Source organism: Microcoleus sp. K4-B3, assembly GCF_036704615.1.
In the GTDB taxonomy this organism is placed as follows: Bacteria; Cyanobacteriota; Cyanobacteriia; order Cyanobacteriales; family Microcoleaceae; genus Microcoleus.
In genome coordinates, this window is record NZ_JAUBSF010000015.1 from 1 (window position 1) to 57671 (window position 57671).

A 57671-nucleotide genomic window follows, 5' to 3' on the forward strand; every position below is an offset into this window, starting at 1 on the left:
TCAGAACATGTGGGACAAGTATTAGCTCATCGTTGTGCTTACTTGAACGGGTTAATTGGAAATCAGAGACAAGCTGCATGAGTATAATTACTCACTACAAAAGTGACATACTCCCTCTGACCAATGCAGAAGTAGAAGTCAAAGCACTGGTAGCAGAGCATCCAGATGCCACCTTGGTAGAATTATGTGAATTATTTGCTATTAAAACCGGAAATTGGGTGAGTCGGACAGCAATGTGTCGCTGTTTACAAAAATTAGGGCTACATCGTAAAAAAAAAACATGGTACAGTCGCCAAGCCGCAACAGAAAGAGTCCAAAAATTGAGAGTGGAGTATTGGGAAAAAATTAAACATATCGAGCCAAAAAACCTCGTATTTTTGGATGAAACCGGGATTCTACTGGGTTTGAGCAGAACTCATGCCCGTTCACAGCCGGGAACAAGAGTAACTGAACTAAAACCATTTTATCGAGGGGCTAAAGTTACAGCCATTGGCGCAATTAGTATAAACAAAGTGCTGGCTTTAATGACCATGAATGATTCAATGGATGGACAGGCATTTGCCGTATTTATTGAGAAGTTTTTATGCCCTCAATTATGGGCAGGAGCTGTAGTAGTGATGGATAATTTACCTGCCCATAAACTAGCATCAATTTTGCCAATGATTACAGATGTAGGTGCGAGTGTTATTTGTTTATCCCCATACTCTCCAGATTTTAACCCCATTGAACTCTGGTGGTCGCAACTCAAATCTTTTTTACGGAGGTTCGCTCCAACTAGCACGTCTATGATTGATCTAATAATTGCAGTTGCTCTTAACTTAATGAATCCTCAACATTTGAGAAATTGGTTTGCTAATTGTTGCTACTGTACCTCATAACAGCGGGAACCGCTGTAACTAAGCCCCCAGCTCAAAGGTCTAACTATTAATCCATACTCATCTAGTCCATTAAAGCACAAATACCCAATGTCAGCAACAGAATACCTGCCACACCTATGACCATACCCGCTGAACGTCATAGGCATCAAAAGCCACATCGCGACTAACCAAAAAAAGGGAATGATTAATCGCCTGTGCTACCAGAATGCGATCGAAAGGATCTCGATGATGCAGGGGTAAATAACGGAATTGAACAGTATCGGCAAATGTAAGAGGAAGAATCGTTATACCTGCAGCAATGAGTTGAGGTTCAATGTCTTCAAAATTGCCCTGTAAGGGGAGTTTTCCAATATTGAGCTTTATTGCCATCTCCCAAAGACTTGCAATGCTCAAGAAAACATCGTCGGCAGATTCAATCTTGTCTCTAGTTGACACTGGCAGATTTGGATCATTGGATACAAACCAGATCAAAGCATGAGTATCTAATAGTAATCTATTCATTCCATGTATTCCTTCATATCCTCAAGCGGCTCATCAAAGTCATCAGGTAGCGGTAAAACAAACATTCCTTTCATTGTTCCGGCAACTCGACGCTTCTTTGTCGGCTTTTCTTGGGTTGAGTTTTTAGCCTGCTTTTCGATCAAAAACTCAATATAATGAAGCACTTCTGTCTGAAGAGACTCAGGGAGTTCTGCTAATTTTTCTAAAATGACTGGCTGTATCATGGTTTCTTCTCGCGATCGCAACCCATATACTCCATTAAAGCACCAACACCCAATGTCAGCAAGAGAATATCCCATTATGTAGTACGATCGCCCCCGCTCGCGCCCGATCGCCCTAAATCCCGTTCGCGCCCGATCGCACTGATACCACCATCATTTTGCAACTTGCCTAAAATTACCCGATCGACTATTCTTCCTAGTAGATATCATCCCAAATCAGACTTATTTCTTAGTCCGCGAAAGCGGACTTCGTTTGTGTAGACGCGGTTTCAACCTCCGATTGATCGGGAGTAACAGTTTGCTGTTGGAAAGGGATTTGAACGATCAACTCTGTTCCCTCGCCAGGTATTGAGAAACAATCTAACTTCCCGCCATGTTTCTCAGTGACAATCTGATAGCTAATTGGCATCCCCATTCCCGTTCCCTTACCGACAGATTTTGTGGTGAAGAATGGATCGAATATGCGTTTATGAACAGATTCAGACATTCCCATTCCATTATCAGAAATTCCAATTTTGATCCACTTTGAATCAATTATGGAAGTCCGAATGATAATCTGGCTGGGATTTTCCTTGATCTCCTGATAGGTTCGTTTGACGTTGGCTTCTTCCAGCGCATCAATGGCATTTGCCAGGATGTTCATAAACGCCTGATTGATTTGACCAGGATAGCATTCTATTAGCGGTAGATTACCATAATCACGAATTACTTGAATAGCTGGGCGCTCTGGTCTATCTTTCAAGCGATGTTGCAAAATCAACAATGTACTATCAATGCCCTCATGAATATCAACGGCTTTGAAGTCAGCTTCATCTATTCGTGAGAAGTTGCGGAGTGACAAAACAATCTGGCAAATGCGATCCGTGCCGACTTTCATAGAGTCGAGAACTTTAGGTAGATCGACTTGGATAAACTCCATATCAAGCTCTTGGGCCTCAGCTTGGATTTCGGGTGCTGGATCGGGATAGTGCTTCTGGTAGAGTTGCACAAAACCTAATAAATTGTGGGCGTATTCCTGCACATGAGTCAGGTTGCCGTGGATGAAGTTGACTGGATTGTTGATTTCGTGTGCCACCCCTGCCACCATTTGCCCCAAAGCAGACATCTTTTCGCTGTGCACCATCTGAACCTGAGTCCGTTGCAGTTCCTCTAAGAGTTGTTGTAATTGCGTATTTTTGTCACTGAGTTCTTGGGTTCTTTCCTCAACTTTAGATTCCAGCATTTGGCTGTAGTTTTCCAGTTGTTCGTTGGCTATTTTCTGTTGCTGTAACAGTTGTTTAACAGCGCGAATTAATTGGTTAAAGGCATTGGCAAGCGTTCCAATTTCATCATCTTGCTCAATAGTCGCTTGTAACTCAAAATTAGATTCTTCAGTAGTTCGTCGGGCAACGCTGGTCAGAGCTTGAATGGGTTGGGCAATTGCTCGGCTGGTCAAAATTGCCAAAATAATGGCGATCGCAACAGACAATCCAATGGTCGCAGCCACAATTTTCTCTGAAACTGCGTTCGCTTGTTGTTGCTCGCTTTCTGCTTCTTCAAGTTCTTGGTAAGCTCGGTCAATTAAACCCACCAGATCATCCGAGATACCGTCAAATTCAAGTACCAGATCGCTATTGGTAAATTCCAACATTAGCGCTTGGGCTTGCTTAATATCAGTGGGTAATGCGAGATTCAGATTACGGATTCGTTCAACTCGGTGTTCTAATTCCTGTGAGTAGCGTTGTGGCACACGGTCATAGGTTTGTAATAAGGCTGGAATTGTTGCTTGATGTATATGATATTTTAGGGTCGAAGGCTTTGCCACAAATCTCTTAAGTTCAGCCCAAATTGCTTGAATTTCAGTTTTATGCTTCAGCAAGTCAGCATATTCAGCCTGAAATCTTTCTGGATATTGCGCTAGAGGGATCAGTTGTTGTTGGTGGGTTCGGGTTTGGAGAACACCAGATTGTAGCCGCTGTAGAAGTTCCACTTCGTTGCGTACGTGTTCTTCTTGCTCTTCAGCCTGTTTTTGATAGTAACGCCCAACTCCAAAACCAGCAATTGTTCCACACACAGCAATGCTGAGAGCAAGGGTGTATCCTAAACCGATCTTTTGCCCAACTCTGAGACTGGATAACCGTTGTCCTAAACTCTGGACCATATAACCTTCTCTAGCTATTTCTGTGCGCCTTTGCGACCAAAATAAACCCATCCATACCCATCAAATCACGGACACCCAACGTCGTCAACAGGATACCCGCCGCAGCCACTAAAGAACGGCAAGCTCATCAAGAACAGTAATTAAGCCAGCAGGGGTACAAGCGCGGCAAGATTGTTTTGCAAGTTGCCTAAAATTACCCGATCGACTATTGTTCCTAGTAGATATCAATTAGCGACTTTTTCCCGCAACTCAACTGGATATAACAACAAAGAAAAAATGAAAGCAATATTACCGCCTTGGATAGTTTTAGACTCCCTATTGCACAACTGGCTACTAGAAGATATCGGTAGGGGCGATCGCACAACATCGGCCTTATTTACCGCAAACAGCATCCAGGGTACTGCTAAATGGATTGTCAAAGAAGCTGGAGTCATTGCCGGATTGCCAATTGCCGATCGCACATTTAAACTTTTAGACAGCAGCCTCCGTTTCATCCCCCAAGTACCGGAAGGGAAACTGTGCGAAAAAGGAGAAGTAATTGCCGAGATTTCCGGCAATTTCGATGCGCTGCTAACCGGAGAAAGAGTAGCATTAAACTTGGCAATGCGTTTGAGCGGCATCGCTACTTTAACTCAGAAATATGTTGACAAAATTGCCGATTTGCCGGTGCAATTGGTAGATACCCGCAAGACAACGCCCGGATTGAGATTGTTGGAAAAATACGCAACTCAAGTCGGCGGTGCTTGCAATCACCGGATGGGATTAGATGACGCGGTGATGATTAAAGACAATCACATTGCCGCGGCTGGGGGAATTGCAGAGGCGATCGCCCTAATTCGCAATTCTATCCCCTATCCGCTGACAATCGAAGTCGAAACCGAAACTCTCGCTGAAGTAGAAGCAGCTTTGCAGCACAAAGCGGATATTATCATGTTAGATAATATGTCCTTTGATTTGATGCGACAGGCTGTACAAATAATTCGCGAAAAGAGCGATCTGGTAAAAATTGAAGCTTCTGGCAATGTTACTTTAGAAACAATTAGAAGCGTAGCGGAAACCGGAGTTGACTATATTTCTACCAGTGCTCCGATTACGCGATCGACTTGGCTGGATTTGAGTATGAAAATTAATAGTTAGTTGACAGTTGACAGTTGACTGTTGACTGTTGTGATATCAAATCAGGGTTAAATACTCCCTTTATCTCTTAGTCTCGCGTTGCCCGGACTTCGTTTGTGTGCTCGCGTTGGTAGCGGTTTCAACCGCTTAGCGATCAAGAAGTTAATGAACCCGGATTTAGTATCATTAGTCAGTAGTCACAAGGCCAATTTCCAATTCCCAGTTCCCAATTCCCAATTTCCAATTACCAATTACTTCGAGATAAAATGAACCCAAAAATTCCCGTCAGGTATACAGAGGCTGCGGATTAAGCGATAGGGATAGTGCAAGTAAGCACCGCTGACACTTGTATCGTAGCCACTTCGGAACCACTCGCCATAGGGATCGTGAACGAAGAATCCCTCGCTGTCGTAGCCTGCGACAACTACAATATGACCGAAAGACGTGAAGTACCCGTGGATGACAGCGGGATTTCCGCTGGCTAGCCAATCTTGAACGTCATCAACAGTTGCATTCTCGGTAAAGAAATCTTGAGCGCCGTAATCTCTAACAATCTTTGCTAAATCGTAGGGGTCCCAGCGACTGTAACCTTTGGCGATCGCATATTCATAGAGTTCGTCTTCATATTGCCCGGTTTTTTGGCGCTGTGGCACCTTCAAAAAGTCCAGACACATCGCTAATGAAGTTACATTGCAAGAACCTGTAGGATTGTTCAAGTTATCCATTTGCGATCGATAAGGAATGCCAAGCCTGACAGTTGGGGGATTCGGTTTGGGATAAAACAGAACCTCGTCTTGAGTAATTTGAGCGTGTGCTCCGAAAACATACCAAATCCCTGAATCTTTGAAAGACTCGTTGCGGAGAGCAACTCTGATGTGACCGCGAGCCGGAGCAAAAGCCAGGATCTCAAACTCTTTTCCGGCTGGTATTACTTGTTTTTCCAAGTCCTGAAGTTGAGAAGACGCCAGCGGTTTTGATTTAAAAATGGTGTCTCTGAGAGTTTTCAGGATCAGGGGATGTGTGGGAATCTCCTCTGGTTTGGTTTCGATCAGCTTTTTGGCTGTGACTGCTCCCAAAAAACCCGCTTCGCCGCACTTCATCAGAGTTTGAAATCGGTGGAGGGTGGCGGTAGAGAGAGGGCCAAAAATTCCGTCTACGGGAGGTTTGAGTAAACCCAAATCAATGAGGCGGCTTTGAATTTGGCCACTGAGTTCGTCGTCTGCAGCGATTGCTTTGGCATCGTACCTAATTTTTGAGTTGAGAAAGTTTTGTAATTTCATGCTTGCGTGCCCCTGTCAATCGATTTTAGATTTTAGATTTTAGATTTTAGATTTTAGAATTACGATCGCCGATCAATCTGGTTTCCCTAGACTAAATTGCTTGCTCCTCAATAATTCCCAGTTTATCGTCTCATAAAATTACGGTAATTTTGCCGATCACTCGATTTTAGATTTTAGATTTTAAATTTTAGATTTTAAATTTTAGATCGCCGATAAACCCGGTTTCCCTAGACTAAATTGCTTGCTCGTCAAAAATTCCCAGTTTATCGTCTCATAAAATTACGGTAATTTTGCCGATCGCCCGTACCTTAAAGGCTTCATATTAATTATTTGATACAAAACCTTCAAGGCGAGGGCAGATCGAATTTCACGCACTATTGACTAAAAATCCCTCGTGCCCGTTGGCATTCTTTCTGCCGAATGCCGAATGCGGTTGGATGCCTCAAAAGCAGAGCGATGGCAGAATTGCCCTGTTGAGGCGATCGACCCAGTTTATGCTTCGTCCGGGCGAATTACCACAACACCCATTGCGTCGGGAGACAGATATTTGACGGCGGCTTCTCGGAGATCCTCGGCAGTCTGAGCTTGGATGCAGGCGGCATAGTTGAGGGCGGGAGCGATATCTCCTACCATCGACTGATAGTAACCGTACAAACTTGCTCGATCGCTCGGAGTTTCGTTACCAAAGATAAACCGATTTGCTACTTGCGTGCGGATGCGGGAAATTTCGGCATCTGTCACCAGTTCGGTTTGGAGAGTGCGGATGTGTTGGACGATGGCAGCTTCCACTGCTGCCAAGTTTTCTGTCGGTAGTTGAGCGGAAATTGAGAATACGCCGCCGAGTCGCTGAGTCATGTTGCTGACCGAAATTGACGACACTAGCCCTTTTTCTTCGCGCAAATCATGAACCAAGCGAGTTGTGCGACCGTGACCCAATATTGTCGCCAAAACGTCCAGGGCATAAGTTTCGGACATTTCCATGAAACCTGGCACGCGCCACATCACGATCAGTCGCGCTTGCTGAAGGGCAGAGTCTACAAATTCGCGGCGGACTGTTTCTGTAAACGGCGATTCTTGCCCGTAGTTCAGGATTTGGGATTCTGGGTGAAAGTTGCTGACAGCAGGCAAATCTATTTTGTTGTTTTGTGCTGTGCTTTTTGCTGCAAAACTGTCTGCGACAATTTCTATTAGTCGATCGACTGGCAAATTGCCTACAGCTACGGCTGTCATGGCCCCTGGGTGATATCTGCTGCTGTGGAAATCCCGCATTTGTTGCGCTGTCAACTGTTCGATTACCGCAGTCGGGCCGAGTACCGGTCGCTTGTAGGGCAGGACTTCAAATGCTAATTCCATCGATCGCTGATAGGTACGGCGGCGGGGATTGTCTTCCGATCGTCTAATTTCTTCTAAGACTACCAGCCGTTCTCGATCGAAGGCGTCGTCGGGAATGCTGGCATTCAGCAAGACATCGACTTGCAGGGGAGCTAGTTCGGCAAAATCTTTAGGGGCTGTGGTGATGTAGTAGTTAGTGTAATCTTGGCTGGTGGCAGCATTGGTGACAGCGCCGCGCTGCTCGATCGCGCGCTCAAATTCTCCGCTGGGAATGCTGGGAGTTCCCTTAAAAATCATGTGTTCTAAAAAGTGAGCCATGCCGTTGATGTCGTCGGGTTCGACGGCTGAGCCTAAATTTATCCACACGCTGAGGTTAACAGCATCGACCGGCAAGTGTTCGGCTATAACTGTCAGACCGTTGGGGAAATGGCGGACTGTTGGGGCGTTGAGGGGCGATCGAGCTGAGGTTTTGAGTAAGGTTGATGTCATTGTGCTTTTAAATTGATCTTGTTCTCTATATCTTAAAGGGTCTTTAGATTTCTGCCTTGGCAATTAGCAGGTACAATAGAGCAATCGTGGCAAGAATGCCAATGACACGCCGAGAATTTGCACCGACTTTTATGTATGCCGGAATCGCCATCGATGTTCCCACAACCACCATCAGATTTATTACCAAGCGCTCCGAATTATCAACCGCCTAATAAATTATTTGGCAATTCCTTAGATGTTAATTTATTCGGAAATATAATAGCAGCAAAACCCAAACGTACAAAACGCTCTTCTCCTTACCATGACTCAAACCATCTCGCAACAAGAAATTACCCCGTTAGTGTTGCAAGTATCTCCGGCTATTGACATGACAGACGAGCAATTTTTTGCTTTCTGCCAACAAAACCAACACTATCGTATCGATCGCACCGCCACGGGAGAAATTACCATTATGTCGCCCACAGGTTCAGAAACCGGAAACCGTAACTTTGATTTAATTGTCCAACTAGGAATCTGGACAAGACAAAACGGAACAGGTATCGGTTTTGACTCCTCCGCCGGATTTACCCTCCCTAACGGCGCGATTAAATCCTCTGATGCTGCTTGGGTAAAATTGGAAAAATGGAACAGCTTAACCGCCGAAGAACAGCAAAAATTTGCCCCAATTGCTCCTGATTTTGTTGTAGAATTGCGTTCTCCTAGCGATAACCTACAATCTCTGAAAGACAAGCTGCAAGAATATATTGATAACGGTGTCTCTCTGGGTTGGTTAATCGATCGAAAAAACCGCCAAGTTTATATTTACCGACCCCATACCGAAGTAGAATGTTTAGATAACCCTTCCACCCTCAGCGGTGAATCTATTTTACCGGCTTTTATTCTCGACTTATCAAGTATTTGGTAAATAGCAAATGCTGGGTACATTCTATTTTAGATTTTAGATCGCTCCCGCAGATGAATCCGGATGCTTGTGATAGTGAGTGCGTTTACGTTAGAATACGTCAAGCAAAAGCGCTGGAAAGTTATCTATGACCGCTAAATTAATACACGACAAATCAGTATCTAAAATTGCCGAAAAATACCGACAAGCAGGCTATACAGTATTGGTTGACCCTGAACCTGAAGACATCCCTTTCGATTTGGGGACATATCGCCCAAATTTGATTGCAAAAAGGAACGAAGCCGAAGGTTATATAATCGAATTCAAAGGTTCTGGCAGGCAAATATCTATAGATAGGTTGAAAGAAATTGCTGAAATAGTTTCTGAACATACCGGCTGGCGTTTCTTGTTAATTACTGAATAAGATGCTTTACTGAAAGACAACTCCAAGGAAGTAAATCTATTATCTTGGCAACAAATTTTTACTAGAAAAACACAGGGTGAACGTCTAATTTTATTAGGAGAAAATGAAGGCGCGTTTGTATCACTTTGGGGAACAATTGAAGCACTCCTGCGTAGACGAGCTGAGGAGGCTATTATTCCAATTGAAAGATTTCCCACTGTATCTCTCATCAAACATATGTATTCGCAAGGAGAACTTTCAATAGAAGAGTACGATCGAGCAATGCTACTTTTAAGCATAAGAAACCGATTTATTCATGGATTTGAAGCGCCCGAAGTCAATGAGTCTGTATCTGAATTGCTCGCCCTTGTCAATGAATTAATCAGTTTATGGGCACCACAGTTATCTCAGTCCTAAAAGGTTTGGCAATAAGTCCTGAGTTTTTTTGGTGACAGCAAAAGATGGAAAATCTAAAATTGCAGAAAAACTTAATATTTCCACAACAGGCTTTTCAACGATTTTGGCGATCGACTTCGGGGAAAATAGGCTTAATTTTGACTGTTGCGCTGACGATCGCGGCACTGTTGGCCCCCCTACTTTCCCCTTACGATTCTGCGGTCGATCGAGATTATTTGTTGCGCTTGGTGGCTCCTAGCGCTAAACATTGGTTTGGCACCGACGGTTTGGGGCGAGATTTGTTGGTGCGGGTGTGGCACGGATTGGGGATATCTTTACTCGTCAGCCTGGTTTCTGTGGGTGCGGGTTTAATTGTGGGAGCGCTTTTGGGGCTGGTGGCCGGGTATTTTCGGGGTTTGCTGGAAATTGCGATCGGCACTTTGGCGGATATTTTGTTAGCTTTTCCTTCGATTTTACTGGCGATCGGGGTTGTTACCGTCACCGGGCCCAGCCTGCAAAGCGTAATTATCGCTGTCAGCCTCGTGCAAATTCCGATTTACATTCGCTTAACTCGCAGTATGGTGCTGTCTCTGCGGGAACAAGAATTTGTTTTGGCTGTCAAGGCCTTGGGCGGCAGCGACTTGCGGATTATTTTTCGCCACATTTTGCCGGGAAGTCTCGCGCCTCTAGTTGTACAAGCAACTCTTTCGACTGGTACGGCGACACTAGAAGCTGCCGGTTTGGGTTTTTTGGGTTTGGGCGCACAGCCACCCGCCCCTGAGTTGGGGACGATGCTTTCTGATGCTTTTAAGGGCGGATACGCTCTTTCGTCTCCTTGGACGATCGTGTTTCCAGGTTTGCTGATTACCTTGACTGTTCTGGGTTTCAACCTTTTGGGCGACGGGCTGCGAGACGCTTTAGACCCCAGATCCAATGCTCCGGCAAGGAAATAGCAATATTCAGGACTTACGCAGCAAGCACAGTATTTGAGCCATACTGTGCCTCCTCTAAAAATTGTTCATGTATGCTCAAACTTTTGGCGGGAGTTGAAGCCATTTCAAAGTCGTAGCCTGGGCTGCCGACTGAGGTGATACCCGCTATGACTGCCTGCATTAAGATTGGCACGGATAGGCGGCAGAATTAACGATCGCGATCGTTAATTCTGCGACTGATTTATTGACTTTTTGCACCAGCCCACTCACAAAGGCTTGCCCCTAAATTGTCGCCATTTCGGGGTGGGGTTAACCTGTTCGTCTAGAACACCTTCGAGGGCGATACCGCGAATGTCTGAACCATGTTGCAGCTTTTTTCAGTTATAGTTTGGCCAAATAATCAATAGTAATTTTTCATATACGCATCAGTTTACGACAAGCTTTAAGCAGAGATTGTTACATTGGGTACTATCAACAAGTAGGCAAGCTTGAACAGCGACTTACAAAAGTTATTAACAGCGATCGCCAAGCATGAATTATATCACATCCGGTTAGATATGAATGATATACAAGTGCGCTCCTCCCGATCGCTATCGAAAACAAGGCAGTAGAGTGGGAGAGTGGGAGGATTTCTATTCTTCCCTCTTCCCTTTTCCTTCGATATTCTGAGATTATTTCAAGGAACAAATCCGCACTCTGACCATCCTACCACTGCTATTCAAAGCGCACAGAAATCTGCTTCTTTGTAAAACTCCACAATTCATTTTTCAAACAGTAGTCTAGTTCTTTTGCCCACTTTCGTTTTAAGAAAGCCTTGATTTGTTACCTTCCTGAAAAATTAGGCAGGGTTACGGCACGGTGAATCTTCCGTGTAAGCTAAAGCTACTCGTTTTGGATCATCGCGGGTATTCCAGGCATCTTCTGTGGCTTGAACTTTAGTTTTAGCAGTTTCCAGGGTGAAAGGCGGTAAAGGTGGTTTATTTTCCATCGGTTGAATAATTTTGCTTCTTTTAAATAAGTAATTAAACTTAGCACGATCGCGAACACGGCACAAAACCACTATAACCAGCAACTGGCTGGGATTTACAGTTGGATGTCAGGAAATCCTGAAGCAGCGATCGAGCGAAATCACGATCTTTTTTGTCAATTTGCGATCGACTCACTACTGCGAGGATGAGCCGTTGATTTAGGTGCAAGTTCAGGATTTCAATCGATTCCTTTAGTGGAATTAGGCTTTTCGGTAATCGGTTATGCGATCGACTATCCGAAATAGGTTGACACTGAGATTTGGCACCATTCTCAATAAGCTTTTTATGAACAGGCTTTCGGGCCTGTGAAGCGAGAAAATTCCCTCTTCGCTTCACAGGCCCGAAAGCCTGTGAAGCGAGAATGGTGCAAGATGTGAGTTTACAGGTACTTCAGAACGAGATGATTAAACGATTCGGATGAATGGGCAGGAAATTATATTACAGACTTTATATTAGAGACAACCGAGAGTCGCTGTAGTGACTGTTCCGAAATTTACAGCCCCATCCAGGTCTTAGAAACTGAAATCTCAGGAAACCTGATATGAAACTCCTCCGATGGCTGACATTGTGCTTTCTCTCCTTGACGCTCACCCTCTGGCTGGGCAGTTGCTCCACCCCACCCCAAATCCAGGCGGTCACGCTCAATTTGGCTGCGTCAGGCATGGTTCGCACTGCCGTGGAGGAAATCGATCGACTCTATCAGCAGGAACACCCCAATATCTGGTTGAATCCGACATTTGCCGGAACTGCCTTAATCCGGGCAGCCATTGAGCAGGGGGAACCTTTTGATGGGGTTTTGTTAGCCGATATTAGACCGCTGGATGTGTTGCAAGCCCAGGGGCTGATTCTGCCCGAAAGCCGTCGGGAGTTAGTGACCACCGACATTGTGGTGATTGCTGCGGCTGATTCTGCGGTGCAACTGACTGATTTGCACGAGTTAGCGAGCGATCGCCTCAAAACGGTGGCAATGGGCAACAAAGACCTGACGGTTGGCAAATATACCCACCCCATTCTGAGTCGGTTAGGCATCCTTCAGGCAGTGGAGTCCAAGGCAGTCTGGGCAAAGGTGGATGTGCGGGAAATCTTACGAACCGTCGAGCAGGGAGAGGCAGAGGTGGGCATTACCTTTCTGCCAGAAGCCAAAGCCTTTGGCAAGGTCAAGGTATTAGCCACCGTATCGCCCGACCTCTATGAGCCAATTCGCGCCGGTGCCGCTGTGGTTAAAACCTCTCCCCATCTCCAGGAAATGCAGGCGTATCTGGACTTTTTAAGTAGCGATCGGGCAATGGCAGTATTTCAAAAATTTGGACTCCGCCCTCTGCGGTCTTAGATCGACGAAACTAAGCACGAGACAGACATGTTGACATCCTCACCGGGCTTACGCCACGGTGATTCCAAGAATCACTTCTTAGATCTTTCTGCTTCATTGCAACTGCCATCAGACTTATGCCTATCCGGTCTTACGTTCGCTCCACAGACTTTCACCGCAAGCCCTGCGGCAAGAATATTTTGTGCGGCGTTGATATCTCGGTCATGGTGTGCGCCACAATTCGGGCAGTCCCATTCACGAATATTCAACGGCAGTTTTTCAACGATGTGACCACACTTGCCGCATCGCTTAGAACTCGGAAACCATCGGTCAATCTTGACCAACGTGCGACCGTACCAGTCACACTTGTATTCAAGCTGCCTGACCAACTCACCCCAACTTGCGTCAGTGATAGAAAGAGCAAGCTTCCGGTTCTTGACCATATTCTTCACAGCCAAATCTTCGACGGCAATCGTTTGATTTTCACGTACCAATCGAATCGTCAGCTTGTGAAGAAAATCCTTTCTGGCATCAGCAATTTCTTGATGCACCTTTGCAACTTTGAGCCGTGCTTTGTGGCGATTGTTCGACCCTTTCTGCTTTCGACTCAATGCCTTTTGAGCTTTCTTCAGTTTGTGGCGTTTTGCATTAAAACCTTTGGGATTGGCAATCTTTTCACCGTCACTCAAAGCAACCAGACTTGTGACACCCAAATCAACCCCAATCTCGTTGGAGCATGGAAGCAATGGTTCCATCTCAACATCCACCAGCAAAGAAACTGTCCATCTTCCAGCAGGCGAGAGCTTCACCGTGATAGTTGTTGGTGTTGCGCCTTTGGGCAATTCTCGACTCCAGCGAATCGGCAACGGCTCAGAACTCTTGGCAAGGAACACTTGCCCGTTTCTGAACTTGAATGCAGACTTGGTAAACTCTGCACTCTGGCCGTTTCGTTTCTTCTTGAAGGTTGGATATTTCGCCCGTCCCTCAAAGAAATTCGAGAACGCTTTCTGAAGATGTCTCAATCCTTGCTGCAATGGTACACAGCTAACCTCATTCAGAAATTGCAAGTCATCTTGCTTTTTCCATTCAGTCAACAATGCCGAAGTATCGCTGTAACCGACTCGTTTTTTCTCGTCGTACCAAGCCTGTGTTCTCACAGCAAGGGCGCGATTGTAGACCAAACGAGTACAGCCCATCGTGCGTCTGAGCAAGGTTTCTTGCTCAGGCGTGGGATAGAAGCGGTACTTAAAGGCTCTCTGTGTCATGTCTCACATTATAGCAATTATTCCGTGAGATATGTAGGTTCTAATGTAAAGCCGTGCTAGAAGCACGGGGTTTCCACCCACAATTTTCGATGAAACAACAATCTAACTTTCTCAAAACCGTTGCCGGGGGCCTGGGAGCAGCCACTTTCTTGGCATTAGCAGTGAGTGGAATCGCATTTTGGAGCGCTAACCGCACCTTAGAAACTAACCGCCAGATCGCCGAACATCTGAAAGCGCTCAATAGTTTGAAAGCGTTGACCAGTGCATTTCAAGATGCTGAAAAGATGCAGCGGCAATACCTGCTCACCCAAAACAAAAATGACTTCAGCAAATTTGGGATTCGGACGATCAATGTCGATCAAGAATTGCGACAATTGCAAACCTTGCTAGAGAACGATCCCCGCCAACAGGCAGTTGCCAAGCGCCTGGAAGAATATATCCTGCGTCGCCTGGAGGAACTGCGGCAGGGCGTGGAACTCCGGGACACCAAAGGGCTGGCGGGGGCGATCGATCGCACCCCCCCACGACTGCTCGACGAGATTACGTTGCTGACCCAGCAGATCGAAGCGATGGAAACCGTGGCGTGGCGGCAGAAACAGCAAGCTGCCACCCACACAACTCTTCTGGCAATGATGGCATTTCTGGTGGGCATCGCCCTCAACCTAGGAATTATTCTGTGGACTTATCGCCTGATTTGCAATGAAATCCTGAAGCGGAATCAAGCCGAAACCGACCTTCAGCAAAGTAACCAGACGTTTCAAAACCAGACTAGCCTGTTGCAACTAATCCTCAACAGCATGAGCGATGGCGTGGCCGTTGTCGATGAAAACGGTCGATTCCTGGTGTTTAACCCCGCTGCCGAGCAGATGTTTGGCAAAATACCCGACAGCCAGCCGGAAGAATGGTCGGAGCAATATGGACTGTTTCATGCCGATGGGGTAACTCTGCTCCCAACAGAGCAAATTCCCTTAGTGCGGAGTTTACGGGGTGAGCAGGTAGACGATATGGAAATTTTTAGCCGTCATCGCCATGCCCCAGAGGGTTTCTGGGTGACAGCTAGTAGCAGACCGCTCAAAGATGCCAGTGGTGCATTGAAAGGGGGAGTTGTTGTGTCCCGCGATATTAGCGATCGCAAGTCCACAGAACTACAAATATTGCGGGCAAAAGAAGCTGCCGAAGTTGCCAACCGCACCAAGAGCGAATTTCTTGCCAACATGAACCACGAACTCCGCACCCCCCTCAACGGCATCCTCGGCTATACCCAAATCCTCCAGCGCGACCCCGCCACCACTGCCAAACAGATGAAAGGATTGGGGGTGATTTATCAATGCGGTTCCCATTTACTCACCCTGATCAACGACATTCTGGATCTGTCCAAGCTGGAAGTGCAAAAGATGGAACTCTATCCCCAAGATTTCCATCTGGCTAACTTCCTCTCTTCTACTGTGGATATTTGCCGCGTCAAGGCAGTGCAAAAAGGCGTAGAGTTTCATTACCAGCCCGCGAGCAACCTGCCCACTGCCGTCCATGCTGACGACAAACGCCTGCGGCAAGTGTTGCTCAACCTGCTCAGCAATGCGGTCAAATTTACCGATTTTGGCACCGTCACGTTTCGGGTAGAAGCGGTGGAGTCAGAAGACTCAAATTCAGAACTCAAAACTCAAAACTCAAAACTTTCAAGAATTCGCTTCCAAATTAAAGACACTGGCATTGGCATTGCCCCAGAAAAACTATCCACGATTTTCTTACCCTTTGAGCAGGCCGGGAAACGCGATCGCAACATCGAAGGCACTGGACTAGGACTTGCCATCGGTCAACAAATCATCCAGAAGATGGACAGCGAAATTCACGTCGAGAGTGTAATGGGTCAGGGCAGCAGTTTCTGGTTTGAGATCGACTTGCTTCCAGCATCGGATTGGACAACACAAAATGCGATCGCCAACCACAAGGTTATTGGCTATCAGGGCGAACGACGCAAAATTCTGGTCATTGACGATCGCGAAGAAAACCGTCTGGTGGCAGTGAATATGTTGGAACCGCTTGGCTTCAAGCTGACAGAAGCTGATAATGGGCAGGCAGGTTTTGATACCACTATCCAGACGCGACCCGACTTGATTATTACCGATGTACATATGGCGATTATGGATGGCTTAGAAATGACCCGTCGCCTGCGACAATTGCCAGACTTTGCCCAAACTCCGATCATTGCCTCCCCTGCTACTCTGTCTCAGGTGGATATACAGGAAAGTCTGGATGCAGGGTGCAATAGCTTTTTCCCTAAACCGATCGAGTTTACTGGGTTGCTTGCCGAATTGCAGCGATATCTAGAATTGCAGTGGATTTACGAAACCGAAACAGAGGCGACTCAACCCGCTGTCAGCAACGCCGATGAGGTTAGCATAATAATACCCCCTGCGGCAGAACTGGCAACCCTTTATGCTGCGGCTCAGGGTGGTTTTATGACCGATATCCAGCAGGAAGCCTATCGCTTGAAGCAATTAGCGCCGGAATATATTGCCTTTGCGAACCGAGTTCTAGAACTGAGTCAACAGTTTGATGAGGAAGCCATTCTGCATCTAATCGAGCCACGGGTTTAGCCACTTAATATCGATCCACCATGAACCATTCATCCCTTAAATATATTTAGGAGTTTGCTAATGTCAGTCTATTCTATCTCTCAAGAAAACACGATCTTAGTAGTAGATGATACCCCAACCAATCTGCAAGTATTGTTTGATGTGTTGAGCGAACAGGGCTACCGGGTGGCGATCGCCAAAAATGGTGAAACTGCCCTGCAACGAGTGCAATCGTCTGAGCCCAATTTGATTTTGCTGGATGTGATGATGCCAGGGATCGATGGCTTTGAAACCTGTCAGCGGCTCAAAGCTAATCCGGCCACTCGCGATATTCCAGTTATTTTCATGACCGCCCTCTCCGACTCGGTGGATCAGGTCAAAGGGCTGAGCCTGGGTGCTGTAGACTACATCACCAAGCCGATTCAGCATGAAGAAGTCTTGGCACGGATTCGGGTGCATCTCCAACTGCGGAATGCCACCCGGATCATGGAACAGCGCACCAACGAACTCAACCAGGCCTTAGAAAGTTTCAAGCAAGCCCAAGTGCATCTAGTGCAAGGTGAAAAAATGTCTGCCCTAGCCCAATTGGTGGCGGGAGTGGCACACGAAATCAACAACCCAGTGAATTTCATTCAAGGCAACCTGAACTATGTCAAAGAATACACTCAGGAGCTGCTGGACTTGGTGCAACTGTACCAGAAGCACTATCCCAATCCGGTAGCAGAAATCCGAGAGCGGGCAGAATACCTGGAGCTGGAATTTTTGCAAGAGGATTTGTGGAAGATGCTGGGTTCGATTAAAATGGGGAGCGATCGGATTCGCCAACTGGTGCTCTCCCTGCGCACCTTCTCCCGCCTCGATGAAGCGGACTGCAAACCCGTTGATATCCATGCAGGTATCGACAGCACTCTGTTGATTTTGCAACACCGTCTGAAAGCCAGACCCGATTTTCCTGCCATCCAAGTCATCAAAAACTACGGGGAATTACCGGAGGTCGAATGCCACCCCAGTCAACTCAACCAGGTATTCATGAATATCCTCAGTAATGCGATCGATGCCTTGCAGACATCAGGTGTCAGGGATAACCAACAACCTACCATTACCATCAGCACCTCGATCGGTAGTGCTAACTCGATCGCGATTAGCATTGCCGATAATGGAGTCGGTATCCCGGAACTCATTCGCTCTAAACTATTCGATCCGTTCTTCACCACCAAACCCGTGGGCAAAGGCACTGGTTTGGGACTGTCGATCAGTCATCAAATCGTCACTGAAAAACACGGCGGCAAGATTGAGTGTGATTCCACTCTGGAGAAGGGCACTGAGTTTATAGTACAGATTCCGCTGCGGCACGTCATGGCACAGGTTGCTTAAAAGAACGGTTACGGTTCCGGCAACAATTATCATCAATCAATTTGAATAATCTTTATCTTAGAGAATACTAATTAGGATTTTATGGTAACAGGACTTACTCACAAACTAATACTGTAGGGTGTGCATTATGCACCTTAACCCCTACCAGTAACTCATTAAACTATTTTTTACAGAGGTTCTCAATGTATTAGCTGGCACTACGGTGAAGCTAGTTACATTAATATCGTTATCCCTATTTCATCTACTGAGAAATCATCCTTGCTATCATTCACTAATTTAGCCAGAACTTTTCCTGTAAATAGTTTAGTTACGGAAGCGATTTCGTAAATTGTACCAGCATTTAGGAATAGCAGAAACGGTGTCGCTGAGCTTGCCAAATCCTTTGATGTAATGATGCCCTTGCTCAACTACTCCGATCGTTAAAGCCAGGTTTTCTCTCTTGCTTAGATAATCCTGCGTAATTCGATCGATTTTAGACTGACAATCTAGATAAGCCAGGATTATTAATTAAGACTAATTGATAAGTAATTACGCAGGAAAAACAGAATACCCAGAACCCCGACTTTTTTAAGAAGTTGGTATCTAAAGCGCGATCGTATTTTACGTTTACAAAACTTAAGAACAGATGAACCCAGAGGCATCTAAGTTTTACCGTCGTCACTTTCGATAGAATTCTTGTGGGGTGTCCCGCCCGCCCGAAACATAAAATTTAGATGCCCAACAGCTTACTATCTGTAGGGCGAAGCACACGGCACCTTACCCTCGGCCTACTATCTCGCGATCTATCCTCCCTCCCCCGCGATCGATCCCCAATAGCCCTTGCTAATATTCGCCACTCATGTATGACTTGACTGATGTCACGATCTACGCGAAACTTTACATACAACTGATGTATTGCTTCTACCTATTAATAACTTCTGTTAAGTTGTGACTCAAAACCTATCAATTCGTCAAAATTGATATAGCGCTTTGTCAGTCAGCCAACTCTCAAGAAGCTACTTCAGGAGGCATCGTCCCTGGCTTGCTGGTGTCGGTGTCTGATCTCACTATTCCTATTCAGTCAGCCCGGATTATGGAAACACTAGAGTTTGTGATCTATCCAGATGGCCGCGTACAGGAAACTGTCACCGGCATTGTCGGTGCTTCCTGCGCTGAGGTAACGGCTGCAATTGAAGCTCAGCTCGGCGTGGTGCTTCATCAAGAGTCAACATCTGAATATTTCACGCAAGCGCTGCATCAGTCAGCCGAAGCGACGGCCCAAGTGGCTTTTAGCGATTGGTAATTTTTTTTGTTGAGTTCACTTAAATTTTTTGGGAATCACCATGTCACACTTTAGCCAAATTAAGACCCAGATCCGCAATTTGAATTCTTTGGAAGCTGCTTTAACTGACTTGGGTATCGACTGGAAGTCGGGCCCGACTGAGGTGCGCGGCTATCGCGGCCTAACCAGCACCGCTGAGGTGGTGATTGAGCAAGAAAACGGCTACGACGTAGGTTTTAGCTGGAACGGGACTGAGTATGAATTGGTGGCTGACTTGCAGTTTTGGCAGCAAGCTTGGTCTGTAGACCGTTTTCTGAATAAGGTGACTCAGCGCTACGCTTACCATACTGTGGTGAATGAAAGCGCTAAGCAGGGTTTCCAAATTTCTGAGCAAAAGCAAAATCAAGACGGTTCGCTCCGCTTGGTGGTGCAACGCTGGTGCGCTTAATAATTTTTCGAGATTTTTGCAATCTTGTCTCATCAAAGTCCGCCTGCGCGGACTTATTTACTATTGTGGGGGTCTAAATGTCTGAGCTTTCTGGACTCGGAATAGATACAGCAATTGATCGCTCTGGTTTAGAGCCGGAGTTGGGAGGTTTTTTGCGGGATGCGCCCGATCGCTCTGGTTTGGAACCGGAATTGGGCGGCGTGTTGCGCCAAAAAGGTGTCTATGTTGATGAGATTACCTGCATTGGCTGCAAGCACTGCGCTCACGTTGCTCGCAATACTTTTTATATTGAACCGGATTACGGTCGATCGCGCGTAGTTCGACAAGACGGGGATTCTGAAGAGTTGATTGCTGAGGCGATCGACACTTGTCCGGTGAATTGCATTCACTGGGTTGATTACACCGAACTCAAGAATCTGGAAGAAGAACGCAAGGATCAGGTGATTCCTGTCGTTGGCTTTCCCCTTGAGTATGCGACGATTCGGGCCCGTGGTCGCCAGCGGAAAAAAGCTAAATTGGGCGATCGTAAGTTCAAAGGTAGCAATTGAAATCCCCAATTCCCATCCGCAGCTTGAAACCTGTGGCTCAAACAACAAAAACAGCCCGCCCGGGCTGTTTTTTATATACATTGTATAATTAAATTTATTTGAGAGGATGGTGTTCAGCGAGAATTTTCTCAACTCTAGCTTCGTCGATTCTGGCAGTTAATGTTGTTGCCTCGTTGTTATCGCGAATGGTTTTTGCTAAAGTAAAAGACGAGCCGACAGAAAAAGTTAAACCCATACCCATAAAAGCTTTTTGCCAGGGGTCTACCTGTAAATAAATGATACCTACAGTAGTTGCGGAAATGGCAAGAATAAAAGAAACCCAGCACTGAAGTATCCAAGCATTAGTATCTTTTTGGCGTATGATTTGTTTCTGCATAGTGCCTCTAGATCAAATATATCTTTTGGTTGATTAACTTAAAGAATAGATAGCGTGAGTGAAGCGGTCAGGAGAGGAAGGGACAGTTTGGATAAGTGAACAGTGCGATCGGGCTTTTGACTAAAAATTATAATGCTGTAGATAGGGTTTGAGGCTCTTGAAAGAATGGGGGGAGTAGACAGTTTGGAAACTGGACTAAGGGAGATTGATTTGGGATGTGGTTTTAGGGAGCATTTTCAAAAGTTCTTTTCGGTTCTTGCAGGACTTTACCATACCCGACTGGTGCACCTTAGCGATGAAAGGAGCTGGATTCCCCCGCATAAATCCTCGCATATTTTCTAAGGCATTTACAAAAGCTTGTGCCACTACAACTCCAGAAACATCGCCGTCCGCAAATGCAAAAAGCCTTACATCGCCTTGAGCCACGGCTAATAACTCCAAACGACGGGTAGCGATTTTCTTGTCCTTTGTTAATACCACCCAATTGTCCTTTCCAACTTCCCTCAGCCAATCCTCATCCCTGCTATCTGGAAGAAAATAATCCTGGTGAATTTCTACTGTAGCCCCCACATTTCGGAGTGAATCTGCCAGTTTCGTTCCTAAACATCTGTCTATGAAAAATATCTCATTCATGCTGCTACTAGCGGAAGTTCGCAGCGAATACCTTCCTCAATTTGGAGCCGATCGCAATTGTAGTCTTCGGCAAGTTCATCGATGGAATCCCCAGCTTTGTAACGTTCCGCCAGTATAGCTGTGGGAATGCCAGTTCCAGCTAAAACTGGGCGGCCAAAGGAGATTCTGGGGTCAATCATCACTGTTTTAGGTTCGTCCGCACCTGGTAGCTTCGTGAAAGGGTAGAGTTTGAGGGGTAATCCAGCTTCATCTCGTACAATGCGATCGAAATAAGTTTTTAGAATCTGTCTTGCTTCCTTTTCCCTGTCAGATGCTGCAAGCTTCTGTCCGAATCTCTCAAACAAAAGAGGTATTCCCTCGATTTGAAACTCAATTCCACCGTATAATTGAGGAGTCGAAAGATGACTGTTGATGTAGTCGAGTTCAGTGCTAAGTTGTTTTCGGGAGAAGCCAGTAGCCTTAAAAATGGCAATCAAGACATGAGCCTCTACCAAATTTGTGAAAGAAAGTAGTGTAGTTTTGGACTGGGGAAGCAGTTCAAAATTGTTGGGGTGAGGTAACTTAATCAGTGGCTCAAAGAAGGGCTTGTCCGCTTTTGTTTCCGAAGACCAGCCCTTAACCCAAGATCGCAACCTATCCTTCGGCAGCCTGAGATATTGCGCTGCTTCAGGGATAGAATATATAGGAATGTCGCGCGGATCGAAGTAGTTAGTATCAAGCATAGCAGTTGTCCTAATCCTAAATACTTATATTTTTGCACAGTTCGCGGGCGATCGCAAAAATCTCTCCCTTCAATACCCAAATACCCGACTTCTTCAAGAAATCGGGTATCTAAAGCAACCTAATTAGCTCCTAAAAGCGCTACGGATTACTTATTTTTTTGCTGAGTCTTCGCTTGTTCGATCGCAATTTCCCTCACTGCTTGGAAAGAACTCAAATTCGATGCACCTTCAATCGCCTTCACCGCCAAATCTTGAACCTGTTTCAAAGCAGAATCCAGTTGTTTCGACAAGCTAGCAAGGCGCTCATCTTGATTTTGAATTGTCTGCAACATCCCTTGAATTTGCAGTTCATAATTTTGCTTTTGCCCTTCGATATCTTTAGCAGACAAATCCGCCTTAACTTTAGCTTGATAATTGCCAATATTGCGGCCGTTATCTTTCCCGTTCTTGATATTAGCTTCCAGTTCTTTCGGGAAAGCTTCTACCTTAGCTTTAACCTCAGCATAAAGTTTTTCTCGTTCCGAAAGAAATTTTTCGCGTTCTGCCCACTGTTTCTCCTGTTCCTGCTTAAATTCTTCAATTTCTTTGTACAGCGTTTGCTGGCGCTGTTCGTATTCTTCGATGTCCAGATTTCGCTGAAGATTCAAATCGTAATCATACAACTCTTCATCCCGCTCGCGAGCTTTTTGGTGATTCTCATTGCGTTCTTTAACTGCCAACTTTTGGAGTTCCTGCTCTTTTTCCCAAGCTTGCCGGCGTTCCAACAATTCCTGTTCAACAGTTTCGCGCTGTTCGCTGAGTTCGCCAGCAAAAGTTTTCGCGCTTTCTTCGTACTGTTGAATTAAATTGTCCAGCGTATCTTCTGCAACATCTTCTAAACTGTGCAACTCTTGCAGTTGTTGAATTTCCTCACCCACGGTGCGCCGCAATTCTTCGACTTTAGCAGCTTCCGAAGTTAATTTTTCAGACAACTCGCTGACAGCGCCACCAAAGCCAAATTGCAGCAAAATCAAATTGTCGATTGTAGACTGCATTTTTTGTTTGCTTTCAGTTAAATTCATTGCTTTTTTTGCTGTCGCTATTGCTAGTTCTTTGACTGCACTTTCTGATTGATAAACATTGGCAGGTTGATCGTTATTAAGCTGCTTCAGTTGCAAATGTAGGGCATTTTTTTCGTTTTCCAACTGTTTGTAAGCTTCTAATATTTCAGCCTTCGTATTTTTGTCATTCATTCTCGCCATCGCTTTCATCTCCTAACTCTGTTAGTCCGCGTCGGCGGACTTTGTTTGTGTAGTAACGGTTTCAACCGCCGCTTCTTATCAAAAATTGAGCTACAAACCTTAAGCTTTGGTAGCAAAAGCTTTCATTGCCAAGTCTTGCGCTTGCTTCATCGTGGCTTGCAGTTGCGCGGAAATTTCGGCAATTTGTTCGGTTTGTCGCCCAATTGTCTGCTGTAGAGATTGCACTTTCAATTCATATCCCTGCTTGCTTCCTTCCCATTCTTTATCCACTAAATCTGCCTTGACTTTAGCTTCGCGGGAAACTTCTTGAATTGCTTCTTCTTTGGCTTTGACATAAGCCTGTTTTAGTTCTTGTTCAAATCCGGCGGCTTTTCTTTGATTCTCTTCAAACTCCGCTTGATTGTCGCTGAGGACTTTTTCCCGTTCCACCCAATTTTTTTCTTTTTCGCGGGTAGATTCTTGCAAATGCCGTTCTAGTTTGCGCTTCGTTTCTTCGTATTCGTCGGTTTCGATTTTGCGGGTGCGCTGTAATTCGTATTGGTAATCTGCTGTTTCTTCCTGACGGTTTTTAGTTATGAGTGCAATTTCTTCTTGAAATGCTGCATCAAATTTTTGCTGTTCTTTTTCCCAAACCTTGCGCTTTTGGGTCGTGTCTTTTTCGATAATTTCGCGCTGGTTGGCGCTGTTTTGTTCGAGCAGGGTCAATTTTTCTCGGTGCTCTTGAGTTAAAATGTGGAGGGCGTCTGCTACAACTCTGATTTGCTGCAACTCTTGCAATTGTTCGGCTTCAATTTCGATCGCGCGTTTTAATTCGTCTAATTTTGAAGATTCCGCCTTCAGTTTTTCGGAAAGTCCGCTGGTGATGCTGCCGAAATCTAATTGCAAGTCTGCCAAGCCTTTGACGATGCTGTCAATTGTGTAGGTGGAAGCGACTTCGAGGACTTGTTTGTTTTTGGCTTTTTCGGCTGACTGTTCTTTGGTTTCGACTTTGGATTCGATCTTTTTTTTGTCGGCTAAAATCTGCTGAAAGTTTTGCAAAATTTGGGCTTTGCTATCTTTGGCAGGTGCTAGTGTCATAATGCTTTTTCTCCTGATTCTAACTTTTCGAGACTTTTGATTGAGACGTTTTCAGTTATTGTGAGTTGCGGAGTTGGCTGAGAATGGCTTGGTATTTTCTGGCGGCATCGGATTTTTCTTCGGGATTGGCGCTGGCTAGAGTTTTGAGAATTTTCCAGCAGCGATCGCACCGATTTCCTTCCCTGCAATCGCACTCATCAATTATACTCAAAAGTGTACCTTTTAGCAATTGATTTTCGGCTAACAAAGCTCGGTAATTCCGCTGGACTGATTCGGCAACTAAAGTCATGTGTTGGAAGTCTTCGGTGAGACTTTCGATGTCGTTAACTGCGTCTGTCCGAATTTGGTCTAGCAGCTCAAGATTCTCTTTCAAACGGCTTTCTTGCAGGTTTGGTTTGGTTTTCAGGTTGGTTAATTTCTTCATTTCAGTCTGTGGTAACAGTTATGGTAAAGGCGCGATTTAATCGCGCCTTTACAACAAAATTAGAACAAGTCAGCAGTTAATTGTTCTTCGGCTGGCGGTAGCGACATACCGCCGTTGGAATTCAAAGCCATAGCATCGTTTTCACCGCTAGCGTGAGCAGCCATCAAGCACGCCACTTGCTGCGCCGGCAGGTTATCTAAACACACCATAGCTTTTGTTCCTTCTAAGTCAATCATCCGCGATTGATTGCTAGAATCTGACAAAACTGCTGCGGCTTGGTCGATAACCGCCCAATCTTTCCGCTCGTTCCAAGACCATTTCAAGCTGTAGTAGTTGATCGGTTTTACTACTCCGCTCTCGTCTGGTTTTTGACCTGAATGTTTGACAAATTCGGGAATAAAAATCCCGGTTGCAGGCTCTACGCCGCGAGATTGAACTGATGCTACCAAGCGGTTAAAATCGTTCAAGCTGCGGTTTTTGATGTATGTCACCATGACAACTCCTTGCGGCAATTCGCCACTTTCTGCGACAAACCACAGTTGACCCCACAGTGTGTGGGAAGTTTGACCGAGGGAACCGAAGAATTTGGAAAATTTGAGGATTGTCATGGAACACTTGGAACCGTAGTCTGTATCGCCGATCGCCCATTGGCCCGATTGGCAATTGTTACGTACTGCGATCGGGATTTCTGGTACTAGCAAAGCATTGCTCGGTTTGGCACCAAATACTGAAAATGTAGGTCTTTCTTGTGTTTTAGTCATTGTTCGTTTTTCCTTATTTCTTTATTGCTGCTTTACAGGGAATTGGTAATTGGTAATCCGTTAAATCTCGTACATTGCTCGTGGCAGAACTTCGATTACCTAATGAGATGTGTTGTCGCTTTTGGTTCTGGATAGGTATACTCAAGCATCGCCTCTTGTTGAGCTTTGATAATCCGCAGCGCGGCGAGCAAATGCTCTAACGTTTCTAAGTGCGCTGGGGTGAAGTGGATGCTGAAGCCTTCGCCATCCCGCGCGTAGCCGGGACAAACCAGTGAGGCTGAGCTTTGTTCTTCGTGGGTGGCGATGTATAGCCAGTCATCGTCTTCGAGCTTGTAATGCGTGTCTGTCCAGGTTCTCAGCATTTGCGATCTGCTCCTCCTTATTTGCTGCGTACAAGCGTTTTGACGCCCAGCGCTTCTCACTCCTCTGAATTTAAAGGCGCTATCTGTAGCGTGTTTGCTGGGATAATTTCGCCTTTTGACCCTACCAGGGCGGTTAACTTAGTTGATTAAACCGTCAACTAACCTCATGGTAGCGCGGGTTGATTTTCCCGTCAAGTGTTTTGTTGAACTTTTCATCAAAACAGGCTAGAATGCTTGTCAGGAGGCAAAAAACCGTGGAACAAACATTTGGAAGACTGATCCGTCAAGCTCGCAAGGACAAAGCTTACTCACAACGTGAGCTAGCGGGTATGCTAAGTGTGGACTTTACTTATTTGTCGAAGTTGGAGAACGATCGAGCCGATTATGCGCCAAAAGAGGACGTAATCCGAGCATTAGCGCGGAATCTAGACATAAACGAAGAGGAATTGATTTTCCTGGCGGGGAGGCTGCCGCAGCAGTACGAAGCGCTGCTGAAGCAGAATCCGAAGGAAATGCAGGCTCTTTTCCGCCGGATGCAAGAAAATCCAGATTGGCTCAAACAGTCTTTTGAAGCGTAAGAGAGGCCCCTCATAGTGAGTATTTTTAAGCCGTATTGCTTCTATCCCAAAGAATCGATCGAGCGTTTGGCAAATGACATCTTGATGCAGATGCAGAAAACGCAAAATTTTGCTCCGAGATGGCCTTTTGATGCGACAACGGTTGCTGATTTTCTGGATTTGGGCGTAGTTTGGGAGTGCATTGAGCCGGATGAAGAAGGTGCGATCGCCGCGAGGATTTTGCCGCAGCAGCGGTTAATCGAAATCAACGAACAGATTCTCGAAAAACCGCCGGGCTTCATCGAATCGACGATCGCCCACGAAATCGGACACTGGGTGCTACACGTCAATCAAGACGAAGCAGACGGGACTGTGGAACAGTTGGAATCAAACTTAGGCAATGAAGGAAAAACGGCGTCTGATGTCGAGGAACCGTTTGTTTGTCGGGGTGCGAGTGCTGATAATAAGGTTTTGTCGATCGAATGGCAAGCGCAATATTTTGCAAGCTGTTTGTTGATGCCTCGGTGTATTTTGGAGGAAAAAAGACAGGGACGCGATTTAACTAAGTGGTCGCATTTATACAAAATGAGAGATGAATTGGGAGTGAGCATTTCCAATTTGACAAACCGCTTGCAAGAATTCGATTGGATTTACATTCCCAAGGGAACGCGCGAGATTTATGCCGGGAAAGATGCGGCCAACGGGCAGCAGCGGTTGTTTGGATAAAATTTGATGAAATTTGAGATGAGAGAATTGCGATCGGTTCTCCAATCTCAGATATTTAAAATTAGATTGAAATAATGAGGCTGCCAAATGGAAACAAAACGAGTAGCAGACTTGACAGTTGAAGAACTGCAAGCGATAATTCTCCCAACCAAACGAGTATCGGACTTAACCGTTGAAGAACTGAAAGCGATAATTACGGAAGTAGTAGATCGGCGGTTAACTTATTGGCTAAATTTAGTCAATAAAAATCCATCACCTGTGCTTCCTTCCCGAACAAAAGAAGAACAAATGGAGATAAATCTAGCTGCAATTGAGTGGTTAGATAAATGGGCAGAAGAAGGAGACGCTGAGGAACAGACAGAGACATTTGAATACTTGCAAAAAGTATTAGATGAAGACCGCCTGTCATCCCAGCGACTTTTATTTCAAAAACAATGATTGTATTATTAGATGCTGGCCCTTTAGGAACATTAACAAATCCCAAAGGGTCGGCTGTGACAGTGGAATGTCGGATGTGGGTGCGCTCTTTGTTGCTCAAAGGTTACAGGGTGATTTTACCTGAGATAGCCGACTATGAGGTGAGGCGAGAGTTGCTGCGTGCAAATAAACTGGCAGGAGTTAGACGGCTTGATGACTGGAAAGAGAGGCTTGAATACTTGCCAATAACGACACCTACAATACTCAAGGCTGCTCAGTTGTGGGCCGAATCCCGTCAAGCAGGAATCCCGACTGCAGACCCGAAAGAACTTGATGGAGATGTGATTTTAGCGGCTCAAGGTTTGCTGGTTGGTGAAGGTGGAGAAGAGGTTGTTATTGCTACAACAAATGTGGGGCATTTGTCGAGATTTGTGGATGCTCGCGAGTGGCGGGATATTGAGTAATGGTGTATACTAAAGTTAAAATTCCCAATTGAAATTGCATTTTATGCTAACCAATATTGAACTCCTGCTGGCAGCTTGTCAAGAATTAAATATCCCTTACGAAATCCTGCATCCTTCCCAAAACTTGATTAGAATCAAACATAGAGGGGAAAACTATTATTTTGTAAATTACAGTATGCCATTTAACAGCCCATCAATTGCACAGATTTTTAAAGACAAAGAATATACTTATCAAATATTAAACGGCAAAATAAATACTCCCAGAACTCTCGCTTTTGTCTCGCCTCACTACCAGGAGAAGTATAAAAAGTATTTGACTTTACCAGATATTGAATCAATAGTTTTAGAAGTAAACAAAAATTTCGCTCTGCCGATGATTCTCAAAAGAAATAGCGGTGCTGGCGGCAACAATGTTTTTTTGTGTGAAACTAGAGAGCAAATTCAAGAAGCCCTAGAAATTATATTTAACATCGACAGCAAAAATTATGACTATGTGGCGCTAGCTCAAGAATACATCGAAATAGCCCACGAATATCGGGCTGTCTTCTGCAAAGAAAAGCTAGTTTTGCTGTACGAGAAAGACAAATCTCAGGCTAAATTTGCGGGGAATTTAAGCCCGCTGCACTGGGAAGGTGCAAAAGCCAAACATATAATTAACCCCACTCTCATGTCGGAGATTGAAGATTTTGTTAAACCTGTTTTTGCTGAAATGGCGATTAATTATGCTGGGCTTGACATAGCACTAGATAAAAACGGAGCATATTGGTTAATTGAAATTAACTCAATTCCCAATTACGAGATTTTTGTCAGAGATAACGATCGCCAAATTGTCGTAACAATGTTTAAAGGCGTCTTGGAGACCTTAATTGTTAACAAAAAGCCGTAAATGCTCGATTTTAGAGATGCGCTACAATTAACTAGACCCCAAGGTCACAAAAAGTAAAAGCAATGACATAACAACTGTTATAACTACAGGAAGTTGAGAATAAATTCTAGCGCAATTAGCGAAATTTGCATGCCACCGAGTTCGCGTTATTGTTCTTGCATGAACCGCTGAAGTCAGCCGAAGACTATTTTCGTCAAGGATGGCACGAAGCAATGACAGGAGAGACTGTACCGCTTTCTGAACTGTGGGCAGAAATTGATGCAAAGTGATATCAAATCCGTTGGTATCGGAATTATTCATCTCTCTTTTCTCTGACTCAGCACCCTCTGCGCCCTCTGTGGTTTAATCATTCAGAAACAACCGTAAATAATATGATTCTCTTTCAATTAAGGTTTACTTTGCTGATGAATTTCAACGATCGGATATAATCATCGAAAACACGGCAACCGAGGACACGGCAGTGCCGTTTCCCTACCCCAAAATAATCATGAACACTTGATGAGAGATGTAACCATCGCCCGATTAATTGTAGGGACACGGCAGTGCCCTGTCCTGATTTTGGGTAATATGATTTCTGGTTGCATCGGTATAGTTCAAGACTTGGGGCGGTGCGTGAGTGCAAAGGGGTTCAAAAATTACATTCTTTCCAATACCTTAATCCCCAACAACTCCAAACCCAATTTCAAAGTCCTCGCCGTCAAATCGCACAAAATCAACCGCGAAGTCCGCAACGGTTCCTCAGATTTCAACACCTGACACTGTTCGTAAAATTGATTGTATTTTTGACTCAATTCAAACAAATACTGACAAATCCGATTCGGCAACAAATCACCCTCAACAGCATTTATAACTTCACTAAATTGCAATAAATGCTTGGCTAAAACTAACTCCGCATCCGACTGCAAAATTACTTTCGCACTAGCATCTAAATTCTCGAAATCAATCTCACCTTTGCGGCTAATTCCGTGCACGCGCGCGCAAACATAGAGCATATAAGGTGCTGTATTTCCTTTCAAATCCAGCATCTTATCGTAACTAAAAGTGTAATTGCTCGCCCGGTTTTGACTTAAATCGGCATACTTAACCGCACTCAAACCAATTACTCGACCTACGTTAGCTATAAACTCTTGAGTTTCGTGTCTTTTCTCATCTTCCAATCTGTCTTCCAAATCTTTGGTGGCGCGGACGATCGCCTCATCTAACAAATCCTGCAACCGCACTGTTTCCCCAGAACGAGTTTTGAGTTTTTTGCCGTCTTCTCCCAATACCAAACCGAAGGGAATGTGGACAATTTCGACATCTTCAGGAATCCAATTGGCTTTTCTGGCTACTGCAAATACTTGGGCAAAATGGTTGGCTTGTCCTGAATCTGTGACGTAAATTATGCGCTTTGCATTGTCTTTTTGGATGCGGTAGCGCACTGCTGCTAAATCTGTTGTGGCGTAATTGTACCCGCCGTCGGTTTTTTGGACGATTAGCGGCAGGGGTTCACCTTCTTTGTTGGTGAAACCGTCTACAAAAACGCATTTCGCGCCGTCACTTTCAACTAGCAAACCTAGATTGGTTAAATCTTCGACTACAGCGGGCAATAGAGGATTGTAAAACGATTCGCCGCGTTCGGTTAATTTGATATCGAGCAAGTCGTAGATTACTTGGAATTCGCGGCGCGATTGATCGCACAGCAATTTCCAGGCGCGGCGGGTGTCTTCTGCGCCTGCTTGCAGTTTTACTACTTCTTGGCGGGCGGTTTCTTTGAAGGTTTCGTCAGTGTCAAAGCGCTGTTTTGCTTGGCGGTAAAATGCGACTAAATCTCCTAAATCTAGGGCGTCAGCGGTTGTGAGGGCTTCGGGGTGAACTTCGCGCAAGTATGCGATCAGCATTCCGAATTGGGTGCCCCAGTCGCCGATGTGGTTGATTCTGAGTACGTCGTGGCCTTGAAATTCGAGGGTACGGGCGATCGCATCTCCGATGATTGTCGATCGCAAGTGCCCGACGTGCATTTCTTTGGCTATATTCGGACTCGAAAAGTCGATCGCGATTGTCTGAGGCGTTTTCGCGGGTTCAATCCCCAAACGCGAGTCTGCGGCGATCGCACTAATTTGCGCTTCCAAATAAGCCGGTTTCAGCTTCAAATTGATAAAACCTGGCCCGGCGATTTCTGGGGTTTCGCAGATGTCAGTAATATCTAGGTTTTCGATGATTGTCGAGGCGATCGCCCTTGGGGGCTTTCCTAACTTTTTCCCCAAACTCATCGCCGCGTTGCACTGAAAGTCCCCAAAGTTGGGATTGCTGGCGGCGGCTAGCATCGGATCTGCACCTGCATAACTTTCGCCGAATGCAGCGGTGAATGCTTTTTCAAATTTTGCTTTTAACTGTTGGGCGATCGAGTTCATCTTGAATATTTTGATTGGATGTTTATTTTAAACTCTAGATTAAGCACTTTTTGCCAATAATACTCTTACTACTTAGGTAATTTCCCTCTGGTTCTCTCCCTCTGGCCCTCTCCCCCTCTCCCCAACTACTAGGAAATTTTGTACTTAGCTTTAAGCTGGTGATGCGATCGAAAGCACTGGCAGTAATATCACAGAGTACATTTTATCACAGTTGCGATCGCTACACAAATTTAAAATTATCACATCTAGTCCATGATCTCGATCGCTAGATCATTTTGTTAAATCGCTTACATTAAGGTATGTTAAAATTTTTTCAAAGCCCCCAAAAATCCTACGAAAGGAAGTAGTTATGTTATCTCAACCTATTTTTGGCGATCGTTCTCTGACCCAAGCCTTTTATCAAGCAGTAATCGATCGCTTCTACAACGGTTTCAGTCTCTCCACCGAAGCACTATTACGAGACTGTACCCTCGGCTTCGCCCCCTGTCCCGATGGAGTCAAAACCTTTTTCATTATCGCGCCAAATCTGGATGCAGCAGAGCAACTAATTGAAAAAATCGACAGTATTTTGGAGCGAGTTGCCGAACTCATGGCTGGAGTCGGACAAGTTGCCCTGTGCATAGTTCCCGCCGGCAGCGAAGCAGAGAAATCGGTCGATCTGCAAGACTTAGAAAAAGTTCCCCCGGATTGTCTGGCTTGCAAATTCTTTACTATTATATGTGCCGATGCTGCGGCCGATCGATAAAATTGACAGTTAGCAACCAGCAACTGTGCACGGTTCGGCTGAACCTGTTCCTGTGCCGGCGCGGGGTAGATTGTCTGTTAGTTACACTCCCTGGAATTATCGGGCAAAGCGTGCAGGTAATTAGATCGTTTACAAGGTTGCACTCGCAATCCTTGGTAAGTGTTAAACAAGCAGGCAAAAGATATATCAAATGCCCGCTTGTCAGTCGATCAGATTTTTACCTGCCGGCTAAAACAGCCGTGCATCTACTTTTTACCTTCTCAATAAAGGCCACCAAACAGCCGCATCAACTCTCCTGGGTGTCTCGCTTCAAAAGACAGCAGCAGAAATTAGGCGGTATCGCTGGAAAATAGAGTTTTGCGAAATATCTGCTCGTGTTCAGAATAAGCAGAAATATTCTCAAAAATAGATCGGACTTACGCACGTTTACCTCAGAAACCGGGTTTCTAGCCCCGCGCTTCCTATTCGCGGTTCGCGGCGAAGTTGACAGAAAATAGGCTGTTTGTGGGCGAGTCACAAGCTATACACAAAGCAAAGCTCAACTCAAAAAAAGATGAGTTTCCCAGCGACACCCTTGGCAGTGCAGAGCGATCGTATCACAGGCTCAGAGAATTTGTTAGAAATTTAAGTTGAAAATTTGAATTATTAAATTTTATGCCTAACATTGGCGATAAAATCTAAGATTGAAATTCTCAAATCTGAAATCAAGGCATCATGGTAAAACTGACACCAAACCCCAGCTTTAGTTTAACAATTCGGGTTGCTCTGCCGAACCAGCCGGGAATGCTGGCAAGAGTTACCAGCGCGATCGCATCTGTCGGCGGCAACTGCGGCCAAATTGACTTGATCGAGCAAACCCGCGCCACTAGCGTTCGCGATATCACAGTCGATGCTTACAGCACCGAGCACAACGAAGAAATACTCCAAGCAGTGAAAGCGCTGCCGGATATCAAAGTGATGGACGTGTACGATCGCACTTTCAACTTGCACCGCGGCGGAAAAATCAGCGTAATTAGCAAAATTTCCCTCAAACGCCAGTCAGATTTGGCAATGGCATACACCCCTGGAGTCGGCCGCATCTGCACTGCGATCGCCAATGACCCCGAACAAGTTTACAACCTCACAATCAAACAAAATACTGTTGCCATTGTTACTGACGGTAGCGCTGTTTTGGGACTGGGAAACCTCGGCCCTGCCGCCGCACTGCCAGTCATGGAAGGCAAAGCCATGCTATTTAAAGAATTTGCAGGTATTGACGCCTTTCCTATCTGTTTGAATACCCAAGATACCGAGGAAATTATTCGCACAGTGCAGAATATCGCCCCGGTTTTTGGCGGCGTTAACCTCGAAGATATTTCTTCTCCCCGCTGCTTTGAAATCGAAGCAAGACTGCGGGCAACCTTAGATATTCCGATTTTTCACGACGACCAGCACGGCACTGCGATTGTCAGTTTGGCAGCATTAATTAATGCCTTGAAACTCGTGAAAAAATCCATAGCAGAAGTGTGTATCGTGATTAACGGAGCCGGTGCGGCAGGAGTCGCGATCGCGCGGTTGCTGCGTAAAGCAGGTGCGGAAAACATCATCATGTGCGACTCCAAAGGCGTCCTCTCCCAAGACCGCACGGATATGAACCCAGAAAAACTAGAATTTGCTGTGCCTTCGAGCGGTACTTTGGAAGATGCGATCGCCGGTGCCGATGTATTTTTAGGGGTCAGCGCCCCAGGCGTGCTCACCCGCTCGATGGTGCGTTCGATGGCCGAGAATCCCATTGTTTTTGCAATGGCAAATCCCATTCCCGAAATTCAGCCAGAATTAATTGTGGATGATGGGGTAATCATTGCCACCGGACGCAGCGACTACCCGAATCAAATTAACAATGTTTTGGCATTTCCGGGGATATTTCGAGGTGCTTTGGACTGCAAAGCTGCCACGATTACGCCCAGTATGTATTTGGAAGCAGCTTACGCGATCGCCTCTTTAGTCAGCCCTTCCCAGCTTGACAAAGAGCACATTATACCGTCTGTTTTTGACGAAAGAGTTGCAATTGCTGTCGCCGGTGCAGTACAGTTGGCGGCCCGAGCTGAAGGTATTGCCCGCGATTAATAGAAGGAAGAAGGAAGTCTTCCTTCTTCCTTCTTCTCTCTTGCTTAATGAAGGATAAAAGTCACAGCAATGAACAATATAAAAAGATATAATTAAATAACTCAAGCCCAGCTATGTCAGATGCAAAGCCAGTTAGGAAAAGCCAAGCGCGATCGCTCCCGCCGCCAATTGTTAGAACTGTGCCCGATCGGGTTGGCATTGTGCCGGACGGACGGGACTTTTCTCGACGTAAATCCAGCTTTTGCAAGTATTATCGGCCACACAGTTGCAGAAACTCTCCACCTCAACTACTGGGAAATTCAGCAAACACACTGCGCGCGCCCAGAAAAATATCTAGAATGTCAAGCAAAAAATAGCCACACGCACCTGTGCGAAGCAGCATACAAACATAAAAACAACCATCTCGTACCCGTGCGAGTTTCCGAGCGGGCAATTGAAACAGAGGGAGAGTGCGCGATTTGGCTGAGTGCTGAAGAAATTTTTAATCCTCAGCATGAAAATAGTGAGCCGCTGGAATCAGCCCCGCCGCACAGCAATTCACATCTAGAAAAATTGCTCGCAAAGCAAACTGCCGAACTGGCAAAAACTCAGAAACTACTCGAAGAAAAAATCGCCGAATTGGAACAGACAAAAGAAAAATTGCGTCTCCAAAGTCAAATTATCGACCAAATTCAGGAGTCGGTGATTTCTACAGATATGGACGGCTCGATCAGCATTTGGAATCAAGCCTCCCAAAAGTTATACGGCTATCAAAAAACTGAGGCTATCGGACAGCACATTTCTCTAATTTACTCGCCAGAACAACACGAATTTTTGTTAGAGCAAGTCATCAAACCGCTACAAAAAAAAGGCGAGCCTGAAATAGAAGTTATAACACGCCGTAAATCGGGAGAAAATTTTTACTCGCACCTGATGCTTTCGCTATTGAAAGACAACACGGGAGAAGTTGTCGGGATGATTTGCTATTTAACAGATCTCAGCGTTCGCAAAGCTTTAGAACAAGAATTAGCACAGAGACAAGCACTATTTGATGCCTTTTTTAAGGAGGCACCGACAGGACTTTGCATTTTGGACTCCCAACTGCGGTACGTGCAAATTAATCAATTTTTAGCAGAAATAAATTGCCTGAGTCCAGCAGAGCACATCGGCAAGACTGTACGCGAAATATTGCCGAATATCGCTCCAATGGTAGAGCCTTTGTACGAACAAATTTTGAGAACGAAACAACCCCTAATTAACATCGAGATGAGTTGTGACAATCCAAGACAACCGGGGTTGGTCCGACACCTGACAGGCTCTTATTTTCCCCTGCTCGACAAAGATGGCGAAGCGATCGGTATCGGTGCCGTTGTAGTTGACACTAGCGATCGCAAACTTGCAGAAGCAGCACTGCAAAAAAGCGAACAGCTTTACCGCACTATGGCAAGCAACTTTCCTAACGGTGCGGTGATTTTGTTCGATCCAGAAATGCGCTACACGCTGGTAGAAGGTACAGAATTAGCAGCAGTGGGGCTTTCCAAAGAATTGATGGAAGGCAAGACAATCTGGGAAGTATTCGAGCCAGATGTTTGCGCCGATATCGAGCCAACTTATCGGGCGGCACTGGCAGGAGAAACAGTTGTTACAGAAATTTTTTACAGCGATCGCGTTTACCTCGGTTATGCTTTGCCAGTCAGAAACGAACGGCAAGAAATCATCGGCGGATTGCTAATGACTCAAAACATTACGGCTCGCCAATTAGCAGAAGAAGCGCTCAGGGAAAGCGAGGAAAAGTACAGGTGCATTGTCGAGACAGCCGACGAAGGAATTTGGATCATAGATGCGGAGGGTAAAACTACTTTTGTCAACCAAAAAATGGCCGATATGCTCTGCTGCACCCCAGAGGAAATGATCGGGGAGTCGCTCTTTGCTTTCATGGATGCAGAAGGCATGGCGATCGCACAAGTCAATCTCGACCGCCGCCGTGAAGGAATTAGCGAACAGCACGATTTTAAGTTCCGTCGCCGAGACGGCCGCGACTTGTGGGCGATGGTTTCTACTAATTCTTTGGCAGACAAACAGGGACGGTATGTGGGCGCTTTGGCAATGGTTGCCGACATTACCGCTCGCAAGCAAACAGAAGCCGCATTGCAGCAGTCGGAAGCCAAATTTCGATCGCTCTACGAATTAACCAGTTTGCCTGTTTTGATGTTATATGAGAATGGCATCACCGATGCCAACACAGCCACCCTAAAACTATTTGGCTGCACTACCCCGCAACAGTTGTACGGCAAAAACCCAGGCACACTGTCGCCTCATTTTCAACCCAACGGCAGAGATTCTTTGAGCTTGGTTAACGAAATGATGGATCTCGCCTTTGAGCGGGGAAACCACCGTTTTGATTGGGTTCACCAACGCTTAGACGGTACTGATTTTCCCGCAGAAGTCGTGCTGACAATCATCGAGGTTGGAAATGAAAAAATTATCCAAGCAGTGCTTCAAGATTTAACCGATCGCAAACTTGCAGAAGAAACTTTAGTGCGATCGGAACAAGCGCTCCGACAACAAGCTCAGCGAGAAAAACTGCTCAATCAAATTGCCAACCAAATCCGCACTTCTTTAGATTTAGACACAATTTTAGCAACCGCAGTTCAAGAAATTCGCAATCTGATGCACCTAGATTGGTGCATTTTCACTTGGTATCGCCCCAACACCAATCCTCCGGTTTGGGACGTAACTTACGAAGCGAAGAATGCAGATTTGCCGAGTATGCTTGGCACTTATCCTGTAGACGACAAATATAGTCTCGCTGTGCGACAGATTTTGCGGCGAGAAATTCTGCGAATTGATGATGTCAGCACTTTTGAAGATGTAGAATTGCGCGAAGTTTTCCAGGCTTCAAATTTTAACTCAGTGCTGTCGCTGCCAATTCATACTGCTGCCGGCGATATTGGGCTGATTACCTGCTATCAGGCTATGTCCGTGCGAAATTGGAGCGAATCGGAAGTCGAACTGATGCAAGCGGTGGTCGCTCAAATTGCGATCGCGATCGACCACGCCGAACTTTACACCCAAACCCGCACAGCGGCCCGATTAGCTCAAGCTCAAACTCAACAGCTAGAACAAACTTTGCACGAACTTCAACGCACCCAAACTCAATTAATTCAAAGTGAAAAAATGTCGAGTTTGGGACAGTTAGTAGCAGGTGTCGCCCACGAAATTAACAACCCGGTTAATTTTATCTACGGCAATCTCAGCTACACCAGCGAATACACTCAAAAGTTGCTAAAAATGCTGCAACTTTACCACAAGGAATACCCGCAGCCAACCGCAAGAATTTTAGATGCAAGAGAAGACTTTGAAATTGATTATCTTATTGAAGATTTACCTAAAATTTTAGCATCTATGAAAGTCGGAGCCGATCGCATCCGCGACATAGTTTTGAGCCTGCGGACTTTCTCAAGACTTGACGAAGCCGAAAAGAAACAAGTTGACATTCACGAAGGCATTGAAAGCACGCTGCTGATTTTGCAAAACCGCCTGAAACATAAACCAGATCACCAGACAATTAATCTGATTAAAGAATACGGTAATTTGCCTTTAGTTGAATGTTATCCCGGTCAGTTAAATCAAGTATTTATGAATTTGTTGAGCAATGCGCTAGACGCATTGGAAATGGAGATGAAGAAATCCGATCGCACCGCCAAAAATCTCGCAATTACGATTCGCACCCAAGTAACCGACAATAACAGCGTTGCCATATGGATAGCTGACAGCGGCCCCGGCATGAGCGAAGATGTGCAAAAGCGCTTGTTTGACCCGTTTTTCACTACTAAACCCATTGGCAAAGGAACTGGCTTAGGATTGGCGATTTCACACTCTATTATAGTAGAAAAACACGGCGGCAAGCTTTCTTACAATTCTGTATTAGGAGAAGGTTCCGAATTTGCGATAGAAATTCCTCTAAAACAAAAAATAAATTAAAACCCGTTGCATTGGTATCATCTAATGCCCGAGCGACCAGATTTGATAGGATTCAAATCCGGCTCTTTACCACAAAACGCACACCGCCAGCGGGTGCCATTGTAAAACTGCGGTGTACCGGCAAAACCGGACGATTTTCTGCAAGTTCTAAAGAGTACAGTGACAGCACTTTCGCCAATACTAACTTCATTTCAAACATTGCAAATGCCGTGCCAATACAGCGGCGGTTCCCTCCCCCAAACGGCAAATATTCGTAAGGCGAAAATTGCCTTTCTAGAAAACGTTCTGGTTTAAAGCGCTTAGGTTCCGGGTAAATATCCGGTCGGTGGTGAACCAAATAAATGCAGGTAGAAAGTATTATTCCTTTCGGTAATTCGTAACCCATTAACTGCATCGGAGCTTGCAGAAGGCGCGGAAATGCAAAAAATAGGATCGGATAAATCCGCAGCGTTTCGCAACAAACAGCATTCAAATACGGGAGTTTACTTATTTCCGCCGGCTCGCAATTTTTGACATCAAGAGAATTGAGTTCTTGCAGCAGTTTTTCACGGACTTCTGGGATGTAGTGAATCCAATACAAAGCCCAGGCTAAAGCTGTGGCTGTAGTTTCGTGTCCTGCGAATAAGATTGTCATTAATTCATCCCGCAATTCAACGTCGCTCATCGGCTCTCCTGCTTCGTCACGAGCGCAATTTAACAAGCTCAGGATGTCTTCGCCCAATGGTTCAGACTGACTTTTGCGTTCGCGAATTTCTTGATAAAGCAGTTCATCTAAACGCTGTCTTTGTCGCAGAAATCCTCCCCAAGGACTCCAAGCACCTAAATCTTTTTGGAACGACTTGATAAACAAAAAGGTAGCGCTTAATGGATTGCTAAACAGGCTGAACATATTAATAATTAGTTGCTGAATTTGCTGGTAGCGTTCTCCTTCGCTCAGCCCGAAAACCGTGTGCAAAATTACTTCCAAAGAAATTTCCTGCATAGTTGATTGCGCGATTACCGAGTTACCAGGAGTCCAATTATTAATTACTTTTTCGGTTGTATCGCGGATGATTTGTCCGTAAGCTTTCATGCGTTCACCGTGAAAAGGTGGCATGAAAAGTTTGCGCTGCTGCAAATGTCGAGCGCCATCTAATAAAAATAACGAATTCGATCCTACTAATGGTAGCCCTATCTGATTTACAGTACCGGATTTAAATAGTTGGGAATCGGCTGTAAAAATTTCTTGAATAGCTTGAGGATTGCTGATAACTACTTGCAAGGGAAAGTTGCTGAATTTGCTGGTAAAAATGTCGCCGTAGCGTTGATAATTATTATCTAAATAATACAGAGGATTTAAAATTCCCCGCACGGTCTGAACAAATCTAGGGTCTTTAGGGCCGTTTAGCAATTTGTTGGTAGCATGATTTTGAGATTGAGAGTTTTCTGTGGGGATAGTCATTTGTTTTTCTCCTAGTTTTAGGGTTTCACAGGACTAATGAAAGCATAAGTCTTATTTCAAAAAACTCTCAATTCCCTCAGCTATTGAAAAATAGTACGCGGTAGGCATCATAAATTAGTACGGCAATAGTAGGATACAGAGTAACTCCCAGGCCAAAAGCTCGTTCAATCGGCTCTTTGAGATAGCCTATCCAAAACGCTATTCTTCCCAAAACAAACAAAGTTGCCAAAATTGGAATCAGCTTGATGCTGTAAGTATCTAAAAAGGTAGAAAGGATTAAACTGCCTACAAAAAACAGCACAAATTGCTCTAGAGTGTTGCTCAGATAACGCAAATTAATCCGCATTGCTTCTGATTCGGCATTCGCTAAAGGGTTGATGGCTGGGCTGCTAAATCTACCATTACCAACTGCAACTATGCCGGCAAATAACATCAGTACCGGAAAAATTTGGCAGCGAAGGCTGAAAATTAGGCGCGACTCTGGGGTATTTAATAGGGGTAGGGGCAGCGCTATCAAAAAATAACCAATCAGTACAAAAGTAAGGCAGAAGATTAAGGCAGAAATGCCTCGCCAAACAACTCTTTGCTGTTGTGGATTGAAACTGAGTAAATTAATCATTGTTTACAGAAAGCAAACCTTATTATAGCTTTTTTATACCTAGAGATTTTACGTAAACCCGATCGCACCTTTGCGTCTCCACACCAGTTGTCGGTAGATATCCGCTATTTTCGTACAGTTTAACAGCTTCTTTGAGAATGCTAGCAGTTTCTATCCAGATTTCATCAAATCCGCAAGCGATAATTTTACTTTCCAATTCTTGCAGTAAAAATTTCCCCAAACCTTGTCCTCTTGCTGCTGGCAAAATATACATTTTGCGAATTTCCACAGCATTATTTCCGCGCTCAATCGGATAGTAAGCGGCTGTACCCACTATTTGATCCTGCCGTTCAACTACCCAAAATTCGCCACCCTTGGCTTGATAGTGCAGTTCTACATCATAGACATCTCGATCTGCCCCGTGAGGTTCGCATTTTAAACCGTACTCTGCTAAAACATCCCGAATTAAATAGAAAGCCTCAGCGCGATCGCGCGTTTCCCAGGAACGAATTAAAAAATCCAGATGTTGGGTTTTCATTTGTGGTTGCAACTTAATATTTATTTGTTGACTTTAGCAACTGTAAACTTACTAATTTTTTTTGTTTGACAGTTTTTAAATGCAGCTAACTTTTAACTGTGAATTCTCGGTTCAGGATGAAGAATTGCCAGTAACTCGCTCTCTACTAATGATAATTCCTCCAGCCTGTCAATCACAAGAGCGCGATCGAAATAAGTTGTTGCCAAAATCCAATATACACCGTAATGGCGCGCTTCCGAAGCCATCAAACTGCGGTAAAACTTAGCCAATTCCGCGTCGGGACAGCGATCGCCCAGCAGCCCCAACCGTTCGTGACTGCGTGCTTCTATCAAACCAGAAACCAACAAAGAATCCAAAAGTCTCTCCGGTTCCTGCTTGCGAATTTGACCGGACAAACCAGCACCGTAGGGAGGTGCGGCCAAAGGGCCTAAAGCAATGCTGCGCTGTTCTAACCGCTGGTTGACTTGCTCGAAATGCTCTAATTCTTCGCGGGCGATCGCCGTTAGCATCCTCACCAATTTTTCCCGTGCTGGGTAGCGAAACATTAAATTTAACGCTACTCCCGCCGCTTTCCGCTCGCAGTGAGAATGGTCTAATAAGATTGTATCCAAATTGGCGATCGCCTGTTCTATCCAAGCTTCCGAAGTCGGCTGTTTTAAAAACTTAATAGTTGGTAGTGTTGAAGTCATACCATTTGAGATTTGAGATTTGAGATGAGGAATGATATCGTTGACCTTTGCATCGGAACTATAGGCAACCGAGGACACGGCAATGCCGTTTCCCTACCCCAAAATAATCCATCTTCCTTGATAAAAAATGTAACCATCGCCAGATTAATTGTAGGGACACGGCAATGCCGTTTCCGGCGCGGGGACTAGGACACGGCATTGCCGTGTCCCTACTTTTTAAAATTGATTTTACACAATTTTTCAAACACCGCATACATATCTCCAGCAAACTTTTTCGGATTCCACAGCGGCGACAAATTGGCTCCATCTTTAGATTTCACCAACTGTGCTTTAATTGCGTTTCTCAATTCAGGCTCTTTACCGAATTTTACACCCAAATCCACATATTCCGACCAAGACCAAGCCACACCAGCTTCAATTCCCAAAGCCTGCAAAAACGAATAACCCATTCTCGACAAAAACTGCTCTCCTGTGCGAGTCACCACCGGCAAATTAAACCACAAAGCCTCTAAAGTGTGAGTTCCTCCGTTGTAAGGATAAGAATCTAACAAAACATCGGCCAGCAAATAGATAATTCTGTGTTCTTCCTCAGTAGCAAACCTCGGCAAAAACTTAATTCGGTGCCGGCCGACTCCTTCTGCTTCGCAAGCTTGGTGATACGCACCCTCAAACACGGCAGCATCGCCTAAAGCTTTGTGAATTAAGATACTGTTAGGCACTTCTTTGAGAATCGCAATTTGTGCTTTCACCAACTCGCGATTAAATTTTCTGCCGGGAGCGACGCACAGGTAAACTATTTGATCCAAACCGATGCGATTCGACTTTCTCAATGCAACCGGATCGACTCCATATCTCTGAAAACCTGACACAGCTACAAAGGAATCTGGCATCCTAATTAGCTGCTCGTCATAATATTTTTCTCGCTCGGCTGGGTGCGAGTGCCAGTCTGTAAGAAAGTAATTTTCCGGCGATACGTAAGGGGCATCAAATCCGAGCCAAGAAACACAAACTGGTGCGGGTCTTTGGTAGAGAATGTCAGCGTGAACAGGTACGCTGAGAGAATCTAAATCGACTAAAACGTCCAATTCATCTTGCTGAATTAGGTCGATAATTTCTGCCGAATTGGCAAGTCCGTTCGGGTACGTTTTCGGAAAAGTCAGTTTTCCAAAACTTTCAAATTGCTGAGTGCGATCGTCAGGCACAATTCTTTCGGAAGCGTACAAATACAAATTGGGTGTGATGTCCGACAATTCGCGAATGATGTCTGCGCTGCACCAACCTACAGAATGTCGGCTGAAGTGATTGGACAAGAAGCCAATTTTTAACTTGCCACCAAAAGCAGTTGGTTTGAAACTGTAATTGGCGGGTTGAGAAAAATTAGGTTTGATACATTGGGCGATATACTTTTGGGAAATTAATCTGTAAAATTTTGAGTTGGCCGCCAAGTCATCTCGCAAATAAGGCGTGCTGAATAATAAGTTTGCATAAAGCGATTTAATTTCTACCGAACTAGCGGTTTCTAAGTTTTGCTGCAAGTACGACTCTAGCTCTAAAAATCGATCGCTCGCAATTTGATTCAATCCCGACACTTGATAGGTGCTGATGAAGTAAATCGCGGTCATAATTGGATCGGTTTCGGCACACATTTGGCTGTATTTATGAACGGCTTGCCGCGCGGCCGCTAAATCGCTAGTATCTCTGAGGATGCCGCATAAATGTTGGTGAGCGGAAATAAAATCGGGTTTAATTTCTAGGGCTTTTTGAAGGTTGGGTATTGCGTCTTTAAATTTGCCTTGGTGGCGCAAAACTATGCCAATTTGACAGTATGCTTCGGCTAAATCGGGTTTGAATGCGATCGCCTGCTGCCATGCAGCCACCGCCTCATCTAACTTCCCTTGCCGTGCTAATTTATCTCCTAAATTTAAGTGAAAATCTACCTGAGCTAGATGGGGATTGAGTTCGAGAGCTTTTTGCTCGTATGCTACCGCTGCATCCGGCTGCCCCTGCTGCTTCAGTGCCCCTGCCAAATTCCAGTAAGCAGCAGCCAAATTTGGTTTGAGTTCGATCGCCTTGGAGTAATTGACAATCGCCTCCACCAAATGCCCTTGTTTGTAGAGCATACTGCCCAAATTAGCATAGGCTTCAGCAAAGTCGGGATTCAGGGCTATCGCCTCAGAATAAAACCGCATCGCTTCCTCAATGTAGCCGCTTGCTTGCTGCACATTCCCCATTGTCACGTAAGCCGCCGCCCAATCCGGTTGCAATTCCAGAGCTCGGCGACAAGCAGCGACGGCTGCTGCTAAATTGCCTTGAGAGTAATACATTTCTGCAACGACTGTCAGCGATGCAGCATCTTCAAATTGGGGTGTTTCGGATTGGTTGCGAAAATCGGAATTCATTTGGCGGCCTATCTGTGCTATCAAGTTAAAGGTTGAATCTATATTATTTTGCAGAGTAGCAGTTTTAGCGGAACTACGGGCGATCGTCACAGAGAATTTATGAGCGACAAGCAAGCGACACAGCGCCAACATAACATTAAGTGGAAACCAAACCTCCTGCTGGGGATACTCTTGTTAACCTTAGCAATCCCCTTGCCCTTTGCCCAAAAGACTCTCGCACAGCAGCAGACAGCGAGCTTTCGGCAGAAAGTATTTCAAACGGCTCTTTATTTCACCCTATATTTTGAGGGTGGATTCAGCAATCACCCCGCAGATAAGGGCGGCAGAACTTATAGGGGGGTGCTGCAAACGGAATACAACGCCTACCGCTACAGTCGTGGGCTTCCGCCCCTCGACGTGACGCAGATGTCGGAAGCAGAGCTCCTAGAAATTTATCAACATTACTGGGATTCGAGCCTCTCGGGCACGATGCAGCCAGCTTTGGCGATCGTCATGTTTGACACCGCCGTTAATTTCGGTATTAATAACTCTATTACCTTTCTCCAGCAAGCGTTAGGATTGCCGCAAACCGGCTTTTTCGATCCGCGCACCAAGGAAGCATTGAAAGCCGCTAACAACAAAAATACGGCGCTGCAAATGATTAACGAACGGATTATTTACCGCTACAAAAGGGTGCAAGAAGATCCGACTCAGATGGCTTTTTTCCGGGGTTGGCTGAGTCGCGATTACAGTTTGTGGGGCTACGTGAACAAGATTAAAAATTAACTGTTAACTGTTAACTGTTACCCATTAACAGTTAATAAGCTGACGCGAATCGAATTTTTACAATCTTGTTTCTTGAAACTATTGTGGGGTGGGCAGGAGAGCCCGCCCGAAATTTAAAATCTCAATACAGAACAGCTTATCATGTCCACTCAAATAACTCTTATAAGTTTGTGGTGATGGCTAGACTCCTCATAAAACTCAGACGATGCACGTCCTCACTACTCCGATCGATATCTTTTTAAATCCCTAAGCTCCTCTGCGCTCAAAATAAGTAAATTTAAATTAACACATTAACGATTTGTCAAGGGAATTAATTTCATAAAAGTCACAATTTTGATTCAGAAAAGTCATATTTATCAAGATATATTTCAGCTCTTTAAAAACCTAGTAAATTTAAAGTAAACGGTCTATAACATAAATATAAAAACCCAGTGTGTAGGTGCTGCACAAGTAACTTAAGCCATGAAACTATGACGGTAGAAGAAGCAATAATTTTTTTAGACAATCTGGTATACGAACAAACGGAAAAACACCTGAGTCGGTTGCAACAGTCGATAATTCGAGGCGTTGTAGGGGGTTTGACGTACCAAGAAATTCAGCAAAACGATCCGATCGCCCGCGGGTACACAGTGGGCTACCTGGGGCGGTATGTCGGCTACAACTTGTGGAAAGATCTCACCAAGGTACTGAAGCAAGCAGAAATTATTGGAGAAGAAGAAAGAGTAGTCGGAGCCAATCTTTGGGACTGCATCATGAGATCTGTACAAAAAGGCACACAACGCGCTAATTCTGTCGATCCGATCTTGCAAAAGCTGCTGCGGATGCGTTACCGAATCAGAGAACATTTGGTCAGTACCGAGTACAACAATACCTATCTGGCTGAAGATGAGAATTTGCCCGATCGACCTTTGTGCCTCGTCAAGCGCCTGAAAAGTCAGTCGGAAAGAACCAGCCAGTTATTCGATCGAGAAACGCGGGTTTTATATCGATTGGGCCAACACGATCGGATACCAGAATTGTTAGCTCGCTTTGAAGAAGATGGATATTTTTATTTAGTCTATCAATTCATCGAAGGGCAACCGCTGTATCAAGAACTAATCGAAGGTCAACCCTGGGAAGAACATCAGGTTATTGCTTTGTTGAAAGATATCTTGGAAGTGCTTGTATTCGTTCACAAACAAGATGTAATTCACCGCGACGTTCACCCTCAAAACTTAATCAGGCGCACATCAGATGGCAAGATTGTATTAATTGACTTTGGGGCAGTTAAAGAAATTAACACCTCGCACAACAGCACCGGTCAAACGCGATCGCGCGGAGGGACTCAGCAAGACTACATCCCTCCCGAACAAGCCATCGGCTCGCCGAAATTTTGCAGCGACATCTATGCTGTCGGGATCATCGGGATTCAAGCCTTGACAGGGATGCAGCCGAAACAACTCAGAGTCGATAATTTAGGCAATCTTATCTGGCAGAAAAATGCAACTGTCACCCCGGAGTTGGCTCGCGTTTTAGACCAGATGGTGCTGTACGCTTTCCCCCAGCGTTACCCGTCAGCAACCGAAGCTTTGCAAGCACTTCAAAACTTGGGAAGCAGTCATTAGTCATTAGTCAGTTCATCAGTCATTAGTCATTAGTTGATGAACAAAACCCAACACGATTGGACGCGAGCATCTGTAGCGACACGGCAATGCCGTGTCCTTACCGGGATCTGGGACTTTTAATAATTGGTATAAGATTGAGGATTCTAGCAAGAGTTTTCAAGCTAATAAATATAAGCAATTTAGTGCATATTGTCAAGTCTTTTAAAGAATAGTTTAGCGTAACTTTTTTGCCGAGCGCATTTCCCACAGATGCTGCTGCCGCTTGACAATGCGAGTGATATTGTTGCCGATAGATTCATCCGCTACCATTACCTTTCGATGGACTGAGTAAAAACACTCAGCAAGGCAGATGAATCCGGCGAGCGCTCATTTCCAAGCAACAAGGCTGAAGGAACAAGGAACAAGGCTGAATGAACAAGGAATTTTTGGTCTTAACTTACAATCAAAAAAAAATCTTGAATTCTGCCGAAAGCCTTCTACATAAGAGCCTTCAACCTTCAGTTGACTATCTCTCTAAAGTTAGATAAAATAATTCATATTTTATGCTTAGCAGTTTTAAGAAAATCTTAAGCAGCTTTGTATAGCGGGCCACAATATACTTATAGTGTTTATTGTTACCTTGGATACGTAGAAGCCCAAATAATTTGAGGGATCGAGAAATTGGAACTTTTTGAACGACCACAACAAGTGCAAAAGCCCTCAACCCCAATTGCTGCTGTCCAGTCTTTTTCCAAAAAAGCTAGTGTTGCAGTAATCGCGATCGGCTGTACAGTCATTTTGGGCTGGATATTCGATGTGCAACTCTTAAAGAGCATTCTGCCGGGACTCGTGACAATGAAAGCCAATACTGCGGTCTGCTTTATTTTAGGAGGCTGTTCTCTGTTCATCCAACAGCGACGGCGGGCCGAATTAACAGCAAGAAAGTATCAAAAAATAACTAATTTTTTAATTTATAGCTGTTCATTTTTTATTATATTAATTAGCCTCTTAACCCTAGTTCAATATAGCTTTAATGTAGACTTAGGCATCGACCAACTGCTATTTAAAGAAAGTTACACCTTGACAAGCCCCGCAACACCCGGACGCATGGCGCCGAATACTGCTGCTGCTTTTTTATTGCTGGGAACAGCCCTGCTGCTGCTGTCAGAACGCCGCCCTAAATACCTGCGGGTTCAAATCTTAAGCTGTTGTGCATTTTTAATTGCATTTATGGGTTTGATAGGCTACATCTACGGCAAAGCTTTATTTTACAGGATTGGCGATAATACAGGCATGGCTTTGCACACGTCCGCAGCATTTATGTTGCTGAGCTTCAGCATTTTATTTACCAGTCCAGAGCGAGGATTCATAGCAGTAATAGCGAGCGATCGCGCGGGTGGCATCATGGCGAGGCGCTTGTTGCCGCAGGCAATTATTATCCCGCCTTTAGTGGGTTATTTCATCCTCTCGGGAGAGCGGTTACAAGCCTATACGCCCGAGGTAGGGATATCGCTGTTAAGCGTATTGAATGTGATTATTTTTACAGTTCTGATTTGGCAGAATGCAAAAACTCTCTGCACCGCCGACCGGAAGCGCTATCGAGCGGAACTGGGACTGATGAAAGCTAAATTAGACTTAGAAACTCAAGTTGAGAAACGGACTCTCCAACTGCAACTAGCCAACGAGCAATTGCAGCAGCAAATTCTCGACAGTCAAACAACAAAGCAGGCGCTTCAAAATAACTACAACCTATTGCTGACAGTCATAAACAGTACGCCAACAGCCCTATTTGTCAAAGATATTCAGGGCCGTTACATGATGCTCAATGCTGCGGGAGCCAGTATCATTGGCAAGTCGGTAGATGAAATTATCGGCAGAGATGACAACCAGTTATTTCCGCCGGAAATTGCGGGCAATATTAGGAAAACCGAGCGCCCAATCATGATAGCGGGAAAAACGCAAGCGATCGAAGAAGAACTGCCAGTTAAAGGTCATTTGCGGACATTTCTTTCAACAAAAAGCGCTTACCGGGACGGGGCAGGAAATATCAGCGGTATAGTTAGCATCGCGCGGGATATTACTGAGCGCAAACAAGCTGAAATCGCCAACAGCAGTCTGGCAGCAATTCTGGAAGCAACGCCGGATTTTGTAGGTATCTGCGACCTCGAAGGACGCGTCGTTTACATCAACAAAGCAGGCAGAAAAATGGTGGGTATAGACGAAAACGAAGATATATCCAACCGACAAGTGGCAGAATTCACGGCAGCGTCAGCCCGCAGCACTTTGAATGAAGCGATCGCCACCGCTGTTTCCGGAGGCTTTTGGAGCGGAGAAACCGCCTTCGTGTCAGCATCGGGACTCGAAATTCCCGTCAGCCAAGTCATCATCTCTCACTCCGCACCGGGCGGCAAACTCCCATACATTTCGACCATCGCCCGCGACATCAGCGATCGCTTCCAAGCTGAAAAAGCGCTGCAACTGTCTCAAGCTCGTTTCGCCGGCATTGTAGAAATTGCCGACGACGCGATTATTTCGGTGGATGCCGAGCAAAATATTATCCTGTTCAACCAAGGTGCAGAACGGATTTTTGGGTGGACGGCTGCTGAGGCGATCGGGCAATCCCTGAACCTGCTGTTGCCCGAAGCTTTTGCCGCCTCTCACCGCCACCTCGTCAGCAATTTCGGCAACAACGTTAAACAAGCCCGAAAAATGGGCAACCGCAAAGAAATTTTCGCCCGCCGCCGAGACGGTACTGAGTTTCCAGCCGAAGCTTCTATTTCCAAACTCGAAGTTGCAGGCGAAATCATATTCACAGCAATTTTGCGCGACGTGACAGCCAGCCGGCAAGCCGAAGAATTTGTGCGTTTGAGCGAGGAAAGATACCGATCCCTGGCAATGGCCACCGCACAGATGGTTTGGACGACAAACGCTAGCGGAGTCCCTGACGGGCCTCAGCGTGATTGGATAGCTTATACGGGCATGAGCTTGGAAGAGAACGACAACTGGACAGAAGCTGTGCACCCAGAAGACCGCGATCGCACATTACAAGCTTGGAAGCGCGCCATAGAAACACAAAGTCTCTACGAAGTCGAGCACCGCTTGCGGGCCGCAGACGGCAGCTACAGACACTTCTGGGTGCGGGGCGTCCCACTTTTGGCAGCAGACGGCAGCGTTCGCGAGTGGGTGGGAACTCACACCGATATTAGCGATCGAGTCCAAGTTTTGGAAGCACTCAAGCAGTCCGAGGGACTGTATCGATCGCAAGCAGCCGAGCTCGAAAAAGCTGTCCGCGAGTTGCACCAAGCTCAAACTCAACTCATCCAAACCGAAAAAATCTCTTCTCTCGGGCAGCTAGTCGCCGGCGTCGCCCACGAAATTAACAATCCCATTAACTTTATCTACGGCAACATCACCCACGCCAGCCAATACGCCACAGACTTGCTCGGTTTGCTCCACCTTTACCAGGAAAAATACCCCAATCCAGTCCCGGAAATAGTAGAAGCAGCCGAAGATATTGAAATCGATTTCTTAATGGAAGACTTTACGAAGATTTTGGAATCAATGAAAGTAGGAGCCGATCGCATCCGCGACTTAGTTGTATCCTTACGCAACTTTTCCAGACTCGACGAATCGCAGATGAAACTCGTTGACATTCACGAAGGAATCGAAAGCACTTTGCTAATTTTGCAGCACCGGATCAAAGCTAATGTAGTTCGTCCGGCTATTGAGATTATCAAAGAATACGGCAAGTTCCCAAAAGTCGAGTGCTATGTAGGTCAGCTCAATCAAGTATTTATGAATCTTTTAGGAAATGCGATCGACGCCCTCGAAGAGTACAACAATCATGCTTCAAACGAAATCGAAATCTCTTTTCAGCCCAAGACAATTCGGATTAGCACGAGTGCGAATTCAGACACAGTAACCATTCGGATTGCCGACAACGGGAGGGGAATCAATCAAGAAGTTATTCACAAGTTATTCGACCCATTTTTTACTACTAAACCCGTCGGCAAAGGCACAGGCTTGGGACTGTCAATCAGCTATCAGATTATAGTTGAAAAACACCGAGGCAAATTGCAGTGTGTTTCCGCGCCCGGGGAAGGTGCAGAGTTTGTCATCGAAATTCCCCTTTGCCAGCAAGTACCGCCCCCAGTCACAGAAAATAATCAATTAGCAGTAGTTGGTACTCATTAATCATTAGTCCAGGAATTGATATCAAATCCGGTGGCATCAGAATTAATATTACCCGAAATCAGGACACGGCAGTGCCGTTTACCAACACCAGATTAATCGTAGGGAAACGGCACTGCCGTGTCCTCTATATCATTCCGGCCCAGCCGGAATTGATATGACATAATCTCTGGCTCAAAACTGCCCTAAATCGAAATAATTCTTTACAATAAAAAAGTAACATTCCAATTAACTTTGACAACCTCCCTTGAAAATGCCTGTAAACGAACTTTCTCCCACAACAGCCTCCACCGAAACACAGACACTCGACTTTGACATAGCCATCGTCGGAGGCGGCATAGTTGGGGCCACCTTAGCCAGCGCCTTAAAAGATTCCGGGTTAAAAATCGCCATAATTGAAACTCAACTCCCCGCAGTCGCAGCAGCCAAAAAACAAGCCTATGCAATCACCCTGCTATCAGGAATGATCTTAGAAGGTATCGGCGTGTGGCAGCAAATCTTGCCGCAAATCACCACCTTCGAGCAAATTAGCCTCTGCGACGGCGACTATCCCGGCGTCGTCGAATTCCACCGCCCGGATTTGGGAAATACTGGCAAATTGCCTGTACCAAAAACAGCTTTAGGTTACGTTGGCGAGCACCGAGTCATGCTGTCAGCTTTGCAAGAATCTTTGGCAAAAAACCCGAATTTTAGTTGGGTTTGTCCGGCGGAAGTTGTCGAGGTAAAATATTTAACCGATTGCGCCGAAATAGAAGTCAAACAAAACGGCGAAACTCGGACAATTCGCACTAAATTATTAGTCGCCGCCGACGGTTCGCGATCGCGCATCCGCACCGAAGCCAACATCAGCACTCGCGGCTGGAAATACTGGCAATCCTGCGTTGCTATCACCATTAAAGCAGAAAAACCGCACAATGATATCGCTTTTGAGCGCTTTTGGCCGAGCGGCCCGATGGGAGTCTTACCATTACCTGGGAACCGCTGTCAAGTAGTTTGGACAGCACCCCACGCGGAAGCGAAAGCTTTGCAGCAAATGGATGAAACAGAGTTTTTGACTTTGTTGGAACAGCGCACGGGCGGGCTTTTAGGGCGTTTGGAATTGGAGAGCGATCGCTTTTTGTTTCCGGTGCAGTTAATGCAGAGCGATCGCTACGTTTTGCCCAGATTAGCACTAATTGGCGACGCAGCCCACTGCTGCCATCCCGTGGGCGGCCAGGGATTAAATATGGGCATTCGAGACGCAGGGGCGATCGGCCAAATCTTGCAGCAAGCGCACCAAAAAGGCGAAGACATCGGCGATTTGCGAGTATTGAAACGGTATCACAACTGGCGCAAAAAAGAGAATTTAATCGTGTTAGGATTTACCGATTTTCTAGACAGATTATTTTCTAATACTTGGCTGCCAATTGTAGCATTTCGCCGCTTTGGATTGTGGTGTTTGCGGACAATTCCCCCAGTAAGGTTTTTAGCCTTGCGCTTGATGACAGGCTTGATGGGGCGGCCGCCAGAATTAGCCAAAAATTAGAAGAAACCGGGTTTTTTCCTATGTTGCTTGCACTCTAGCGGTGTTGCCACAACCGCCAGGGGTTTCAACCCCTGGCTAATAGCGAAAGTCGGTTGAAACCGACTGAAAATTAGAGATAAAAATGAAAAACTCTTTAGTCCTCTTCAGAGGAGTTTTGCTATGAGACAGGGGTTGAAACCCCTGGCGGACTATCGGGCTAACCGAGGTTTCTCGCCACTCGCACCATCAAAGAAACCGGGTTTTTTCCTCAATCTTTGCAATGTTACAAAGTTGGTCGCAAAAACGCGGTACAATGATAGACTCAGCTCGATCCCAGCCCTGACGGTAATAGAAAAACCATGCAGCCCGAACAAGAACAAGAAATTCTCAACCTGCGCGATCGCCAATTAACGCCCAAACAAATTGCCCGAAAGTTAGGATTGAAAGCATCCGAAGTCAGTACCTTTCTCCAATCTCATGCAGAACAAACAGCCCTCGCTAGCGCCGAAAAAGGAGAGTTATTGCCCGTTGCTCAATGTCTCGTGGATGTAAATTTTGCGAAGGTATTGTTGGGGAATGAAACTTCTGAAACGGGCGGCTTGGGTTTAGTGATGGTTACCCGTTCCAAGGGATACAATCGTTTTGTTGCAGCCACTTATTTGATCGACTACTGGTGTTTGGGAGTCAAGGATAGCATTCCGCCACGTAACTGCAACGATAGCCAATATAAAAATTTCGTTCAGCTTTGTTACTCGCAGTTTATGCAAGAGTACGAGGAGATTAGTTTAGAACAAGCACAAGCCCTGGTTTGGGGCGCGATCGCTTATGCCAAAATATTAGGCTTTGAACCGCATCGCGATTTCGAGCAGTCGAAGGCTCATTTAGGAGAATCAACCAGCGAAATAGGCTTGAAATTCGGTCGCAATGGAAAACCTTGTTATATTGAAGGGCCTCACGATAATACAAGGAAAATTATCAATACGCTTAAAAACTCTGTGGGAGAGGGTAATTTTGATTACTTGTTCGGGATGGGGTAGAAATTAATAGGGGGGAGCGTCAACCGCCAAACCACCAATCATGGTAAAATAAACATCGGTGTTACTGACCACTCCCCACAATGGAAGAAACCCGCGCCCAAGCTTATCTGCTATTGCTTGTGACACTCCTGAATTGCCCCAAAGGTGAGAAACAGCAGATTTTACAGGCTAACTTAGAATTGGTAGATTCGGGGTTTCTGCAAGTTTGCGAGGTAGTAGCAGAAAAATTGGCAGAGGAAGGACAGGAAAATCAGGCTAATTATTTACGGAATTTGGCCAGTCAGATAGGGCAATTCTTGGGGATAAATAATGAGGGAGATAGCGATCACTCTGAAATTGAAAATTCACAAGAGTATGAAAACTTTATCCTAGACTTATTGCAAGCAGAAGAAGAGAGCAACAGCGATATTAAAGTAATTTACCCCATGCTGGCAGGGCGGCAACATCTCCTCAATGACCGTTTTGCCGAGATTTTACAGCAAGTGACCCGGAAATTAATTGCCGAACATCCCGAAGCAAGTGAATCTATTCTCGCCCTCATTGGAAACTTGAGTAATCATATTAGTAAGTTGCCGCTGGGGAAAAAAGCGAATAATCTTGAAATTGCCATTACTGGTTATCAAATACTTTTAAATAATTCGGAACCGGGAAGCGAAAAATGGGCAAGGACGCAAAATAATCTGGCAGTAGCCTACACTTACAGAATCAGGGGAGAGAAAGCTCAGAATATCGAACTGGCGATCGCATCTTGCACTGCTGCATTAACCGTCTATACCCGCGATGCCTTTCCCGAAGATTGGGCTATGACGCAAAATAATCTGGCAATTGCCTACAGTAACAGAATCAGGGAAGAAAAAGCAGAGAATATCGAACTGGCGATCGAATATTTCACTGCTGCATTAACCGTCCTCACCCCCGATGCCTTTCCCGAAGATTGGGCAAGGACGCAAAATAATCTGGCAAATGCCTACAGTGACAGAATCACGGGAGAGAAAGCTCAGAATATCGAAGTTGCGATCGCATCTTTCACTGCTGCATTAACCGTCTACACCCGCGATGCCTTTCCCGAAAAATGGGCTATGACGCAAAATAATCTGGCAGTAGCCTACACTTACAGAATCAGGGGAGAGAAAGCTCAGAATATCGAACGGGCGATCGCATCTTACAACAAGGCATTAGAAGTACGCACCCGCGATGCCTTTCCCCAAAATTGGGCAACGACGCAAAATAATCTGGCGGCTGCCTACTGTAACAGAATCAGGGGAGAGAAAGCAGAGAATATCGAACTGGCGATCGCACTTTATCACAAGGCTTTAAGTATTAGCACTCGCGAGGCTTTCCCACAAGAACATACAGAGACTTTATCTAATTTAGGTAATTTTCACCGAAGTAACCAGCAATGGCAACTCGCTTATGATACCTATGCCCGAGCGATTGAAACAGTAGAATTTTTACGGGGCGAGATTCAATCTGGGGATGAAACCAAACAGAAATTAGCCGAAGAATGGAATCAACTCTATCTGGGCATGGTAGAAGTTTGCATCGAACTGCAACGCGACACCGAAGCTGTGGAATATGCCGAACGCAGCAAAGCCCGCAACCTTGTAGAACTCTTTGCCAACCGTGGCATCAAACCTAAAGGCAATATCCCCGAAACTGTTCTCAACGAATTGTCGCGCCTCGGTCGAGAAATTGAGGCCGAACAGCGACAACTGGAAATCGAACAGACAAACCGTAACAGTAATGGTGGCAGAATATTGGGAGAACGCAGCCTCAAAATCGACAGCCTAACCACTAGCCGCGATTCTACTCATCTCACCAAACTGCGTAAACAACTCGATGAATTGATTGCTCATGAAATTACACCAATCGATCCTGATTTTAGCCTAACCCAAAAAGTTAAGCCCATCCTATACAAAGACATTCAAACTCTGACAGGTGAAAACACCGCTATTCTTGAGTGGTACATCATAGGCGATAAATTTCTAACTTTCATCATCACCCCGCAATCCCCAACACCAATAATCTGCCAATCTTCAACAGCAGACTTTGAAGCCTTAATAAATTGGGATAACGAGTATCAAAAAGACTACAAAGAGAGAAAAACCCAATGGAAGCAAAAACTAGCCTCCCGCCTCCAAAACCTAGCTGAGATTTTGCATCTTTATGAGATTTTAAAGAATATTCCGAAACCGTGCGATCGACTGATTTTAATTCCCCATCGCTTCCTGCATCTTTTCCCCCTTCATGCGTTGCCAATCTCCCACCAAAGGGATTTTGAAAGCGGATGCACCGATGAAATCGATTCTTCTATCACTGTATCCCTGTCCAAATCCGAATCGTGCCTTCTCGACTTATTCCCTGGTGGAGTCAGCTATGCCCCCAGTTGCCAACTGCTGCAACAGGCGAAACAGCGACAACGCCCTCATTTCTCTCACCTATTTGCTATTGCCAATCCTACCAAAGACCGCTACTTACTTGAACTGCAAGCCGCTAACATCCGTGACAAATTCAAGTCTAATGATTTCTTGGCAAAAGATGATGCTAATAAGAACGCAATTCTAAAGGCGAAACTCAGCTTTGCCAACTGCGCCCATTTCGGTTGTCACGGCAAGTTCGAGCCTGACTCGCCTTTGGAATCATCCCTGGTATTCGCCAATAAAGAACGTTTGACACTGTTGGAAATCTTTAATCTTGACCTAAATCAATGTCGTCTTGTCACTCTCTCCGCCTGCGAAACTGGATTGACAGAATCCAGAACCAGCGATGAATATATTGGCTTACCTTTCGGATTTCTCTTAGCAGGTAGCCCTAGTATGGTCAGTACCCTTTGGAAAGTGGATGAACTCGCCAGCACTTTGTTACTGATTCGATTCTATGAAAACCTAGAAACTCTATCAACGGTTACTGCTCTCAATGAGGCACAACAATGGCTGCGGAATCTGACCTCAGAGGGGCTTGAAGGATTATTAAAATGCCTCAAACCGCAAATCGATCAAACATTTAAACTGTTGCCCAAAAAAGAACGCACACGCTTTATTAATGCTCCTCTGGATGGCGCACTGAACCGCAAGCCGTTTCCTTTTGCTGAACCTCATTACTGGGCTGGCTTCACTGCGATCGGCGTTTAGCAATCCTGACAAAAATTGTCCAAATTTTTCCTGCTTATGTAAATAAGTACCAGTGTTAATGGTACTCCTTGGTAAACGCCAACAGTTATTAGCCAACCCAATGCAAAAGCAAAACCTTGACTCAATACGTCTTTAAAGGCTGGCGTACAAATATGAGGACGTAATTTATCGGCTAATTTTTGTAACCAGCTAGGCTCATTTGGGTTTCTTGCATCTAGATCGTTGTCTAATTCTCCTGACTTAATTGCTAAGGTTTCGGCTGCATATTCTAAATCGCCTTCACACTCTTCAAGTACATCAAGCTCTTTTAGAGCATCGGGATATTCTTGTAATTGGGAACGATACTGTTCAATTTCTGGTTGGGTAACGGTAATCATTGGGATAATGGCGATTAAATAAATGAGTAATTCTTATTTTGCCATAATTATTGTACTTCTTTTGTGTAGAAACCCGGCGCTTGAAACCGCGGCTACACAAACAAAGAAACTTCATCTTTGAGTGGCCAAAATGATGCCACCATGTTCGGGATAACGCTGAGCTAAAACCTGAAAATCCCGGATATTAAACGTAAAAATACACCGCCATCGCGCTGTTGCTTCTAGCAATTGAGCCTTATCGCTAGCATCTAAAGCCATCCACTCAGTCGGTGTCCGAGTGACATCGTGACTGCGAGATAAAAGGGCGGCTTGCAAAGCTTTAATAGAGGTATCGGCATCTAGATGCAATAGCGGTTTAGACATTAGCAGCTTCGATAATTTGCTCAGCGGAAATAGATGCGTCTATTTCTTGATGGTGAGCCGCATAAAAAGCGAGAACTTCGTTCACTTGATCTCCACTTAAGTCATACTCAGTGGCAATTTCCTTTGGAGAAAAACCCCATTTCTGCGCTGCTATGACTACTGTTTGCACCCGCAACCGAGTGCCGCGCAAAACGGGAACGAGTTCGCCGCTAGCGCCGCGCACATAGGTAATTTCAGGAAAAGCCGGATCGTCATTCCGCTGGTTGAGGGTAGCGACTTTTTCGGCTACAGCCCAGAGGATAAACTGATCGAACGAAATGCCTTGGAGTGTTGCCAATTTTTCAGCTTCTTGCTGTAACTGAACGGGTAAGTTTAAGGCGTAGGATGTCATCGATCTAACTTCCGTTTGCTAATATAATTTCATCGGTTCATTCTTTAACAACTTCCATCAACTCCTCAATCAGAACATCGAGCGTGCGAGCTATCTTTTGAATGGATGTGATATCAACCGTTGCTAGTCCTTCCGAACGAGCATAGTGCCTGACTGTGCTGTACGGAACCTCCGATCGATCGGCAACATCCTTTAGCGTCCATCCTTTTTCGTCAGCCAACTCTCGGATTCGGAACCTAACTAACCCCATTCTACTTGACAAAGGATAAGTATCTATGTTTTTAATTCAAACACAATTGTCGATCGACAGTTAAACAGTATTTTGTATGGTGCGGATCTGTCAGAAGTTCGATCGCACTGCCCACCCACCCATCAAATAAAAAACAACTGCCGACAGCCAAAACCGTCAACAGTTGTTTTATACATTCAATGCG

Annotated in this window: 52 protein-coding genes and 1 tRNA gene (1 of these 53 running past the window's edge); 25 read left to right on the plus strand and 28 right to left on the minus strand. The window is 45.4% G+C overall.

Annotated features, from left to right (window positions below):
- A partial coding sequence (locus tag QUA78_RS09595; protein WP_333304171.1) for an IS630 family transposase occupies nt 1-878 on the plus strand: 878 nt, incomplete at its 5' end.
- 114 nt (nt 879-992) lie between these two features.
- Here QUA78_RS09595 and QUA78_RS09600 read toward each other — a convergent pair.
- The 3 genes from QUA78_RS09600 to QUA78_RS09610 all read right to left on the minus strand — a co-directional run bounded on the left by QUA78_RS09600 (nt 993) and on the right by QUA78_RS09610 (nt 3740).
- On the minus strand, nt 993-1379 hold the full coding sequence (locus QUA78_RS09600; RefSeq protein ID WP_333304172.1) for a type II toxin-antitoxin system VapC family toxin: 387 nt from the start codon (nt 1377-1379) through the stop codon (nt 993-995).
- Nucleotides 1376-1678, minus strand: coding sequence for a type II toxin-antitoxin system VapB family antitoxin (vapB, locus tag QUA78_RS09605; protein ID WP_333398741.1), 303 nt, complete (start codon nt 1676-1678; stop codon nt 1376-1378). The genes QUA78_RS09600 and vapB overlap by 4 nt, the downstream gene beginning before the upstream one ends.
- A gap of 151 nt (nt 1679-1829) precedes the next feature.
- Complete coding sequence (locus QUA78_RS09610; protein ID WP_333304173.1) at nt 1830-3740, minus strand: ATP-binding protein; 1911 nt, start codon at nt 3738-3740, stop codon at nt 1830-1832.
- Between the two features lie 276 nt (nt 3741-4016).
- Here QUA78_RS09610 and nadC point away from each other — a divergent pair, with 276 nt between their 5' ends.
- Nucleotides 4017-4877 carry a carboxylating nicotinate-nucleotide diphosphorylase gene (gene nadC, locus QUA78_RS09615; RefSeq protein ID WP_333304174.1) on the plus strand — a complete coding sequence of 287 codons (861 nt, stop codon included), beginning with the start codon at nt 4017-4019 and terminating at the stop codon, nt 4875-4877.
- Nucleotides 4878-5107: 230 nt separating this feature from the next.
- Here the strand turns inward: nadC and QUA78_RS09620 are convergent, their stop codons facing one another.
- Both QUA78_RS09620 and QUA78_RS09625 read right to left on the minus strand, forming a co-directional pair.
- Complete coding sequence (locus QUA78_RS09620; protein WP_333304175.1) at nt 5108-6136, minus strand: C39 family peptidase; 1029 nt, start codon at nt 6134-6136, stop codon at nt 5108-5110.
- 492 nt (nt 6137-6628) lie between these two features.
- Complete coding sequence (locus tag QUA78_RS09625; RefSeq protein WP_333304176.1) at nt 6629-7957, minus strand: pitrilysin family protein; 1329 nt, start codon at nt 7955-7957, stop codon at nt 6629-6631.
- 301 nt (nt 7958-8258) lie between these two features.
- Between QUA78_RS09625 and QUA78_RS09630 the strand changes: the two genes are divergently transcribed.
- The 3 genes from QUA78_RS09630 (at nt 8259) to QUA78_RS09640 (ending at nt 10589) form a co-directional block, all read left to right on the plus strand.
- The gene (locus QUA78_RS09630) at nt 8259-8861 is read left to right on the plus strand and encodes a Uma2 family endonuclease (RefSeq protein WP_333304177.1); all 603 of its coding nucleotides are present in this window, start codon (nt 8259-8261) and stop codon (nt 8859-8861) included.
- Nucleotides 8862-8985: 124 nt separating this feature from the next.
- Complete coding sequence (locus tag QUA78_RS09635) at nt 8986-9261, plus strand: hypothetical protein (RefSeq protein ID WP_333304178.1); 276 nt, start codon at nt 8986-8988, stop codon at nt 9259-9261.
- A 440-nt stretch (nt 9262-9701) separates the two neighbouring features.
- The gene (locus QUA78_RS09640) at nt 9702-10589 is read left to right on the plus strand and encodes an ABC transporter permease (RefSeq protein WP_333304179.1); all 888 of its coding nucleotides are present in this window, start codon (nt 9702-9704) and stop codon (nt 10587-10589) included.
- 13 nt (nt 10590-10602) lie between these two features.
- On the opposite strand, the gene QUA78_RS09645 is transcribed toward QUA78_RS09640, so the two are convergent.
- From QUA78_RS09645 to QUA78_RS09655, 3 genes are all read right to left on the minus strand, one after another.
- Nucleotides 10603-10749 (minus strand): hypothetical protein, encoded by a 147-nt coding sequence (locus QUA78_RS09645; RefSeq protein WP_333304180.1) that lies wholly within the window; start codon nt 10747-10749, stop codon nt 10603-10605.
- 533 nt (nt 10750-11282) lie between these two features.
- Entirely contained in the window at nt 11283-11387 is a 105-nt protein-coding gene (locus QUA78_RS09650; RefSeq protein ID WP_333304186.1) for a DUF1348 family protein, read from the minus strand.
- A gap of 19 nt (nt 11388-11406) precedes the next feature.
- Nucleotides 11407-11556 (minus strand): DUF1348 family protein, encoded by a 150-nt coding sequence (locus tag QUA78_RS09655; protein ID WP_333304181.1) that lies wholly within the window; start codon nt 11554-11556, stop codon nt 11407-11409.
- Nucleotides 11557-12137: 581 nt separating this feature from the next.
- On the opposite strand from QUA78_RS09655, the gene modA reads away from it, so the two are divergent.
- Entirely contained in the window at nt 12138-12926 is a 789-nt protein-coding gene (gene modA / locus QUA78_RS09660; RefSeq protein WP_333304182.1) for a molybdate ABC transporter substrate-binding protein, read from the plus strand.
- Between the two features lie 71 nt (nt 12927-12997).
- Here the strand turns inward: modA and QUA78_RS09665 are convergent, their stop codons facing one another.
- Entirely contained in the window at nt 12998-14170 is a 1173-nt protein-coding gene (locus tag QUA78_RS09665; RefSeq protein WP_333304183.1) for an RNA-guided endonuclease TnpB family protein, read from the minus strand.
- An 89-nt stretch (nt 14171-14259) separates the two neighbouring features.
- Between QUA78_RS09665 and QUA78_RS09670 the strand changes: the two genes are divergently transcribed.
- The 5 genes from QUA78_RS09670 (at nt 14260) to QUA78_RS09690 (ending at nt 20377) form a co-directional block, all read left to right on the plus strand.
- Entirely contained in the window at nt 14260-16767 is a 2508-nt protein-coding gene (locus tag QUA78_RS09670; protein WP_333304184.1) for an ATP-binding protein, read from the plus strand.
- A gap of 60 nt (nt 16768-16827) precedes the next feature.
- Nucleotides 16828-18120 (plus strand): response regulator, encoded by a 1293-nt coding sequence (locus QUA78_RS09675; protein WP_333304185.1) that lies wholly within the window; start codon nt 16828-16830, stop codon nt 18118-18120.
- A gap of 1072 nt (nt 18121-19192) precedes the next feature.
- Entirely contained in the window at nt 19193-19402 is a 210-nt protein-coding gene (locus QUA78_RS09680) for a DUF2997 domain-containing protein (protein WP_015176940.1), read from the plus strand.
- A 40-nt stretch (nt 19403-19442) separates the two neighbouring features.
- On the plus strand, nt 19443-19829 hold the full coding sequence (locus QUA78_RS09685) for a DUF1257 domain-containing protein (protein ID WP_333267231.1): 387 nt from the start codon (nt 19443-19445) through the stop codon (nt 19827-19829).
- A gap of 77 nt (nt 19830-19906) precedes the next feature.
- Nucleotides 19907-20377, plus strand: a complete 471-nt coding sequence (locus QUA78_RS09690; RefSeq protein WP_333398742.1) for a ferredoxin — start codon at nt 19907-19909, stop codon at nt 20375-20377.
- A gap of 94 nt (nt 20378-20471) precedes the next feature.
- On the opposite strand, the gene QUA78_RS09695 is transcribed toward QUA78_RS09690, so the two are convergent.
- From QUA78_RS09695 to QUA78_RS09730, 8 genes are all read right to left on the minus strand, one after another.
- Entirely contained in the window at nt 20472-20753 is a 282-nt protein-coding gene (locus QUA78_RS09695; RefSeq protein ID WP_333306751.1) for a YiaA/YiaB family inner membrane protein, read from the minus strand.
- 195 nt (nt 20754-20948) lie between these two features.
- Entirely contained in the window at nt 20949-21386 is a 438-nt protein-coding gene (locus tag QUA78_RS09700) for a PIN-like domain-containing protein (protein WP_333306754.1), read from the minus strand.
- Nucleotides 21383-22108, minus strand: a complete 726-nt coding sequence (locus QUA78_RS09705; RefSeq protein WP_333306756.1) for a DUF433 domain-containing protein — start codon at nt 22106-22108, stop codon at nt 21383-21385. Before QUA78_RS09705 ends, QUA78_RS09700 begins: the two co-directional genes overlap by 4 nt.
- Before the next feature lie 146 nt (nt 22109-22254).
- Nucleotides 22255-23349: a hypothetical protein gene (locus QUA78_RS09710; protein ID WP_333306759.1), complete on the minus strand. Its 1095-nt coding sequence runs from the start codon at nt 23347-23349 to the stop codon at nt 22255-22257.
- Between the two features lie 99 nt (nt 23350-23448).
- The gene (locus QUA78_RS09715; RefSeq protein ID WP_333306762.1) at nt 23449-24426 is read right to left on the minus strand and encodes a hypothetical protein; all 978 of its coding nucleotides are present in this window, start codon (nt 24424-24426) and stop codon (nt 23449-23451) included.
- 55 nt (nt 24427-24481) lie between these two features.
- On the minus strand, nt 24482-24850 hold the full coding sequence (locus tag QUA78_RS09720) for a hypothetical protein (RefSeq protein WP_172189322.1): 369 nt from the start codon (nt 24848-24850) through the stop codon (nt 24482-24484).
- A gap of 59 nt (nt 24851-24909) precedes the next feature.
- Complete coding sequence (locus QUA78_RS09725) at nt 24910-25611, minus strand: hypothetical protein (protein ID WP_333398743.1); 702 nt, start codon at nt 25609-25611, stop codon at nt 24910-24912.
- Nucleotides 25612-25706: 95 nt separating this feature from the next.
- Nucleotides 25707-25973: a hypothetical protein gene (locus QUA78_RS09730; RefSeq protein ID WP_006634886.1), complete on the minus strand. Its 267-nt coding sequence runs from the start codon at nt 25971-25973 to the stop codon at nt 25707-25709.
- 254 nt (nt 25974-26227) lie between these two features.
- Here QUA78_RS09730 and QUA78_RS09735 point away from each other — a divergent pair, with 254 nt between their 5' ends.
- The 5 genes from QUA78_RS09735 (at nt 26228) to QUA78_RS09755 (ending at nt 29023) form a co-directional block, all read left to right on the plus strand.
- Entirely contained in the window at nt 26228-26551 is a 324-nt protein-coding gene (locus QUA78_RS09735; protein ID WP_293262723.1) for a helix-turn-helix domain-containing protein, read from the plus strand.
- Between the two features lie 15 nt (nt 26552-26566).
- A complete protein-coding gene (locus tag QUA78_RS09740; protein WP_333398744.1) occupies nt 26567-27256 on the plus strand; it encodes an ImmA/IrrE family metallo-endopeptidase in 690 nt (229 codons plus the stop codon).
- A gap of 87 nt (nt 27257-27343) precedes the next feature.
- Nucleotides 27344-27694, plus strand: a complete 351-nt coding sequence (locus QUA78_RS09745) for a hypothetical protein (RefSeq protein ID WP_333305810.1) — start codon at nt 27344-27346, stop codon at nt 27692-27694.
- Nucleotides 27691-28137: a nucleic acid-binding protein gene (locus QUA78_RS09750; RefSeq protein ID WP_333305812.1), complete on the plus strand. Its 447-nt coding sequence runs from the start codon at nt 27691-27693 to the stop codon at nt 28135-28137. The genes QUA78_RS09745 and QUA78_RS09750 overlap by 4 nt, the downstream gene beginning before the upstream one ends.
- Nucleotides 28138-28180: 43 nt before the next feature.
- Complete coding sequence (locus QUA78_RS09755) at nt 28181-29023, plus strand: YheC/YheD family protein (RefSeq protein WP_333305814.1); 843 nt, start codon at nt 28181-28183, stop codon at nt 29021-29023.
- A 635-nt stretch (nt 29024-29658) separates the two neighbouring features.
- Here QUA78_RS09755 and argS read toward each other — a convergent pair.
- Nucleotides 29659-31416, minus strand: a complete 1758-nt coding sequence (gene argS / locus QUA78_RS09760; protein ID WP_333305816.1) for an arginine--tRNA ligase — start codon at nt 31414-31416, stop codon at nt 29659-29661.
- Nucleotides 31417-31765: 349 nt separating this feature from the next.
- On the opposite strand from argS, the gene QUA78_RS09765 reads away from it, so the two are divergent.
- The 3 genes from QUA78_RS09765 (at nt 31766) to QUA78_RS09775 (ending at nt 38230) form a co-directional block, all read left to right on the plus strand.
- Nucleotides 31766-32161 (plus strand): hypothetical protein, encoded by a 396-nt coding sequence (locus QUA78_RS09765; protein ID WP_333305818.1) that lies wholly within the window; start codon nt 31766-31768, stop codon nt 32159-32161.
- A 714-nt stretch (nt 32162-32875) separates the two neighbouring features.
- Nucleotides 32876-34267, plus strand: coding sequence for a malic enzyme-like NAD(P)-binding protein (locus QUA78_RS09770; protein ID WP_333305820.1), 1392 nt, complete (start codon nt 32876-32878; stop codon nt 34265-34267).
- A gap of 120 nt (nt 34268-34387) precedes the next feature.
- Nucleotides 34388-38230, plus strand: coding sequence for a PAS domain S-box protein (locus tag QUA78_RS09775; protein WP_333398746.1), 3843 nt, complete (start codon nt 34388-34390; stop codon nt 38228-38230).
- Nucleotides 38231-38282: 52 nt separating this feature from the next.
- On the opposite strand, the gene QUA78_RS09780 is transcribed toward QUA78_RS09775, so the two are convergent.
- The 5 genes from QUA78_RS09780 to QUA78_RS09800 form a co-directional block, all read right to left on the minus strand.
- Entirely contained in the window at nt 38283-39671 is a 1389-nt protein-coding gene (locus QUA78_RS09780; protein WP_333300062.1) for a cytochrome P450, read from the minus strand.
- A 76-nt stretch (nt 39672-39747) separates the two neighbouring features.
- Nucleotides 39748-40290, minus strand: coding sequence for an MAPEG family protein (locus QUA78_RS09785; RefSeq protein ID WP_333300061.1), 543 nt, complete (start codon nt 40288-40290; stop codon nt 39748-39750).
- A gap of 22 nt (nt 40291-40312) precedes the next feature.
- Entirely contained in the window at nt 40313-40807 is a 495-nt protein-coding gene (locus tag QUA78_RS09790) for a GNAT family N-acetyltransferase (protein ID WP_333300060.1), read from the minus strand.
- A 92-nt stretch (nt 40808-40899) separates the two neighbouring features.
- Nucleotides 40900-41496, minus strand: a complete 597-nt coding sequence (locus QUA78_RS09795; RefSeq protein ID WP_333300059.1) for a tRNA isopentenyl-2-thiomethyl-A-37 hydroxylase MiaE — start codon at nt 41494-41496, stop codon at nt 40900-40902.
- A 209-nt stretch (nt 41497-41705) separates the two neighbouring features.
- On the minus strand, nt 41706-43895 hold the full coding sequence (locus QUA78_RS09800) for a tetratricopeptide repeat protein (protein ID WP_333300058.1): 2190 nt from the start codon (nt 43893-43895) through the stop codon (nt 41706-41708).
- A gap of 99 nt (nt 43896-43994) precedes the next feature.
- On the opposite strand from QUA78_RS09800, the gene QUA78_RS09805 reads away from it, so the two are divergent.
- The 6 genes from QUA78_RS09805 to QUA78_RS09830 all read left to right on the plus strand — a co-directional run bounded on the left by QUA78_RS09805 (nt 43995) and on the right by QUA78_RS09830 (nt 56106).
- The gene (locus QUA78_RS09805; RefSeq protein ID WP_333300065.1) at nt 43995-44660 is read left to right on the plus strand and encodes a glycosyl hydrolase 108 family protein; all 666 of its coding nucleotides are present in this window, start codon (nt 43995-43997) and stop codon (nt 44658-44660) included.
- A 470-nt stretch (nt 44661-45130) separates the two neighbouring features.
- Nucleotides 45131-46264: a serine/threonine-protein kinase gene (locus QUA78_RS09810; protein ID WP_333300057.1), complete on the plus strand. Its 1134-nt coding sequence runs from the start codon at nt 45131-45133 to the stop codon at nt 46262-46264.
- A gap of 660 nt (nt 46265-46924) precedes the next feature.
- Nucleotides 46925-50437, plus strand: coding sequence for a PAS domain S-box protein (locus QUA78_RS09815; protein ID WP_333300056.1), 3513 nt, complete (start codon nt 46925-46927; stop codon nt 50435-50437).
- Between the two features lie 250 nt (nt 50438-50687).
- Nucleotides 50688-51959 (plus strand): FAD-dependent hydroxylase, encoded by a 1272-nt coding sequence (locus tag QUA78_RS09820; RefSeq protein ID WP_333300055.1) that lies wholly within the window; start codon nt 50688-50690, stop codon nt 51957-51959.
- 338 nt (nt 51960-52297) lie between these two features.
- Nucleotides 52298-52975 carry a DNA-binding response regulator gene (locus QUA78_RS09825; protein ID WP_333300054.1) on the plus strand — a complete coding sequence of 226 codons (678 nt, stop codon included), beginning with the start codon at nt 52298-52300 and terminating at the stop codon, nt 52973-52975.
- An 80-nt stretch (nt 52976-53055) separates the two neighbouring features.
- Nucleotides 53056-56106, plus strand: coding sequence for a CHAT domain-containing protein (locus QUA78_RS09830; RefSeq protein WP_333300053.1), 3051 nt, complete (start codon nt 53056-53058; stop codon nt 56104-56106).
- On the opposite strand, the gene QUA78_RS09835 is transcribed toward QUA78_RS09830, so the two are convergent.
- From QUA78_RS09835 to QUA78_RS09855, 5 genes are all read right to left on the minus strand, one after another.
- On the minus strand, nt 56103-56483 hold the full coding sequence (locus QUA78_RS09835; protein WP_333300052.1) for a hypothetical protein: 381 nt from the start codon (nt 56481-56483) through the stop codon (nt 56103-56105). The genes QUA78_RS09830 and QUA78_RS09835 overlap by 4 nt on opposite strands.
- Before the next feature lie 111 nt (nt 56484-56594).
- The gene (locus QUA78_RS09840; RefSeq protein ID WP_333300051.1) at nt 56595-56846 is read right to left on the minus strand and encodes a DUF5615 family PIN-like protein; all 252 of its coding nucleotides are present in this window, start codon (nt 56844-56846) and stop codon (nt 56595-56597) included.
- On the minus strand, nt 56839-57237 hold the full coding sequence (locus QUA78_RS09845; protein ID WP_333300050.1) for a DUF433 domain-containing protein: 399 nt from the start codon (nt 57235-57237) through the stop codon (nt 56839-56841). Before QUA78_RS09845 ends, QUA78_RS09840 begins: the two co-directional genes overlap by 8 nt.
- Before the next feature lie 37 nt (nt 57238-57274).
- Nucleotides 57275-57487, minus strand: coding sequence for a helix-turn-helix domain-containing protein (locus QUA78_RS09850; protein ID WP_006634859.1), 213 nt, complete (start codon nt 57485-57487; stop codon nt 57275-57277).
- Nucleotides 57488-57667: 180 nt separating this feature from the next.
- Nucleotides 57668-57671, minus strand: a tRNA-Leu gene (locus tag QUA78_RS09855); it runs 80 nt beyond the window's last position.

Coding starts and splice junctions, on each gene's coding strand:
- QUA78_RS09600 (WP_333304172.1), bottom strand. CDS start 1,379: ATGAATAGATTACTATTAGATACTCATGCTTTGATCTGGTTTGTATCC.
- vapB (WP_333398741.1), bottom strand. CDS start 1,678: ATGGGATATTCTCTTGCTGACATTGGGTGTTGGTGCTTTAATGGAGTA.
- QUA78_RS09610 (WP_333304173.1), bottom strand. CDS start 3,740: ATGGTCCAGAGTTTAGGACAACGGTTATCCAGTCTCAGAGTTGGGCAA.
- nadC (WP_333304174.1), top strand. CDS start 4,017: ATGAAAGCAATATTACCGCCTTGGATAGTTTTAGACTCCCTATTGCAC.
- QUA78_RS09620 (WP_333304175.1), bottom strand. CDS start 6,136: ATGAAATTACAAAACTTTCTCAACTCAAAAATTAGGTACGATGCCAAA.
- QUA78_RS09625 (WP_333304176.1), bottom strand. CDS start 7,957: ATGACATCAACCTTACTCAAAACCTCAGCTCGATCGCCCCTCAACGCC.
- QUA78_RS09630 (WP_333304177.1), top strand. CDS start 8,259: ATGACTCAAACCATCTCGCAACAAGAAATTACCCCGTTAGTGTTGCAA.
- QUA78_RS09635 (WP_333304178.1), top strand. CDS start 8,986: ATGACCGCTAAATTAATACACGACAAATCAGTATCTAAAATTGCCGAA.
- QUA78_RS09640 (WP_333304179.1), top strand. CDS start 9,702: ATGGAAAATCTAAAATTGCAGAAAAACTTAATATTTCCACAACAGGCT.
- QUA78_RS09645 (WP_333304180.1), bottom strand. CDS start 10,749: ATGCAGGCAGTCATAGCGGGTATCACCTCAGTCGGCAGCCCAGGCTAC.
- QUA78_RS09655 (WP_333304181.1), bottom strand. CDS start 11,556: ATGGAAAATAAACCACCTTTACCGCCTTTCACCCTGGAAACTGCTAAA.
- modA (WP_333304182.1), top strand. CDS start 12,138: ATGAAACTCCTCCGATGGCTGACATTGTGCTTTCTCTCCTTGACGCTC.
- QUA78_RS09665 (WP_333304183.1), bottom strand. CDS start 14,170: ATGACACAGAGAGCCTTTAAGTACCGCTTCTATCCCACGCCTGAGCAA.
- QUA78_RS09670 (WP_333304184.1), top strand. CDS start 14,260: ATGAAACAACAATCTAACTTTCTCAAAACCGTTGCCGGGGGCCTGGGA.
- QUA78_RS09675 (WP_333304185.1), top strand. CDS start 16,828: ATGTCAGTCTATTCTATCTCTCAAGAAAACACGATCTTAGTAGTAGAT.
- QUA78_RS09680 (WP_015176940.1), top strand. CDS start 19,193: ATGGAAACACTAGAGTTTGTGATCTATCCAGATGGCCGCGTACAGGAA.
- QUA78_RS09685 (WP_333267231.1), top strand. CDS start 19,443: ATGTCACACTTTAGCCAAATTAAGACCCAGATCCGCAATTTGAATTCT.
- QUA78_RS09690 (WP_333398742.1), top strand. CDS start 19,907: ATGTCTGAGCTTTCTGGACTCGGAATAGATACAGCAATTGATCGCTCT.
- QUA78_RS09695 (WP_333306751.1), bottom strand. CDS start 20,753: ATGCAGAAACAAATCATACGCCAAAAAGATACTAATGCTTGGATACTT.
- QUA78_RS09700 (WP_333306754.1), bottom strand. CDS start 21,386: ATGAATGAGATATTTTTCATAGACAGATGTTTAGGAACGAAACTGGCA.
- QUA78_RS09705 (WP_333306756.1), bottom strand. CDS start 22,108: ATGCTTGATACTAACTACTTCGATCCGCGCGACATTCCTATATATTCT.
- QUA78_RS09710 (WP_333306759.1), bottom strand. CDS start 23,349: ATGGCGAGAATGAATGACAAAAATACGAAGGCTGAAATATTAGAAGCT.
- QUA78_RS09715 (WP_333306762.1), bottom strand. CDS start 24,426: ATGACACTAGCACCTGCCAAAGATAGCAAAGCCCAAATTTTGCAAAAC.
- QUA78_RS09720 (WP_172189322.1), bottom strand. CDS start 24,850: ATGAAGAAATTAACCAACCTGAAAACCAAACCAAACCTGCAAGAAAGC.
- QUA78_RS09725 (WP_333398743.1), bottom strand. CDS start 25,611: ATGACTAAAACACAAGAAAGACCTACATTTTCAGTATTTGGTGCCAAA.
- QUA78_RS09730 (WP_006634886.1), bottom strand. CDS start 25,973: ATGCTGAGAACCTGGACAGACACGCATTACAAGCTCGAAGACGATGAC.
- QUA78_RS09745 (WP_333305810.1), top strand. CDS start 27,344: ATGGAAACAAAACGAGTAGCAGACTTGACAGTTGAAGAACTGCAAGCG.
- QUA78_RS09750 (WP_333305812.1), top strand. CDS start 27,691: ATGATTGTATTATTAGATGCTGGCCCTTTAGGAACATTAACAAATCCC.
- QUA78_RS09755 (WP_333305814.1), top strand. CDS start 28,181: ATGCTAACCAATATTGAACTCCTGCTGGCAGCTTGTCAAGAATTAAAT.
- argS (WP_333305816.1), bottom strand. CDS start 31,416: ATGAACTCGATCGCCCAACAGTTAAAAGCAAAATTTGAAAAAGCATTC.
- QUA78_RS09765 (WP_333305818.1), top strand. CDS start 31,766: ATGTTATCTCAACCTATTTTTGGCGATCGTTCTCTGACCCAAGCCTTT.
- QUA78_RS09770 (WP_333305820.1), top strand. CDS start 32,876: ATGGTAAAACTGACACCAAACCCCAGCTTTAGTTTAACAATTCGGGTT.
- QUA78_RS09775 (WP_333398746.1), top strand. CDS start 34,388: ATGCAAAGCCAGTTAGGAAAAGCCAAGCGCGATCGCTCCCGCCGCCAA.
- QUA78_RS09780 (WP_333300062.1), bottom strand. CDS start 39,671: ATGACTATCCCCACAGAAAACTCTCAATCTCAAAATCATGCTACCAAC.
- QUA78_RS09785 (WP_333300061.1), bottom strand. CDS start 40,290: ATGATTAATTTACTCAGTTTCAATCCACAACAGCAAAGAGTTGTTTGG.
- QUA78_RS09790 (WP_333300060.1), bottom strand. CDS start 40,807: ATGAAAACCCAACATCTGGATTTTTTAATTCGTTCCTGGGAAACGCGC.
- QUA78_RS09795 (WP_333300059.1), bottom strand. CDS start 41,496: ATGACTTCAACACTACCAACTATTAAGTTTTTAAAACAGCCGACTTCG.
- QUA78_RS09800 (WP_333300058.1), bottom strand. CDS start 43,895: ATGAATTCCGATTTTCGCAACCAATCCGAAACACCCCAATTTGAAGAT.
- QUA78_RS09805 (WP_333300065.1), top strand. CDS start 43,995: ATGAGCGACAAGCAAGCGACACAGCGCCAACATAACATTAAGTGGAAA.
- QUA78_RS09810 (WP_333300057.1), top strand. CDS start 45,131: ATGACGGTAGAAGAAGCAATAATTTTTTTAGACAATCTGGTATACGAA.
- QUA78_RS09820 (WP_333300055.1), top strand. CDS start 50,688: ATGCCTGTAAACGAACTTTCTCCCACAACAGCCTCCACCGAAACACAG.
- QUA78_RS09825 (WP_333300054.1), top strand. CDS start 52,298: ATGCAGCCCGAACAAGAACAAGAAATTCTCAACCTGCGCGATCGCCAA.
- QUA78_RS09830 (WP_333300053.1), top strand. CDS start 53,056: ATGGAAGAAACCCGCGCCCAAGCTTATCTGCTATTGCTTGTGACACTC.
- QUA78_RS09835 (WP_333300052.1), bottom strand. CDS start 56,483: ATGATTACCGTTACCCAACCAGAAATTGAACAGTATCGTTCCCAATTA.
- QUA78_RS09840 (WP_333300051.1), bottom strand. CDS start 56,846: ATGTCTAAACCGCTATTGCATCTAGATGCCGATACCTCTATTAAAGCT.
- QUA78_RS09845 (WP_333300050.1), bottom strand. CDS start 57,237: ATGACATCCTACGCCTTAAACTTACCCGTTCAGTTACAGCAAGAAGCT.
- QUA78_RS09850 (WP_006634859.1), bottom strand. CDS start 57,487: ATGGGGTTAGTTAGGTTCCGAATCCGAGAGTTGGCTGACGAAAAAGGA.